Below are 57671 nucleotides of genomic sequence, written 5' to 3' on the forward strand. Positions count from 1 at the left end.
GTTCGCCTGGAACGGTACCGGCATCGGGCTTGCCATCGTGCACAGCATCGTGCTCAGGCACGGCGGTCGTATCTGGGCAGAAGGGGAGGTTGGTACGGGCGCAACTTTTTATTTCACCCTTGCTGAGAATCCCGAATCGGGCAGCTACCTCAGACAGGGATGAGTACCAGCGAGGCGTCATGACAGGGAAAGCGGGCGCAATCCAGGCGGCAGGTAACGAAGAGGCCATGGCTCATCTTGCCGCCATTGTTGACTCCTCCGATGACGCGATATTGAGTAAGACCCGTGAAGGGATCATCACCAGTTGGAACCATGCCGCCGAAACGCTCTACGGCTACAGCGCCGAAGAGGCGGTCGGACGCAACATATCCTTCCTCGTCCCGGAAAGTAGGCGTGACGAGCTGCGCGAGATCACCGAGAAGATCTTGCGCGGCGAACGCATCCGCAACCTGCAGACGGTGCGCCTGGCCAAAGGTGGGCGCGAAGTCCCCGTGTCCCTCACCCTGTCCCCGATCCTCGATAGCGGCGGAAATCTAACCGGCATCTCCATCATCGCCCGCGAAGACGCCGAGCGCGTCCAGATGGAGCGCCTCTTGCGGGAAAGTGAGCGGTACTACCGCACCCTGGTGGAAATGGCCCCGGACCCGGTGCTCGTGCACCGCGGCGGCGACTTTCTCTACGCGAACTGCGCCGCGCTCGGTGTCTTCGGCGCGCGAGATCTACATACGCTGCGCCGTCACACGCTGTACGAACTGATTCATCCTGATGACAGGGAGGCGATGGAGCATAAGATCGTGGCGATGAAGGACGGGGAGGAAATTCCGCTGCTTGAGTTCCGCATCAGGCGCCTGGACGGCGAGGAGCGGTTCATGGAAGGCTCTTCCACTGTCATCGTGTACCGGGGAAGCCCGGCGGTCCAGACCATCGCACGTGACGTCTCCGAGCGTAAGGCGGCTCAGGCCGAGCATGAGGCCGTGCTTCGCGAGCTCGCTTTTCAGCAGAACCGCTTCGAGTTGGTAGTCGAGCAGCTTCCCGTCGGCGTGGTGGTAGCAGAGGCTTCCTCGGGTAAGGTCGTGTACCAAAACGACATCATTCGTGCCATCTTTCGCGTTCAACCGGAGGAGACGGCCACCGTGTCCGATTTCGACAGCTGGAAGCTGTACCGGTTGGACGGAAGTCATGTCTCGGCACCGGATATCCCCTTGAGCCGCGCCATAATCAAGGGGGAGACCGTGCTCGGTGAAGAGTATCAGGTACTCAGGGGAGACGGGTCCCGCGGTTTTGTGAGCATCAACGCGACCCCGCTGCGCGACATGTCCGGCAGTATCATCTCCGGGCTTGCCACTTTTACCGACGTGACGGAAAGCAGGGTGGCGGCTAAGGCGCTTGCGAAGAGCGAGGAACGCCTGAAGCTTGCCCTTGATGCCGCTGAGATGGGGGCCTGTGACATTGACGTAGCTACCGGAGAGGGTAACTGGTCCCGCAGGCACTTCCTCCTCATGGGATATCCGGCGCCGGGCAGGGATCCCGCCCCCGCCTCACTTTCCATGTGGCAGGATCTGATTCACGTCGAGGACAGGGAACGGGTTCGATCGGCTCTTGATGAGGCCTGTCGACAGAACCAACTGTTCAGCTCGGAGCACCGGATTATCCGTGCAGATAGCGGTGATGCCGTGTGGGTCAACGTGATAGGCCGCTTCGTCTGCGAGCGGGCGGGAAGCTCATGCCGTTTCATCGGTGTCATCTTTGACGTGACCCGCCGCAAGGCGACTGAGGAGGAACTCCTGCGTTCCACGAGGAGGCTGCGAAACCTTGCCGACTCCATGCCTCAGATCGTCTGGACTGCGGATGCCGACGGCACCATCGATTACCTGAACGCACACTTTCACAGCTACACCGGCATCGGCTCGGCTTTCCTGCATGAATGCGGCGGGTCACCTTCGGAACTGATCGCCTGCTGCATCCACCCGGACGACCGGCAGCGCACGGCCGAGCTCTGGGGGGAGGCAATCGCCACCGGGACGACATATCAGAACGAACAGCGCATCCTTTGTGCCGACGGTAGTTATCGTTGGCACCTAAGCCGCGCCACCGCAGAACGTGACGAGCATGGCAGAGTTGCCAAGTGGTACGGGACTGCCACCGATATTCACGAACTGAGGGGGGTGCAGGAGCGGCTGCGCACCAGCGAAACGAGGTTTCGCTGGCTTTACGAGTCCAACCTGATTGCAATATTCTTCTGGAACCGCGATGGCAGGATCACCGACGCAAACGATGCATACTGTGACCTGATCGGCCACACCGGGGCAGAGTGCAGAAGCGGTGACCTGAATCTCGTTGATGTCACCGCCCCGGAGGATCACGCAAAGGACAGGAGCGCGATGGACGAGATCATCTCCCGGGGCATCAGCAAAACCTACGAGAAGGTGTTCATCCGTTCCAGAAACGGCCAGCGTGTTGCCGCGTTGACCGCCCTCGCTCGCATGGCCGACACCGACGAGGAAGGGATCGGTTTCGCCGTTGATCTCACGGAACTGAAACGCACCGAGCAGGCGCTCAAGGACAGCGAGGCCACCCTGAAGCTCGCGGTGGAGACGACCGGGCTCGGCATTTTTTCTATGGATTTGGCCACCGGATCGGGGGAGTGGTCGGCAATCGCGCGGCAGCATTACGGTCTTCCAAAAGATGTCGTGACCGATCTATCGACTGTCCTGCGGTGTGTTCACCCGGAAGACAGGGGAAGGCTGGAGCAGATCGTTAAAGACGCACGCACCCCCGCCGGCGCCGGGCTTTACAGCGCAGAGTACCGAACCGTCGGATCTGTTGACGGGAAGGTGCGCTGGATCAGCATGCGAGCGCGGGTCTCTTATGCCGAAGACGGTAAACCGCTCAGGCTTGTGGGCGCCTGTATGAACATATCGGACATCGTCATGTCCCAGGAGGCGCTCAGGGAGGAGATGACCGAGCGTCTGAGGGCGGTGGAAGAGTTGCGCCGCCAGGAACAGCTTCTCATCAGGCAGGGGCGGCTTGCCGCCATGGGGGAGATGATCGCCAACATCGCGCACCAGTGGCGTCAGCCCCTTAACACCCTGGGGCTCATCGTGCAGGAACTACCCACTTACTACAACCAGGGGCTCTTCAACGAGGATTACCTAGACACGAGCGTGGCCCGTGCCATGAAGGTGATCAACTACATGTCCCAGACCATCGACGGTTTCAGAAACTTCTTTGGCCCGGACAAGGAAAAGCAGAGGTTCAGGGCCCTGGACGTTCTCGAGCAGACCTTGACCATACTCCAGGGGGCCTTCGCTGCGGCAAAGGTCGAGATCGACCTGCAGGCCGACCCCGACGCCTGGGTGGTCGGCATCCCGAACGAGTTTGCACAGGTGCTCCTCAATATCCTCATGAACGCGAAGGACGCCTTGGTGGAGCGAAAAGTCGAGCGACCGCGGGTGGCAGTGAGGCTGAACGTGACGGAAGGTAAGACGGTGATCACCATCGAGGACAACGCGGGAGGGATACCCCAGGAGATCATCGAAAAGGTCTTCGATCCGTACTTCACCACCAAAGGACCCGACAAGGGGACCGGCATAGGGCTTTTTATGTCGAAGACCATCGTGGAAAAGAACATGAACGGGGCGCTCACCGTGACCAACACCGGGGAAGGTGCCCGTTTCCGTATCGAGGTTTAGCCGATGGACCGGGCCGGAAAGCTCTTCAGCGGAGCGGCGCTTTTGCTCGTGGAAGACGAGGTCGAAGCGCGCGAGATGCTCGGCAGGATGCTCTCTCTCAACTATCCCGAGGCGAAGATCTACCAGGCCGATGACGGCGCCACCGGTCTTGAGATGTATCGCCAATTCAGGCCGGAGGTGGTGATCACCGACCTCAACATGCCCCACATGAACGGCATCGCAATGGCCCGCGAGATCAAGGAGATCGACCGGGATGCCACCATCGTCGCAGTCACCGCGCACAGCGAAACATCCTACCTCTTGAACGCCATCGAGATCGGCATCGACCACTATCTCCTCAAACCGGTGAACTACCCGGAACTATTCCGCATCATGGAAAGGGTAGGGGAGAAGATCAAACTAAGGCGTATGGAACAGCTCATGATGCACCAGGCACAGCACGATACGCTCACCGACCTGCCGAACCGGAAGCTGTTCATGGACTTTCTCACCCTGGAGCTTGCCCAGGCGCGCCGCAACAGAAAGAGCCTCGCCGTGCTCTTTCTTGACCTGGACCACTTCAAGCAGATCAACGACACCCTCGGTCATGCAGCCGGAGATGAGCTCCTGCAGGCGGTCGCCCGCAGGCTGAAAGGTTGTGTGCGCGAGTCCGACACGGTCGCGCGCATCGGCGGGGACGAGTTCAACGTCCTTATGCCGGACCTGTCCCAGACCGACGACGTGGGGGTAGTGGTGCACAAGATCATGGGGGTGTTCGAAGCTCCTTTCCGGCTGGAGGGGGTCGAGGTGAAGGCGACCACCAGCGTCGGCGTCAGTATGTATCCCGAAGACGGAGACAGCACAGAGGAGCTGCTGAAAAAAGCGGATGCGGCGATGTATGCGGCGAAGCAGCACGACGGGAGCAGCTACCTGTTTTACAACGACGAGATCAACGCACGGACTGCAAACCGTCAAAGCCTTCTGCGGAGCCTGCGCGTGGCGGCCCATAACGGGGAACTCGAGCTTTTGTATCAGCCGCTTTACAGCCTTGGGAGCCGATGCATTTGCGGCGCCGAGGCGCTTTTGCGCTGGCGCCACCCCCAACAAGGCGTTCTCTTACCCGCGCAGTTTTTAACCGTCGCCGAGGAGACCGGAGCCATCATACCAATCGGTGCCTGGGTGATAAGTCGTGCCTGCGCACAGGCCAGGAGATGGCAGGAGCTTGGGCTCGACCTGAAGCTTACTGTGAACCTCACCAGCCGCGAGCTGCAGCAGCCCGACCTGCCGGAGACCGTGTTGCGGGAACTTTCGGACAACGGGTTGAGCCCCTGGTCCCTCGAGCTCGACGTTCCGGAGCGCGCCATCATGGACGGCGGGTCGCTCGGCCAAAAGAACATGCATCGGCTCACCGAGCGTGGCGTCGCGTTTGCCGTCGACGACTTCGGCACCGGGGCATCGTCGCTGCAGAGAATCAGACGGCTTCCTGTCGCGAAATTGAAGATCGACCGGAGTTTCATCAGCAACACCACCATCGAGCCGGAGGCGCTTGATGTGGTGACGGCGGTGGTCTGCATGTCGCACAGCATGAGGCTACGGGTGAGTGCGGTCGGCGTCGAGAGCCCCGAGCAACTAACGCTCATGGAGAACCGGGGCTGCGATGAGGTGCAGGGTGATTTGATCGGCAAGCCGCTAGCGGCCACCGAATTCGAGCGGCTGGTCGTATCGGCATAGCCTTGACGGGCCGGCCAAAGGCTACCGGCCGAAAGCGCGCAGAAACTGGGGCAGCAGCAGCGGATTGTTGCAAACGATCGCACCGGACAGAAAATCCATGATCCCAGGCCGGTACCCTTCGTACCAGATCTTGCGGAAAATCTCGGCACTGGTTGCACAGTCGCAGTCCACAACTGCCGTGTCGCCTCTTTCCACCTGATAGCCATCTCCATCCACGGTTATCACGATGGTGGTATCTTCAAGCCGGAACCTGAAGGTCGTTTTCTTGCTGAAGACATCTTTGCAGAATGCGGACTCCATCTCGGAAATCATGGTTTCAATCATAGTTAACTCCTTGCGCTTTGCAGCTTTTTTGAAAGTGTCGAAGGCCTTACCGCACGCTGACTGACTGTATCTGCGGCGCAGATCCCTTCTCAAGAAAACCGAAGTCAGGGGCAATACGTGTTCCGGGATAGTATTGATCAACCGCCGACTTGTCAAATCCTTCATCTCAAAATGCTGCGACTGTCATGTAAGTCACTTAACGCAACAGATACTGTCTTTTTTGCGACTGTCTCTCTTTCTGCTTGTAATGCGCATTGCATCCATTATCTTTTAACTATGGGAGAGAGGTTTTCCCTGCTCCGAGGAGTCTGCCGTGGAAAAGGTGCCGTTTCGATCCATACCCGACCTGCTTCGGCATCAGGCGACCAAACAGGACGCCCGACTTGCCGTGAAGTTTAGAAAGCAGGGGAACTGGGTCACACTTAGCTACGCCCAGTTCTACAACCGCGCCCTCATGGTGGCGCGCGGACTGCGCAAACTCGGCATAAAACCGGGCGACAAGGTCGCCATACTCTCGGAAAATCGCGCCGGGTGGATCATCGCGGACATGGGGATCCTGTGCGCCGGTGCCGTCACCGTTCCCGTTTATCCGAGCAACACGCCGGACCAGATCGCATACACCCTGAATCACGGCGATGCGCGCATCGTCTTCATCTCCGGGAAATGGCAGTACCGGAAGCTTTTAAAGGTGAAAGACGCCATCCCCATGGTGCAGCTCGTGGTTTCCTTCGAGCGCTTCCTCGGGGAGCCTGGACTGCCGCTCACAACGCTCTACCAGCTCTCCGAGATCGACGACCCGATCGCCGAGCAGGAGCGGGCCGAGTTGGAGGCGGTCGTGGATTCCATCGAGCCGGAAAGCCTTGCGTCCATCATCTACACCTCGGGAACGACCGGGATCCCGAGGGGCGCCATGCTGTCGCACCGAAACATCCTCTTCGACGTCTTTGCCACCATGGAGAAGGTCGCCGTTCTTGGGGATGGCGAGGTGTTCTTGAGCTTTCTCCCCTTGAGTCACGTACTCGAGAGGACCACCGGCTACTATCTTCCCATCGCGAAGGGGGCGATGATCGCCTTTGCCGACAGCATCGAGAAGATCGCGGAGAACATGCTCGAGATACAGCCAAGCATCATGGTCTGCGTGCCGAGGCTTTTCGAGAAGATCCATTCGCGCATCTACGAGCATGTGCACCAACTCTCGCTCTACAAGAGAAAGCTCTTCAGGACCGTCCTTGCCATCGGTCGCGCCTGGGTCCAGGCGCGCTACGTCGACAAAAAGGTGCCGCTCCTGCTCGCCCTTAAGCACGCCATCGCGGACCGGGTCGTCTTCAGGAAGCTGCGCCTGCGTTTCGGCGAGAACCTGAAGTTCTGCTCCAGCGGCGGGGCCCCCCTCGATCCAGCGATAAACGAATTTTTCTGGAGCATCGGTGTGCCGATCCTAGAGGGGTACGGGCTCACCGAGACGAGCCCCGTCGTCTGCGCCAACACCTTTTCCGAACTGCGCTTTGGCAGTGTAGGCACTCCGCTCGAGGGAACCGAGATCGCGGTAGCTGAGGACGGCGAAATACTAGTCCGCGGTCCGCAGGTGATGATGGGCTACTACAAGGAAGAGGCGGAGACTAAGGAGGCGCTGCGTGATGGGTGGCTCCGAACCGGCGACATCGGCCGCATCGAGGGGCGCTTCGTGTTCGTTACGGACCGGAAAAAGGAGCTCATCGTCACGGCAGGGGGTAAGAATATCGCCCCCCAGCCGATCGAAAATCTACTGAAACGCGACAAATACATCTCCCAGGCATATGTCTACGGCGACCGTAGGCCCTACCTGACCGCACTTCTCGTCCCGACGCTGGAGAAGCTCCTCGAGTTCGCGCGCGAGCAGAAGATCACCTATAACGACCTGGAAGAACTCGTGGTGCACGAGCCGGTACAGGAGCTGTACCGGCAGCGAGTAGAGGCCGTGAACGCAGACCTCGCCCACCACGAGACGATCAAAAACTTCGTGCTGCTGCCGCGCGATTTCACCCTGGAGGCGGGCGAGCTCACCCCGACCCTCAAGCTGAAGCGGCGTGTGATTTCCGAGCGTTACAAGGACGCCATTGACAGGATGTACGCCGCCGACAACTAGCCGGCGTTTAGCGGGAGGATTTATGAGACAGATCAACAAGGTTGCCGTGCTGGGTGCAGGTGTCATGGGCGCCGCCATCGCAGCGCATCTCGCCAATGCGGGGCTCGAGGTGCTCTTGCTCGACCTGGTCCCGGATCAGGCCGGAACTAACCGCAGCGTTGTCGCGCAGCGCGCGCTCGCCGCCCTTTCAGCGTCCAAGCCTGCGGCGCTCTACCTCCCCGAGTACGCCCGCTACATCGAGACCGGCAATTTCGAGGACGACGCGCAGCGGCTCAAGGAGTGCGATTGGGTCATTGAGGTGGTCGTTGAGAACCTTGAAGTGAAGAAACGGCTTTTGCAGGATGTGGTGGTGCCCAATCTCTCTGAAAGCGCCGTGCTCTCTACCAACACGAGTGGGCTGTCGGTAAACGCACTGGCACAGGTACTCCCGGCCTCGCTGCGTCCCCGTTTCATGGTGACCCACTTTTTCAATCCGCCGCGCTACATGCGCCTCATGGAGATGGTCCCCTGCGCCGAGACCGACCCCGAGACGTTCAAGGAGATGGCCGGTTTCCTGCGCAGGCGCCTCGGCAAGGGGGTGGTCTTTGCCAAGGATACCCCGAACTTCATCGCAAACCGGATCGGCACCTATGCCGGCGCCGCCACCTGGCGCCACATGGAGGAGATGGGGCTCACCGTCGAGGAGGTGGACGCCGTGACCGGCCAGGCGATGGCGCGCCCGAAAACGGCGACCTTCGCCCTTTGGGATCTGGTCGGCATCGATACCGTGGTCCGCGTGATGGACAACAGCTATCAGCTTCTTTGCGGTGACGACGAACGCGAGCTGTTCCGGGTGCCGGAGAGCGTGCGCCGCATGGTGGCTGACGGGCTCACCGGCCGCAAAGGGAAGGGGGGCTTCTTCAAACGCGAGACCGTCGACGGCGTCAGTACCAAGTTCTTCTACGACCCGGCGACCGGCGCCTATCGCCAGGCCGCATCCCCCAAGTTCCCCTCGGTGGGCGCAGCAAAACAGGTCGATGACCCGGCTGCGCGGGTGAGGACCCTGATCCAGGGGGACGACAAGGGCGCCCGACTCGCATGGCTCACGCTCAGGGACACGCTGATCTACGCGGTGAAGCGCATCCCGGAGATCGCCGACGACGTGGTGAACGTCGATAACGCCATGCGGTGGGGGTACAACTGGGAGCTCGGCCCCTTCGAGCTTCTCGACGCCATCGGGGTCGCCGCCTTCGTGGCGCGTGCCGGGAAAGACGGCGTCGCCGTGCCGCAGCTTCTCAACGAGGTGGAAAATTTCTACCGCACCGAGGATGGCAAGCGGCTTTTCTACAGCGTAACGGAGAGGGAGTGGCGCGAGGTGCCGAGAAGCGAAGGGGAGATCTCCCTCTCCCTGCTGAAGAGCGCAGGGAACGTCGTGGAGAAGAACAGCGCCGCCTCCCTGATCGATCTGGGTGACGGGGTCTTCTGCCTCGAGTTCCATTCCAAGATGAACACCATCGGCAACGACACCCTCTCCATGATCCAGAAAGGGGTGCGCCGGACCGAACAGGACGGCATCGGCATGGTCATCGCCAATGAGGGAAGCCTCTTCTCCGCCGGGGCGAACCTCATGCTGATCGCCATGGCCGTGGCGGAAGGGGCCTGGGACGATCTAAACCTCACGGTACACGCCTTCCAGCGAGCCATGATGGCCATCAAGTACGCCAAGGTCCCGGTGGTGGCGGCTCCGCACGCCCTGGTGATGGGGGGCGGGTGCGAGACCTGCCTGCACGCGGACGCAATCAACGCCCATGCCGAGACCTACATGGGACTCGTGGAGATCGGGGTGGGGCTCATCCCGGCGGGCGGCGGCACGAAGGAAATGGCTTTACGCGCCATCAGGCTTGCCGAAGAGCAGGACGCCGACGTGATGCCGTTCCTCCTCAAGAACTACCGCAACATAGCCATGGCCAAGGTGAGCACCTCCGCCGCCGACCTGATGCAGATGGGGCTCATGCGTCCGGGCGACGGCATCTCCCTTGCGCTCGACCGGCGCATTTATGACGCGAAGCTGAAGGCGATCGCGCTCTCGGCGAACTACCGCCCCGGCCGACCGGCGACCGATCTCAAGGCCCCCGGCCGCTCCATCGCGGCAAGCATCAAGACGCAGCTCTGGAACCTGGAAGAGGGAGGCTTCATCTCGGCCTATGACCGCTACCTGGCCTCGGGAATCGCCGATGTCATCACTGGCGGTGATGTCCCGGCCGGGACCATGATCACCGAGGAGCATCTTCTGGACCTGGAGCGCGAGATGTTTCTTAAGTTCTGCGGCCAGAAAAAGACCCTCGAGCGCATCCAGCACATGCTGAAAAAAGGAAAGCCGCTTAGGAACTGAAGAACGACTCCCCCCCTCCCTTGACGGGAGGGGGACGGGGGGGTGGGTGAAGCTGCATGCGGCATGAAAGATGGCGCGCTCCCCCACCCCCATACCCCCTCCCGCAAGGGGAGGGGGGGCAACTGCAGATTGGGCGGAAACAAATAAAGGAGCGAGCCATGCGCGCAGCATACATAGTCGAAGCAGTACGCACCCCTGCCACCAGGGCCTACAAAGGAAAACTGAAGGACGTCCGCCCGGACGACCTGGCGGCAGCCGCAATCCGGGGGCTTGTGGAGCGCACCGGGGTCGACCCCATGCAGGTCGAAGACGTCATCATGGGGTGCGCCTTTCCGGAAGGGGAGCAGGGGATGAATGTGGCGCGCATCGCCGCGCTGAGGGCGGGGATCCCCTACCAGGTCCCCTGCCAGACCGTGAACCGGTTCTGCTCCTCCGGGCTGCAGACCATCGCCGCGGCGGCGGACCGGATCATCGCGGGGTTTGCCGACTGCATCATCGCTGGTGGGACCGAGAGCATGTCCATGATCCCGATGGGTGGCAACAAGTACAGCGCCAACCCTTGGCTTGTCGCAACCTGGCCCGAGAGCTACGCCTCGATGGGGATCACGGCGGAGCTCCTCGTTGCGAAATACGGCATCTCCCGCGAGGATCAGGACGCCTTCGCCCTGGGAAGCCACCAGAAAGCGGCCCGTGCCATCGCCGAAGGGAGGTTTGCCGAGGAGATCGTCCCGGTGACCGCTTCTCGTTGCGCCCTCGAAAAGGGGAAGATGAAGTGCCATGACGAGGTGGTCGACGCGGACGACGGGGTGAGAAGCGACACCACCCTGGAGGCGTTGGCAAAGCTGAAACCCGCCTTCAAGGTGAACGGTTCGGTCACCGCCGGGAACTCTTCCCAGATGACGGACGGCGCGGCGGCCACCCTCGTAGTCTCCGAGGAGTTCCTCAAAAGAAGCGGGATGAAACCGCTGGCCCGCTTCATCTGCTTCGCCGTCAGGGGGGTCCCCCCCGAGATTATGGGGATCGGTCCCGTCGAGGCGGTGCCGGCGGCGCTCAAAATGGCGGGGCTTACCGCCGCTCAGATCGATCTTTTCGAGTTCAACGAGGCCTTCGCGGTGCAGACGCTTGCCTGCATCGGTGAACTGGGGTTCGACCCCACGAGGGTGAACGTGAACGGTGGCGCCATCGCCCTGGGCCACCCGCTTGGGTGCACCGGGGCCAAGCTGACCGCCACCTTGCTGCACGAGATGCGGCGCCGGCAGGCGCGCCACGGCATGGTCACCATGTGCATCGGCGGCGGCATGGGGGCAGCGGGTATCTTCGAACTGCTCTGAGCCTTGGAGCAGCAACCACCATTTTGTGAGGTGTGTCATGGCAGCGAGAATATTTAAGGGAGCGGAATTCCTGATCACCGAGGCGGGCAAGGACGACGTCTTCGTCCCGGAGGATTTCAGCGACGAGCAGCGCCAGATCGGCGCCACCACCGAGCAGTTCGTCACCAACGAGGTGATCCCGGTCCGTGACGACATAGAGCACCAGGACTTCGAGAAGGTCGTACACCTGCTGCGCCGCTGCGGCGAACTGGGCCTCCTCATGATCGACGTCCCCGAGGAGTACGGAGGCCTCGAGCTCGACAAGGCGACCAGCATGCTGGCGGCCGAGAAAATCTCCGGCTCGGGCTCCTTCTCGGTCGTCTATGCGGCCCACAGCGGCATCGGGACGCTACCTCTCGTCTATTACGGCACCGAGGAGCAGAAAGCGCGTTACCTGGAGAAACTGACCACCGGGGAGTGGGTTGCGGCTTACTGCCTCACCGAGCCCGAGTCCGGCAGCGACGCTCTCGGAGCCCGGGCGAGCGCCACCCTTTCCGCCGACGGCACCCACTACGTCCTGAACGGCACCAAGCAGTTCACCACCAACGGCGCCATCGCCGACCTTTACACCGTGTTCGCGAAAATCGACAAGGAGCACTTTACTGCCTTCCTCGTCGAGCGGAGCATGAAAGGGGTGAGTGTAGGCCCGGAAGAGAAGAAGATGGGGATCAAGGGATCATCGACCACCCAGGTGATCCTCGACAACGTGAAGGTGCCGGTGGAGAACCTCTTGGGTGAGATCGGCAAGGGGCACAAGATAGCCTTCAACGTGCTGAACATAGGACGATTCAAGCTCGGCGCGGCAGTCACCGGCTCGGCCAAGGGCGCCCTTACTGACGGTGCTAAATACGCGGTGCTGAGAAAGCAGTTCGGTCGTCCCATCGCCTCGTTCGGGGCCATCAGGGAGAAACTTGCCGACATGGCTGCCGGGATCTTCGCCTCCGAATCGCTCGTCTACCGCCTTGCCGGACTGATCGACGACCGGCTTGCCACCATCCCGAAGGAAACGCCGAACTACTACGACGTCTACCAGCGTGGCATCGAGGAGTACGCCATGGAGTGCGCCATCGCCAAGGTGTTCTGCTCCGAGGTGCTCGCCTTCGTGGCCGACGAGGTGGTGCAGATCCACGGAGGTTACGGTTTCATCCAGGAGTATCCTGCGGAGCGCTACTACAGGGATGAGCGCATCAACCGGATCTTCGAGGGGACCAACGAGATCAACCGCCTGCTCATCCCCGGCACCCTTTTGACCAGGGCGATGAAAGGGGAGCTCCCGCTGGAGCGCGAGGCGATGAAGGCGCTCGACGCCCTCACCACCCCGTCCTTCGAAGAGCTCGACGAGACGGTACCCTTCGCACGGGAAAAGGCGCTCCTCGCCGGTCTCAAGCAGCTCTTCCTTGTCCTTGCGGGTTCTGCGGCGCGGAAATACCAGGCCAGGATCAAGGAGGAGCAGGAGCTTCTCCTCGCTCTTGCCGACGTTGTGATCGGGATCTTTGCGCTTGAGAGCGTAGTGCTGCGCGCGGAGAAGATCCTGCCCGCTCTCAGCGAAGCACGTCGAAAAACCGTTTCCGCAGCGGTGTTTACCTTTACCTTCAGCGCCAACGAGCAGGCGGCCTCCGCGGCACGCAAGGCGGCTTTCTACGTGGAAGAGGGGGATGCCCTGGCCGTCTTGCTGGGAGCGGTTAGGCGCTTCACCAAGTATGACGCGACCGGTCTTCTGGATGCGAAGCGGCTTTTAGCCGATGCAGTCATAGAGTCCGAAAGATATCCCTTCTAGCACAGCAGGTAGTGAATAAAGAGCCGGCGTACACAGCCGTGTCGCCGGCTCGTGTCGTTTCCGAAAGGCCCTTATGCCGGTCGTAAGCACTCTCTGATGAACACCCTTTCTGACATAGTCTTTTTTAGAACAAAAAATAATGCATTCGGGAATAGTCCGGACGCAATTCTTGTGGCACAATGTTCCTTTAAGAGAGTTTTAAGATTCTCTGTGCCAGTAGCGTAGGGAGGGGAAGATGGCGGGGCCGAAGAGCGTCGTTGATGAGCACGGAAAGCATGGGTCCACGGCTGCGGCCGCGGCTGAGCCCGTAGCAAAGCGCGACACGGAGCACGAGACGCAGGGAAGCTCTGAGGAGTTGGAACTCCGTCTGGGGCAAGTGGAGGCGAAGCTCAAGCAGGAGCAGGCCGCACGTGCCGAAGCCGAGCGGGAGCTCGGCCGCCTGCACGACGAGACGGTGCGCCTGAAGGCTTCCCTGGACAACGTGAGCCGCGAGCTTGAATCCCTCAGTTACTCCATCTCCCACGACCTGCGCGCCCCTGTCAGGCATATGATCGGCTTCAGCAACGCTTTGCAGGAAGATTTCGGCGACAAACTGGAACCCACAGCGCATAGCTACCTTGATTGCATCGTCAGGGCGGGCCGGAAAATGGAGAACCTGGTCGAAGCTCTCCTTGGGCTTTCCAGGATCGGGCGGCAGGAGATGACCCTGCTCAACCTCGATTTGACCCAGATGGCAACGAGCCATGCTGCGACTCTGAAGGAGGCAGATCCGGCAAGGAAGGCCGAGTTCAAGATTCAGGAGCATCTGCATGCGCACGGTGACGCGGTTCTTATGAGAGCCGTCCTCGAACAATTGCTTGGTAACGCCTGGAAGTTCACCGTGAGGAGTGACCCCGCCATTATCGAGGTGGGGAGCAAAGAGGAGGGGGGAGAGCGCGTCTTCTTCGTGCGCGACAACGGTGTCGGGTTCGATATGCGTTTTGCCGACCGGCTTTTCAGCCCGTTTCAGCGAATGCACCGCGAGGAGGATTTCCCGGGGCTCGGAGTCGGACTCGCGACGGTGCAGCGCATCGTTCACCGCCATGGCGGCAGGGTCTGGGTAGAGGCGCAGCCCGACGCCGGCGCTTCTTTTTATTTCACCATCGCAACGTGAGACCGGCCACGGTTCAGGCGGGGGCCGGTAGTTCTCCCTGCAGCGGGCCGAAACAGTTCTTGAAATCGTTCAGCCTGAAGAGCATCGCGGTGCGGGTAATGTTCTCGGCCAGCAGCGCGTTACCGGCACTTGCCGCGGCGAGCATCTCGCGGTAGTAGTTGCGCAATTGCAGCCGGTGTTTCTCCTTGGTGAAAAGCGAAGACCTGAGTTTGGAATAGACGCCGGAAAAGCTGTTCAGTACGAGCGGGTAGACGCGGTTTCCTGACATGACGGCCATCGCAAGGTGCAACTCCCAGTCGAACTTCACCAGTGCCGAGGCGCAATTACGTAACTTCTCGGCCTTGCTGAGGATCGCAGCGACCCCGGCGGCGTTGTTTTCGATCGCCCTGCGCGCATAGTCCGGGGCGAACTGGAGTCTCAACTCCAGTAGGTGGGCGGCCAGTTCGGGTGGGAACTCCTCGCTGTTTCTCGTTATCGAGGAAAGGATTTCCAGGTCTCCATGAGACCAAAAATCGTTGACGACGGTGGTGTGGCGCTCCTGCACCGAAATCCACCCGGCGCTCTGCAGCTTCTGAAGCGCATCCCGTACCGTCGCTCTGCTAACCCCGAACCGTGCCGCAAGTTCCCGTTCACTCGACAGCGGACACCCCGGTTTGAACTCCCCTTTAAGCAGTCCTTCCACCAAGGCCCTCTCCACCATCTGGCAGCTTTTTTTCATAAAGCCCTCGCACGTGAGACTGCAGGCAACTCTTGTCGTGCCTTTTGCGGTGTCGCTATTCATGGTATCAGGAACTTGATTAAGTGTAAAACATAGTTTTGCTAAAATGACAACACTTTTTCTCTCGGGAATAACGAAAAGCTGGCGTATGGAGGCGAAATGACGGGGGACGTGAGGGCGGAAGGGCTGAGGTGGATGCAGCGGTAGAAAATGCGGTGAGGGCGTCGGTGCCGAGAAAGTGGGTTTGTTGGACGCTGTTTTATTGAGCGGTGGGGTGCTGCGACCCGAGAGAGGAGGGACCCCCTCTCAGGCTTTGCGCGGGTGAGAGAGGGTGAAGTAGAAGGTAGCCCCTTCGCCTTCCTTTCCTTCGGCCCAAATGCTCCCCCCGTGACGCTCGATGATGCGCCGCACCGTCGCGAGCCCGATGCCGGTCCCCTCGAATTCTGATCCGTGCAGACGCTGGAAGGGCTGGAACAGCTTTTCCACGTAGGCCATGTCGAAGCCGACGCCGTTGTCCCTGACGAAGAAGACGGAAGCGCCGTTGACCGTGGTCTGGCCGAACTCGATGCGAGGGTTTGGATTCCTTGACGAGTATTTCACTGAGTTGCCGAGCAGGTTCTGCAGCACGAGCCGCACCAGTGCGGCGTCGCCGTAGGCGTTGATCGCGGGGTGCACGACGAACTCGGCCGCGTTGGACACATCGTCGTCCTGGATCATGTCCACGACTTCCGCCGCTAGCTGGCTGATGTTGAAGTTGGTGCGTTTCATAATGGCGCGACCTACCCGGGTGAGGGCGAGCAGGTCATCGATCTGCTTCCCCATTCTGTTGCTTGCCGTGCAGATCCGCTCCAGGTAGTAGCGTGCCTCATCCGGCAGGGCGGCGCCGTGCTCCTCCACCAGAATCGAGCTGTAACTGTTGATGTGCCTAAGCGGCGCGCGCAGGTCGTGAGAAACCGAATAGCTGAACGATTCGATCTCTTTTTTCGCCGCTACGAGCTGCGAAGTGCGCTCGATGACCCTGCGGTCTAATTCGTTATTGAGGTTGCGGATCGCCTCTTCGGCCGCCTTACGTTCTGTGATGTCCTTTATCGTGCCGATCATGCGCCGCTTCTTACCCGCGGTGTCCAGTGTCGCCTCGCAACACTCGGTAACCCAGCGCTCTTCGCCGTCGCTGTGCCGCTTGATCTTGTACTCCATCTCGAAGGGGCGGGAGTGGGCGATTGCCGAGCGGTAGCTTTCTACAAACCGGGCACGGAACTCCTCGTGAACGAGGTCGAAATGCCCCTGCAGGTTCATCGGGAAGCGCTCGTCGATGCCGAGGATCTCACGCAGCTTACTGGAACACCCCCAATGCTGCTGTTCCAGGTCCAGGACGTAGCTCCCGAGTTGTGCTATCCTCTGGGTTTCCTGCAACAGGTGGTCATTGTCCGAGATGACCTGTTCGCGCCGTTTCTGTTCGGTTACATCCTCGAGGGTCACCACGGTGCCGCTCACCTTGCTCGCCTTGTCAAGAAAAGGTGCGGTGCTTATGGAGAGAAAGACGCTGGAGCCGTCCGGACGCGTGAAGAGAAAACAGGCGTTTTGCAGGCATACCCCCTGGCGCAGCACATCTTCCAGCGATTCCTCCACGTCGCCGTCTCTTTCCGGTGACCGAATCGTCCTTAAAAGGGACCAGTCCCCGCGTGTAAGCATCTCTTTCTTGGCAAGCCCCAGGATTTTTTCCGCCCTTGGATTGGCGAAAGCGGTGTTGCCGTCGGGCTCGATGAACATGATACCCACGGGGCTTGTTGCCGTGATCAGGTTCAGCAGGTCGTGCTCCATGCGCAGCAGGTGTTCCATCAGTTTGGCCTGGTTGACATCCAAAAGGGTGCCCGCCAGCCGGAAACCACGACCCGAAGCATCCCGTGTCGCCGCCTTACCGGTGCAGCGGAACCAGCGCCACTTCCCCTCGTTGGTCTTCAAACGGAACTCGAGCTCGAACTTGTCGATGCGGCCTTCAATGCACTCCTCCAGGGACCTGCGCGCGTTTTCCAGGTACTCCGGATGGATGATGTTGATCCAGTCGGCCAAACTCCCTTGCATCTGGCCTGGGGCGTAACCGAGCATTTCGTAACAGTAAGGACTGAAGAAACAGTTGCCCGTTAAGACGTCCAGATCCCAAATCCCGAGTTCGGCGGCCTCAATCGCCAGCCGCTGGCGTTCCTCATTCACCGCCACTTCGTGTTTTTCATGAACCTCATGCGTCACGTCGGTGGTGAAACCCTGATAGCCGATCTGGGAACCGTTTTCATCCCTAAGCTTTGCGATGACGGTCTGCAGCCAACGGATGTGGCCATCGGCGGAGCGACGGCAAAACCGCTGCGACCATTGGGCCTCATTTTCCATGGCGCAGCAAAAGGTTTCGGTGAGCGCCTTGCGCTCCCCCACAGTCAACCGGAGCCGGTTTTCCCCAGTTGTTGCGCCAGACGGGGAGCGCACCTCTCCGTTGAGGTCGGTCCGGTACAGCCCCAACGGCGTGTGCTCCAAAATGTTGCACAAAACCTGTTCCCAAGAAAGGGTAGGGGGCGTGGGGCTCCCGGCCCGGCTGGCGGAGGCGGTCCGGGCCGGGTTCTTTACGTGGTTTTGCAGTTGCGCCACTCGATTCATGTTTTTACCCCTTTGGGCAATCATGATAATACTCATAACGTCGAGCCGCTTTCCCGGAAGGTAGCCGGAAGCATGCACAGCCGTCATCTTTTTACTGTTAGCGCCGGCAGTGTCTGGCATTGTGAAGGCGGCAGGCCGGCTGTTAAGATTAGTATTAACAATGCTTTCTAATATAACCATATTTTCTCTCTGTGGCAACTGCAAATTGTGAAAAATTATTCGAGATAGTCTGCAAGAGGACATGGCACCGCAGACCTTGTGCCAGAAAACACGGAACCTATTGACTGCAAATGCCCCTTTGCAGTACTTTCTGAGAGCCGCAATCGGCCATTTTGAGGCGAGGAGACGTTATGGAAACTAAAATCTGCCAATGTGGAGCTGAACACAAAGGACATATTTGCATGCTTAAGAGCATGGGGCGCTTTGAAGAGATCGACCACATAACGACAAGCCCCACCGTGGTCTGCTTTACCTGCGGGGTTGAGGCGAACTCCCCGGAGAACGTCTGTAACCCGATGCCGCTCGAGAAGTAAAAAGGAACCTCGATGCCTGAATTGCCGGAAGTCGAAGTCACCCGCCTCGGTATCACCCGTGCGCTTACCGGTGCCCGCATCAGTGCGGTTTCCGTGCACAGCTCAAAGCTGCGCGCCATGGTCCCGGCTGGACTGCCACAACTGCTGTGCGGCCGTACCATAGCGTCGGTGCAGCGTCGTGGGAAATACCTCATCCTCGAGTGTCCCAACGGGTCTTTGCTGCTCCACCTCGGGATGACCGGGCACCTGAGGCTTGTGTCTGCCGCGACGGCGCCCGGGCCACATGACCACTTCGATCTTGTACTCGACTCAGGACTCGTCTTGCGGCTGAACGACTACCGTCGCTTCGGCTCGATCCACTGGACCAGCGAGAACCCCATGCAGCATCAGCTGCTGAGAAAGATCGGGCCGGAGCCGCTGACGGCTGCCTTCAACACCGAGTATCTGTACCGTTTGAGCCGTAACAGGAAGGTTGCCATCCAGCGCTTTATCATGGACAGCGCCGTTGTCGCCGGGATCGGGAACATCTACGCGGCGGAAAGCCTTTTCCGCTGCCGCATGCTCCCCGACACCCTCGCAGGGAGCCTCACTGAGGCCCAATGCAAGGCCCTCGTCGACGCCGTAAAGGAGACGCTAACCGTATCCATCGCCATCGGTAGCTCCAGCATGGACTTCACCCGCGCCGAAGAGAAGCTCGCCTACTTTCCGCAAGAGCTTTACGTTTATGGCCGTGAGGGGAAACTGTGCCGGAAATGCAGGGCGCCCATTCAACGAGGCAGGCTCGGCAACCGCTCCACCTTTTTCTGCACTCACTGCCAGAGTTGAACACAGAGCCTATAAGGCATGCCGTGCACTTTAGAGCATGCTCCCTTCCTCTCTCATTGAAATTGATGCGCTGCCTGGTAAACTGCCGCAGATGTCAAACACACCCGGAGGTCATCTCAACATGAGCCGTCTCTTCACCCCGCTTACCCTGCGCGAACTGGTAATCAAAAATCGCATCTTCGTCTCTCCTATGTGCATGTACTCGAGCAGGGACGGGCTCCCTACCGACTGGCACATGGTGCATCTTGGAAGCCGTGCCGTTGGGGGAGCCGGACTGGTCATGGTCGAGGCTACCGCGGTGACGCCCCAGGGAAGGATCTCGCCCGACGACAGCGGTATCTGGAGCGCCGAGCACGCCGCTGCCTTCGCGCCGATAACCCGATTCATCAAGGAGCATGGCTCCGTGCCCGGTATCCAGTTGGCCCATGCCGGGCGCAAAGCCTCCACCGACCTCCCGTGGAAAGGGGGACGGCCCGTCGACGCCCGAAACCGAGGCTGGCAGACCATCGCCCCGAGTGCGGTCCCCTTCTCAAAAGAGGAACCGGTACTTCCCAGGGAAACCACCGTTCAGGACCTGGAGACTCTCCTTGGCCAGTTTGCCGCAGCTGCCCGCCGCAGCATCGACGCCGGTTTCGAGGTGGTGGAGATCCACATGGCGCACGGTTATCTGCTGCATGAGTTTCTCTCGCCTCTATCGAATCGGCGCAGCGACGAATTCGGAGGGTCGCTCGAGAACCGTTGCCGTTTCCCTCTCAGGGTGGCGAAGGCTGTGCGCGACATCTGGCCCGAGCATCTCCCCGTGTTTGTCCGGGTGTCCGCTTCGGATTGGATGGAGGGGGGCTGGGACCTGGAGCAGACGCTCCACCTCGTCCGTGCGCTCAAGGACATGGGGATCGATTTTATCGACTGTTCTTCGGGAGGTCTCGTCCCGGAGGCCATGCCGCCGTTTGGACCAGGCTTCCAGGTGCCGTTTGCCGCCGAGATAAAGAAGGAGGTGGGGATCGCCACCGGGGCCGTGGGGGTCGTCACCGACCCGGCGCAAGCCGAACAGATCGTTGCCACCGGGCTGGCCGACGCCGTGCTGCTTGCGCGCGCCATGCTGAGGGACCCGTACTGGCCGCTGCATGCCGCCAAGGCGCTCGGGGTGGATCTGCCGTGGCCCTTGCAGTATGAACGGGCTAAATAGGATTTAGAGGTGGTAAAGGGTAGGGTGCTTAGGGTAGGGGCGGCAGGAAGTCTTTCCTGCCGCCATTTTTTGTCGCTAGTCTGCAGCCACCACATGGATGGCCACGATCGCCGCGACGGCACCGACCCAGTACACCCAGCGGTACTCGCCGAAGTGGACGTCGCAGAATTCCTTAAAGGTAAGACCGGTGTGTGTCTTTTTCGGGTGCTCCTCCCGGGTCCCCTGCATGTCGTTCGCAGCCAGGATCACGCCGGTACGGTTTTCCTGGGGCATGAGGTTCACGGTGGCCGGTGCCTCCTGCGCAGGCTGTGCCTGGGCAAGAATGGCCACATCCTGGGCGCCGGCTGCAGCCGGAACCATCGATATGAGACAGACAATGATGGCCAACTTTTTCAACATGGTACATCCTCCTTTATACATGCGGCAAAAGCCGTAATAGCGGCGTCTTCTTTCGACGCTCGCGGAAACGAAAGCCTGGATTGTATCACACACCCTTGAAAATTCTCGTGGTGATGTTTATTTTGATGCCCTGGTCTTAGCTGTAATGGTATAAATAACGACTGAGCTGAAACTACGAACATGACCTCCGGTTCTAAAAGAGCCGGACACACAAGGAGCATCAATGGAAAGATACCAGACGCAGTACAGAACCATAACCGTCGCAAACAGCACTGTGATGCGTGGCGTCTACGGCTGGATGGGGGGAGGGTTGTTCCTTACCGCCTTCGTCGCCATGATTACCGCATCTTCGCCGGTCCTTTTACAGGCCATTTTAGGCAACCGGCTGCTCTTCTACGCCCTCGTTTTCGGCGAACTGGGCCTCGTTATTGCTATTAGCGGTGCCATCAACAGGATCAGCAGCGCCACTGCGAGCGCCCTTTTCCTGCTTTATGCAGCCTTGAACGGCATCACCATGTCGACGATCTTCGTCGCCTATACCCAATCCTCTATCGCGTCGACTTTTCTTGTGACAGCCGGCATGTTCGGCGCCATGAGCCTCTACGGGTACCTCACCAAAAGCGACCTCTCTTCCTGGGGGAGCTTTCTGTTCATGGGGCTCGTCGGTGTAGTGATCGCGTCTATTGTGAACATCTTCCTGCAAAGCCCGATGGTCAGCTGGGTCATGAGTATCTGCGGCGTCATCGTCTTCACTGGTCTCACCGCCTATGACACCCAGAGGATCAAGCAGATGGGCGGCTCGGGACGGAAGGGAGCCATTCTCGGTGCACTCACCCTTTACCTCGATTTCATCAATATGTTCCTTCTCCTGCTTAGGTTCTTCGGTAACCGCAGGTAACATGGCGGGGTGAGCCACCCCGGCGAAAAAACGAAAAGAGCCCCGGTGTGTCGACCACCCGGGGCTCTTTTCGTCGCTGCAAATGGACTAGCGCAGCCTGATCCCGTCCTTCGTTATCTCGATGACCCCCTCTTTGTAGAGGTTTCCGATCAAGGTCTTGAAGCTCTTCTTGCTCATCTTGAACATCTCAGCGATTAGTTCCGGAGGGGACTTGTCGCCGACCGGCAAAAAACCGCCGCGCTCACTCAGAATCCGCAGCAGCGTTTCCCGGCCGCCCGACGTGTCCTGTTTTCCAGCCTTGCGCAGGGTCACGTCGATCTTGCCGTCGTTTCTGATCTTCCCTATATAGCCGGAAAGGGTGTCGCCCACCTGATAATTGCCGAACAGCTCACTTCTGAATAAGAGGCCGTCATAGCGCCCGTCAATAATCACCTTGGCGCCGAGGTCACCGAATTCGTACAAGGTGAGCTGCACCTCTTGCCCTTCTTTCAACCCGGCTGGGGACTTCTCGAGGAACTTGGCGATCCGCGCCGATGCCGCAATGCGGCCGGACGGGTCGAGGTAGACCCGCACCATGTACCTTTCCCCTTGCTGCATCGGGCGGGGCTGTTCCCTGAACGGTACCAAGAGGTCCTTTTCGAGCCCCCACTCTAGAAAGGCGCCCACGCGGCTTACGTCCTTCACCTCGAGGAGAGCGAACTCGCCGACCTGCGCCTTGGGCTCCAGGGTGGTTGCGATGAGGCGGTCCTCCGAGTCGAGATAGACGAACACCTTCAGGTGCTCGCCGTGGTGCAACCCGGGGGGCATGTACTTGGTCGGCAGCAGGATCTCCCCAAGCTCCGAGTCCAAATAGGCGCCGATGGCGCTCAGTTTCTTAACTTCAAGACGGTTATACTTGCCGATCTCCAGCATTTGTTTCGCTCCTTTTCCTAATGCATTGCCGGCGAGGCACCGATACTATAACAGATCGCTTCCTCGGCCTAACGATCTTTTTTCACTTCTTCAGGGCCTCTCGGCAAGGCTTGATAGGAGAGGGCGAGAAAACCGTAATCACACAGGCTTTTCCGCTCTTAACCATCCATGTTTTATATAGACATTGCTTCTTCTTTCATACTATGTTTGCAAGTCGCGCGTGCAGTCGCCGTGCGATAACGTCGCCACATAAGGAGGCAGCTTGCGGTCCTTGAGCATGAAGACCAAAATGACGGTTACCATCTCCCTGCTTTTCGCAGGGTTGCTTACCGTTCTTGCGCTCACTGCCCAGTTGTACTTTGTCGACCAGCTCAAGACGCTGCTGTTCACCCAGCAGTTCAACATGGTCTCCGCCATAGCCGATCAGATCGACGATAGGTTCCGCATCATGCAGACCGAACTTGTCGCAACGGCCAGCACGCTCAAAAAGGAAGATCTGCATAACCCCGCCGCCCTGAGCCGTTTTTTCCGGGAACGCCCCGACACCCTGGCGATGTTCGACAACGGGTTGTTCCTTTTCTCCCCCCAGGGGACGCTGATCTCAGGGAACCCTTACGAGCCCGGCATAATCGGGAAGAATTTCCTCTACCGTGACTATCTGAAAGAAACCCTGGCCACGCGCCAACCCCGTATTTCCCAACCCTTCATCTCGGCTCAACCGCACCACCATCCCATCGTCATGCTCACCGCACCCCTTTTGGATGAACATGGTGACGTGGCGGGTGTTCTCGCCGGCAGCCTTGACCTAACCCGGCCCAATGTGCTCACCAAGCTAGGCAGCATCGTCCTCGGGGAGAAAGGTTATATATACCTGTACAACAGGGACCGGGTCATGATCGCGCACCCTGATCGTAACCGTGTCCTGAAGCAGGACGTCCCTGCCGGGGTGAACCCGCTCTACGACAAGGCGATCGCCGGGTACGAAGGTACCGGGGAGACGATAAATTCGCGCGGCGTCCATGTGATCAGCTCCTTCAGGCGGCTCAAAACCACCGGCTGGATCCTCGCTAGCAATTTCCCACAGCAGGAGGCGTACGCCCCGATCCGCAAGGTCCGCAGCTACATCGCCGGCGCGCTCGTCGTGGTGCTGCTTGCCTCTACGCTCGTCGTTTGGCTGTGCATGAAATTCCTCGCTGCACCGCTCGTCTCGTTCACCGAGCAAATCAGGAAGCGCGCCCAGAGCAAGGGGGAGAACGCCGCTCCCATCGTCGTCGAAACGGGTGACGAAATCGGGGTCCTGGGTGATGCCTTCAACCAGCTCCTTCACGAGCTGGATCAACAAAAGACTGAGCTGCAGCGGCAGTTGGAGTTCTCACAGAAGCTCATCGAGGTGACCCCGATTCCGGTCTTCTACAAGGGTTCGGATGGCAGATACCTCGGTTGCAACCAGGCCTTCCTTGATTTCACCGGTATGACCAGGGAGGCCGTGCTTGGCAAGACCGTGCTGGATCTGACCACTTCCATGCTCGCCGACGCCCATCAGCGCGCTGACTTAGAACTTCTGTCCAAAGGTGGGGTGCAGGTCTACGAATGCCGGGCTTACGACGGCAACCATGCCCCTAGGGAGGTCGTGTTCTTCAAGACCAGCTTCGCCGCCTCCAACGGTTCCTGCGGCGGCCTTGTCGGAGTCATGCTCGACATCACCGAGCGAAAACACGCGGAGGCTGCGCTCCAGGCGCAAAAGGAATTCGCCGAGAATCTCGTTCTCAATTCGGCAATGCCGACCTTCGTGCTGGATAGCAAGCACCGCGTCATAATCTGGAATTACGCATTCGAAGCCCTTACCGGTGTGAAGGCGGCTGATGTTCTCGGACAGCGACATATATCAAGCCTCTTCTACGACGACGGCAGACCCTTACTTGCCGATCTCGTCCTTGACGGCGACATCGCAGGGATCGAGAGGTACTTCTGCAACAACATGAGCTCTGGACTGATCGCCGGAGCGATTCAGGCAGAGACTTCCTATCATGATCCGAAGGGTGAGCTGCATTACCTCACCATAACCGCCGCTCCGATTCGCGACAGAAACGGTACCGTGCTCGGTGCGATCCAGACCGTCGAAGACATAACTGCACGCAAGAAGGCCCAGGAGGCGCATGAAAAGACCAGGCGCCAATTTCAGCTCATCCTCGATGCGGCGGGTGAGGGGATCAACGGCGTCGACAGGGACTGCAAGATCACCTTTGCTAATCCCGCAGCAGCCCAGATGGTCGGTTGGTCTCAGGAAGAGCTCTTGGGCAAATCACAGCATGACCTCATGCATCACACCCGTGAGGACGGCTCGCACTACCCGGAAGAGGAATGCGCCATGGCCGCCGCCTGTTGCGAGGGGCGCTCCTACCAAGGCAGTGACGAGCTGTTCTGGCGAAAGGACGGCTCCGGCTTCTACGCGGAATACACCTGCAGTCCCATTCGTGAGGGGGGTGAACTGGTCGGTTCCGTGGTGATCTACAAGGATGTGACGGAGCGGAGGCAATCGGAGGAACAGTTGCTCAAGCTCTCACAGGCCGTCATGCAGAGCCCGGTCTCCATACTGATCACCGATGCGTCCGGTAACATCGAGTATGTGAACCCCAAATTCACCCAGGTCAGCGGCTATACGGCAGACGAGGTGACCGGTCAGAATCCGCGCATCTTTAAGAGTGGCACGACCGCTCCGGAACTGTACCAGGGGATGTGGGAGACGATCTTGGCTGGACGAGTCTGGACCGGCGAACTCTATAACCGTCGCAAGGACGGCAGCATGGTCTGGGAGCATGCCACCATCTCGCCCATCCGCAACGCTTCCGGTGCGATCAGCCACTACATGGCCTTTATGGAGAACATAGGCGAGCGCAAAAAGCTCGAAGAACAGTTGCGTCAGGCCCAGAAGATGGAGGCGGTCGGCCAGTTGGCAGGGGGCGTTGCGCACGACTTTAACAACATCCTTACGGTAATCATGGGGTTCGGCCAGTTACTCCAGCACTCGCTTCCTGAGGGGGATCCCATGCTCGAAAACATGGAGCAGATCCTCGATGCCGCAGACCGTGCCACGCACCTCACGAAGAGTCTGCTCGCTTTCAGCAGGAAACAGGTCATGGTGATGCAGCAGGTCGAGCTTAACGAGTTGGCGCGCCGGCATTCCAAATTCCTGATGCGCATCATCGGTGAAGATGTTGCTCTGAAGACCTGTTTCAGCGAAGTACCGCTGCCGGTGATGGCCGACAGCGGGCAGCTGGAACAGGTGCTGATGAACCTCGCTACCAACGCAAGGGACGCCATGCCCGGCGGCGGAGAGCTCAGCATCAAGACGGCTGCGGTCACCCTCGACAACGAATTCCACCGCCTGCACGGCTACGGCGTTCCAGGGCGCTACGCCCTTGTTACCGTTGCCGACACGGGGTCCGGGATGGACGCCGAGACACAGCGGAAGATCTTCGAACCCTTCTTCACAACCAAACTCCCGGGACGCGGCACTGGCCTCGGTCTCTCAATCGTCTACGGCATCATCAAGCAGCACGGAGGCTACATCACCATAAGCAGCCAGAAAGGCTTCGGTACCACGTTCAGCATCTACCTTCCGCTGGCAGAGAAGACCATCAAGTCGAAAGAAGCCACCCACGCGTTCATTCCCGAAGGGGGGAACGAAACCATCTTGGTGGTCGAAGACGACCCGGCTGTGGGGAGGCTCGTGGAATCGGTCTTGAAGCGTTACGGCTATCGGGTCATGCTGGCCGGCAGCGGCGAGGAGGCCTTGGAGCTGTTCGAGTCGAACGGAAATGACATCAGTCTGGCGCTGCTCGACGTGATCATGCCCAAGATGAACGGAAAACAGCTCTGCGAGGCACTCCGGGAGCGCTCCCCGCATCTTAAGGTTTTGTTCCTGAGCGGCTACACGGCGGACGTCATCGAAGACAAGGGAATTTTTATGGAAGGGATCGATATCATAAAAAAACCTGCGAAACCGCTAGAGCTTGCGAGAAAGGTTCGGGAGATGCTCGACGCATAGCCGGCTCCCCTCTTCATTTATCAAAGAGGGGAGGGCACTTAAGTGTAACAATAACAAGTATTTAGGTGAAAAATGATTATTGAAGATATGACCATGGAGGAATTCGCCGCGGGATTGCGCACCTGCAAGACCGTATACATACCGTTTGGTTCTGTTGAGGAACACGGGAGTCATTTGCCTTTGTCGACGGACACCATCGAGGCATACGAAGTCGGCAAACGTGCAGCCGAGCGCATACCGCTCTTTGTCGTGCCACCGATTCATTACGGTTCCTGCCGGTCCACGTCGCGTCATCCCGGCACAATTTCCATCAGCACCGGAACCTTGAAAGCGCTTCTCAAGGACATCGTACGCTCGCTGCATGCACAGGGACTGGCGAATTTCGTAGTTTTGACCGGGCATGCGGGAGGGTCGCATCGCATGGCGCTGCAGGACGCCGGTGAAGAGCTGATTCAGGAGTTGCCGGAGATAAACATGGCCGTAGTCACGGAGTACGACCTGGCTAAGGAAACAGGCGCGCACCTGATCGAGACGCGCGGTGACGCGCATGCAGGCGAGATCGAGACCTCGCGTATCATGCATTCGCATCCGCACCTGGTCAAGGGTACCGCCGCAGCCGAATACCCGAGTTTTCCGACCGGCATCCTGGTGCGCGACAAGCGCAGCTTCTGGCCCGGCGGTGTCTGGGGGGATCCCGGCAAGGCCACCGCGGAAAAAGGCAAGTTGCTGGAATCACTGGTGGCTGACAAGGTCGTGGAGCTGGTACGGGCACTCGAAAGCAGGCGCTGGTGAGGCGCCGGAAAACCGGCCTCCAAATTTGCCGTTTAAAGGGACTTTTTGATCCGGTGCAGGGGTAGGCCTGCACCGGATTTTGTGTTCAAGGGGCCGACAGGAGATTTCGCGGGCAAATCAGCAGTGTTGACAAGTCAGGCCTTGGTTTTGGTCGGAATGTGCGAGGCGTCACGATGCGATCCCGACGCGTTGAGCAAGACGAAGGGGACGGTCAGATCTGAAGCAGGGGCCGAGAAATGTATAGCAGTTGATGCTCCGTCTGATGTGGATTTCCGACAATCCCGTGGAAGGAGCTTCAGTAATAGATCATCAGCCATAGGCCTTTTATTGTGCTCGAAGTGGGTTGGAACCGCAGCACTTCCCTATGGGGGGGGTATCAACTTTACATAATATATCTTATGGGACGTAATGCAAAGGGGAGGCGGGGCGGCATTAAGTCATCATCAGCAGGCAGGAGACAGCCAACGCTGGACGTTGCTCTCTCCTTCTTTCCAACCGCGTTGATCCCGCAATGGCAGACTCTTCTCTTACTCAGAAACGGGAGGCGCCCATTTAAAGGTGGGACCTGTTTTTTTAGCGGCCGGCGGCTGCTCATTCCCTGATGGCTGCTGTCCGGGCTTTTCTCCTTTGAAGAGATCCCTGATTTTTTCCGGCAACGGTACAGTTGTCACTTCTTTTAGTCTGATGTCGTGAACTTCCTTGGCCTTACCTTCCAGATCGATGGTCTGCACCTTCCCCGAGCTGTAGGTGATCTCGACTGTATCTGCCCCGGCCCCCCTCGCAACACACTGAAGGCTCAACACCGCAAATATTACAAGAGTCGTTTTCTTCATAGCTCTCCCTTTCCAGAGTGTAATTTCAGTCATAGAGAGTGATCATATTAGACTTGTATTATAAATCAAGCCGCAATGACTGACATTTCTCAAAATCATGGTATTAATATCTTGGTCAAAGGTTTTTATGACCTAGGGAGCTGAGCTTATACGAGGAGGGAGATGATGTTTCACCTCAGGAATGGCTTTTATCGTCTTACGTTGTTACTACTTCTGCTGATTGCCCTCCCCTGCTCCTCTCCGGCGGCCGAAAAGGTCTACACCCTGGCCGTTGTACCTAACCTCCCCGCGGTCACATTACACAAGAACTGGAGACCGCTGGTGGAGCATCTATCAAAAGAAACCGGTGTCAGGATCGAGCTCAAACTTTATGACAAGATCAATACTTTCCTGGCCGACGCGCAGGCCGGGCAGACTGACTTTCTCTACGCACCTCCCAACATGTATTTCCTCGCTTACCAGAGGCAGAAATACATACCGCTTGTCCGCAGCTCCCACATGATCCGGGGACAGGTTTTCGTGCGCAAAGACTCGCCATATACCAAGGTGAATGAATTAAAGGGAAAGACCATCGCCTTTGTCGGACCGAAAAACGTCTGCAGCGTCATCACGCGCCATTCCATGCTGACCGGTCAGGGCGCGATCGACTACAACGTCTCGTTCAGCGGCTCGACCATCAATGTAGCCAAGAGCGTACTGGTTGGAAAGGCCGACGCGGGAGCTACGCTCGACACAAGCATGATGAACGACCTGCCCGAGATGCGAAAGGAGTTCCGTGTCATCCTGGAAACGGAAAGAATGGCACCCCACCCTTTCGCCGCTCATCCGCGCGTACCGAAGCAGGTACAGGAAGTAGTGACAGCGGCCCTGCTTCGACTGGACGAGTCTGACCAGGGAAGAAAGATTCTGGACACGGTGAAACTGTCTAAGCCGATCCGTGCCGACTATAATCGTGATTACTCCTTCTTCGCCAAAGTGGACTTCGAGCGATTGGACAAGCAGCAGCCGAAGTAACCGGGATTCACTAAATGTTCAAACGTCTCGACGTAAAAATTATCATCTCCCTCGCCATGATCCTCGCGGCGATGATTGCCGTCTACGGCTGGCGCATAGGCAGCAGGCAGCAGTCAGTCTACGTGCAGTCTCTGTCGAACAACCTTAGAGTGTTGTCTCATAGCTACGCAGATAACGCCGCGAATTTTCTCGTTGTTCAGGATTATGCCGGGCTCGAAAGCCAGATGATGAATGCGGCTCACATCCCCGAGGTGCTGAGTGTCCTGATCGTCGAGCCGGACGGCAACGTGCTGTGCAACGTTCAACGACCCTCGCGTGGAGAGGCGCCGCACCTGACCTACGATGTCAGGCATTTTCCGGTGCCGCGCGGACGCGAGCCGAGTCTTGGTCGCGAAGGGGACCAGTTGGTCAGTTGGGCGCCGATCTTGGCCGGAAACCAGCTCGGTTGGGTACGGATGGCACTCACGCTGGAAACCGCGCACGATTTGCAACGCGCCGCATGGCGCAGTTCTCTCCAGATAGGGGCGCTCTGGCTCCTGGTGGGCACCTTTTTGATGATCCTGGTGGTGCGTCCGCCGCTGCGGGCGATCCGCGAACTGAGCCGCTTCGCCGGGGAGTTGCAGGATCGCAAAGGGGCGCAGGTGCCGGTCCAACGCGGGGTCTTGGAGATCGACGCCCTTGCCGATGCGCTCAACCACTCGTCCGCGCGCTTGCACGAGGCGGAAAAACGTCTTGTGGCAGAGCAGGAACGTCTCGCAGTCACCTTGCAGTCCATCGGCGACGGTGTGATCGCTACCGATACCGAATGCAGGATCGTCTTTTTGAACCACGTTGCCGAGACGCTTACCGGATGGAAGCAGGATGAGGTTCAAGGGGAGCACCTGGACCGTGTGCTACGGATCGAGGGGGGCACCGATGACGCAGAGGCGCTACGTGTGCTGCTCTCCGTGCTTGAGGCACGCCGCACCTTGGAACTGCCGGGCACGCGTCGGTTGTGTTCGAAAAGCGGTACCGACCGTACGGTGACCATCAACGGCGCTCCGATCGTCGACGCGGCCGATCAGCTCGGTGGCATGGTTCTCGTGATCAGGGACGTTACAGAGAAGGCCGAGATGGAAGAAGAGCGCCGCGTGCTCGCACACCAGCTTGCGCAATCACAGAAGATGGAGGCCATCGGGCAACTAGCTGGGGGCGTAGCCCATGATTTCAACAACATGCTTGGGGTTATCATCGGCCATGCGGAACTTGCCCTGTTGGCAACCGACCTTTCCGGGCAGATGCAGGACAGACTTCGGGAGATTCTGGACGCGGCCAGCCGCTCCGCCGAGATAACCAGGCAACTGCTCGCCTTTTCCCGTCAGCAGCACGCCGAGCCCAAGGTGCTCGATCTGAACGAGACCATCGCCAGGATGCTCAAGATGCTGCACCGCCTCATCGGAGAGGATATAGATCTCTCCTGGTCCCCAGGCTTCGAGCTAAGTCATGTGCGACTCGATCCAAGCCAGCTGGACCAGGTTATGGCGAACCTGTGTGTCAACGCCCGCGATGCCATCGCCGGCATCGGCAAGATCCAGATTTTCACGGATAACGTCACGGTCGGCACTGCGGAACGGGCACGTGTCGGAGACCTTGCGCCCGGCAGATACGTAAGGTTGGTGGTGGCGGACAGCGGCTGCGGCATGAGCGCAGAGGTTATGGAGAGGATATTCGAGCCCTTTTACACAACCAAACAGCTCGGGCGCGGAACCGGACTGGGGCTTGCAACCGTCTTCGGCATAGTGAAGCAAAACGGAGGACACATAGAGGTCACCAGCTCGGTCGGCAAGGGATCCGTCTTCACCCTGTATTTTCCGGCCGTTTCCGCGAGTTCCCTAGAAGTGGCGCAGGAGAAGAAACGTCCGGCCGGAGGGACGGAATCGGTGCTGCTGGTCGAGGACGAGCCTGCCATCATGGAAATCGGCGCCACCATCTTGAAGCAGCTTGGATATCGAGTCTATCCGGCAGCCTCACCGGAGGAGGCGATCGACATAGCCGAGAACAGCAAAGCGAACATAGATCTGCTGTTGACCGACATCATCATGCCGGGCATGAACGGCAGAGACCTGTCGGAACGGCTGTTGGAAAGCCGCCCGGACATGAAGTGCCTGTTCATGTCGGGATACACCGCAGACGTCATCGCCGAGAGGGGAAAGATAGGAGCGGAGATGTGCTTTCTGCAGAAGCCTTTCAGTGTGGAGTCTCTCGCCTTGAAAGTTCGCGAGGCCCTATCGAGTTGAAAGACAGAGGCGCCCGGCGGGTGTGATCCGGGCGCCTGGTCCGGGGTTACATCCCCATGCCGCCGCCCGACATCATGCCCTGGCGGTAGTACGAAGACATGTTGTGGAAGGGCTGAGCGATGCTAATTGTATCAAGCGTCGAAGTCATCTGATTCATCAGCTGAGTCATGTCGGTATTGGTGTTGGCGGCGCGCACCGAGGACATGTTGCTGAACATTGCCCCCATCATGCCGCGGTAACGGTTCACGTTCACCGTAGTCGTCATGCCGGAAGTCGTGAACACCTGGTTCATCTGCCCACCCATGATGGTCGCCATGTTTTGCGCCGTGCTGTGCATGGTCTGGTTCTGCCCCTGGATGTAATCGCCCATCACGCTGGAACCTGAATCAAGGTGGAGCCTGTCCCTTAACTGGGTCATGGCCTGGTCCATGGTGTAGTTGCCGGTCTCCAGCATCTCGCGTACCTGGGTGGTGAGCGGGCTGATGAAGTTACTGCTCACCGTGCCGGAGACGCTTTCCTTCGGCATGCTCATCAGGTAGCTCTTTGCCACGGTTGAGCCGGTATCCTTGTCGATGGTTACGCCCTGCACCGCCATGGCGACGATGGGGTATTTCCCGACGTCGGCAGGATCGACGGTGAGCGTGTAGGCGCCGTTTTCGTCGGTCTGGGCGGAAGGCTCGCCTGCATCGAGGAGGTAGTTGCCGTTTTTGTCCATGAACACGGTGGCGTACTGCAGATAGCCGTCAGCCACCTTCCCTGCGACCTTAGCCGTATCCGTCGTGGATGAACCACCGCCGCCACAACCCGCCAACATCCCTGCCGCGACGACTGCCGCGACCCCAATGAACCGCTTTTTCATATCATTCCTCCTGTAACTGTTCTTATAACTGCGAAATTTTAAAAATCGTAAGTGATGGAGACCCCGCTTGTGAAATCGGGGCTGCTGCGGGTCCACCCTTTGCCGGCGTAGGCTTCGATGCCGGTGTTCTTAGTGGCCAGGTACTTAAGCTTTAGTCGTGTCTCCAGCAGGTCACTCCCCCCCGAGATGGGCGCTGAAGACGTTTTAACGATGAGCATCGGGAGCAGTTTTTCGGTTACGGCATAACCGGTTCCGGCGTTGAAGCTCGCGTAATCCTTGAGAGGCAGGACCGACGAATGCCCCTGGAAGGTGTAGCCAAGTTCGGCGAAGGAGTACCAGTTGCCTAGCTGCTTGAAAAACTCGACGGCGGCCCCTTCATCGAAGGAGCCGGTACCCAGGGCGCTGCCTTTGTCTCCGGTAGGGAACTTTACCGAAAGGTAAGGCCTGATCCGCGGCATGAGCTCTCCTTCCTCCACCAGCACGTACCCCGCCTTCGCAGTCACATCCCCTACTCCGCTGGCGGAACGTCCATAGTTATCAGGGGTGGCCGATGACATCGAACCGCCTCCGCTACCGCTTGAGGAACCGCCCATTGATCCACTCATGGCTGCAGTCTCTTTCCGCATCCCGCCCACCTGGCCACTCGAGCCAAGGAGCACGCCGGTGTTGACCGACGAGTTGCTCTGGTAGACGTATGGGACTTCCAGTGAAAAACCGAGTCGTTCGGTGGGCGCGACGGTCAGGGTAAAGGGGACATATAGCGACCGCGTCGTGGTCCCTGTTCCGTAGTCGCCTGAGGCAAACTCAAAGCCAAGCGAGGCTGAAACGGCAGGACCCGCCCCCATGGCCGGTACAGGGGGTGCGAAAGCAGCTGCCAGCAGCAAGCCGAACCAGACCTTGCAACGGTGCAATTTGTTTGTCATTATCACTCCATAGCGCCCGCGCTAGCGCCGCATCATACCGCCACCGCCCATCATGCCGCCGCCTCGCATAAACCCGCCACCGAAGCGTCCGTCCTGAGACCGGAATCCTGAAGATCCTGAATTTTTACCGGACCACACCGGCGCGCCATTTTCGCTGCGCAGTTCCGCAGTGGTGCCCGTGGTACGATTCACCAGCTTCTGGGTAAGCAGATATTGCTTCCCATCCTGCCCCTGTGCTTTCGCGCCTTTGGCGCTGATTTCGTCATTGATCCGGAGGGCGATCCCGGATTTTTGCCAGTAAGAGCCTGGCCCGACGGTCACGTTAACGGGGCCGGCGCCGGTTTGGATCTCAAAGGCGTACTGCTCGTTTTCAACCGCGTGCGGCAGCGACATGACATGTCCATTTACGATCCCCACGGTGTTGAGGTCGTAGCCCCGGTTGAAGTCCAACCCGGTTTTCCCTTTCTCCTCGGAACCGAAACCGAGAAATCCAGCGGAAGCGTTTCCCGCGAGACCGCTGAGAAAGATCGACAAGATCAGCGTTAAGGTAAACCTCCTGTACGACATAACATTTCACCACCTTGTTATTGGTCACCACATCGGATGCAACATGCAGCATCCGTTCAGCAGAACTGCGGCCAACATAACTACCAATGCAACTGCTAAAACTCTCATTGTTCTCCCCTCTCAGTCCGTTGCGTTGGAGCGCGAACTGCAGATCCGCGAACTCCTCTCTTGTGGTGCGCCACAATCAGGAGAAGAGCACGGTCTGTGCCATCGGAAGACGATTGGGTAAGAGCCTGAAATAGTGCACTTTCAATGAAAGAGTATTTTCGATGGAGGTGCCATTCGGTGCAAAAAACTGCACATCTCGGCGGGGCGTTTGCACCACCTAACTCTCGTCAAGCAGGCCGTGTTCCTTCAACTTGTACTGCAGCGAACGACGCGACATGCCGAGTTCCTCGGCAGCTAAGCGCCTGTTGCCACCATGCTTGGTAAGCGCCTGGGTGATCATCTCTCGTTCTGTCCCTTTCAGCCGGTCCCGGCTGCAGAGGCAACGCCCCTCCGACTGGCATACGATTTCTTCCGGAAGCGCCTCCTGTCTCACCAGGTCCCGGGACAGGATCACCGCACGCTCCATGACGTTTTGCAGTTCCCGGATGTTCCCGGGCCAGTGATAGCGGCGCAGCGTCGCTATCGCGTCGTAATCGATCCCCTTGAGGGATTTCCCCATCTGCTGACAAAAGCGCTGCATGAAATATTCGACCAGGATGGGGATGGCGTCCTCCCTGTCGCGCAGGGGGGGGAGCGGCAACGGAAAGACGTTGAGCCGGTAGTAAAGGTCCTCGCGGAAGCGCTTCTCAGCCACCTCTTCGCGCAGGTTACGGTTGGTGGCGGCGATGATCCTGACGTCCGCCTTGACTTCCCGCGTCCCCCCTACCCTTTCAAAAGCGCGCTCCTGGATCACGCGCAGTAATTTGGCCTGCAGGGGAAGCGGCATCTCGCCGATCTCGTCCAGGAAGATGGTCCCTCCTTTGGCAAGCTCGAACTTCCCTTGTCTGGCCTGCACTGCACCCGTGAAGGCACCTTTTTCGTGGCCGAAGAGTTCGCTCTCCAAAAGGTTCTCGGGGATTGCGGCGCAGTTGATGGCGACAAAGGCGGCGTTTTTGCGCGGGCTCAAGAGATGCACGGTGCGTGCGATGAGTTCCTTGCCGGTGCCGCTTTCCCCCATGATGAGGACGTTCGCCATGGTGCCGGAGACGTCGTACACAAGCTGTCGCACCACGCGCATCGCGTCCCCGGCGAAAAGAAGCTCTTCGGGCGGGAGTCCTGCAGCCACAGCCTCCTTAAGGGAAAGGTACTCGCGCGCCCTTCCTTCAGCCTCTACAGTGCGCTGAACGAGGGCCAGGAGCGCCTGCGGGTCGTGCAGCGGCTTGGTTAGAAAATCCACAGCTCCTTCCTTGATGGCAGACACCGCCTCCTCGACGGCACCAAAGGCGGTTAAAAAGATGAATGGCGGGGCGGCCACGTCTGCGCGGGTCTCGCGGAAGATCTCGAGGCCGCTCTTTCCCGGCAGCTTCAGGTCGGAAACCACGACGTCGAAGCTGCGCCGGCGCAATTCGCGCAAGGCTTTCACGCCGTCCGCCGCGCATTTGACCTCGTACCCTGCGTCCTGCAGGATGGTCTGCAGGAAACTGCGAAAGGTGTCGTCGTCCTCGATTACCAACACGGTGCCATTCATCTTTGCTCCTTATTTATGCGTAGCTGCGGGAAGGCTGAGGATCACCCTGGTCCCCTCCCCTTCCCTGCTATGCAGCGTGATGCTGCCGCCGTTTCCTTCTACGATCTTCTTGCACAGCGCGAGACCCAAGCCGGTGCCGCGCGACTTGGTGGTGAAAAATGGCTCGAAGACGTGCGGGCGGTGCTCATCGGCGATGCCGTGACCGTTATCCTCAACGGTGATGACCGTCTCCCTTCCTTGCCCCTCTGCGGTGAACCGCAACATCCCGCCGTCCGGCATGGCCTGGAGCGCGTTCCGCCCGAGGTTCAAAAGCGCCTGTTCCACGCGGTCCCTGTTCGCACGGGCCGACACGCCGCCGCTACATTCCCTTGTTATCCCGACCCCTTGGGCGCGGGCCTCGGGCTCCAGCAGGGAAAGAACATGATCGAGCAGGTTGCAGAGCTGGAAATCCCCACTTGCTGACGGCTCGTTCGACGCATAGGTAAGCAGATCGTTGACCAGGGCCTCGAGGCGGACAGCTTCGGTAACGATGCTCTGGGCAAAAGGACCGTTGCGCGCCTCCTGCGGCTTCGCTGCGATAATCTGGGCGAATCCCTTGATGCCGGCCAGCGGGTTGCGGATCTCGTGGGCAAGCAGCGCGCCCATTTCACCAAGTTTTGCCAGAGCCTCTCGGCGAGCCAGTTCCTGCTTGTGGCTTTCCTCCCGCCGCGCATAACGTATCAGAACCGCGCAGAGCAGCCATCCGGCCAGGACAAGACCAAAGACGATAGTCGCATTGAGGCGGGCTCTGCGGATCACCGCGTCGGCCCGGTAAGTGTGCAGCGTGAGCACCAAGGCAAGAGGCTCCCCCTGCACGGTGACCGGCGAGGTGAACTGGTAGGCGCGTTCACCGGTGCCAAGGAGCACCCTAGTTTCGGACCGGGATAGCAGCTGAGTTCTCCCTGCTGATTTAGGATCGGATGCGATGCCGATAAGATCTTTGTTGGAATGAAAACGGTAGACACCACTACGGTCGATGAGCGCGAAGTAGGCGACATCGACCGGGTGGAAAGCGTGCAGGGCCTTGAAAGAAGGATCGTTCGCAGCCAAATTTTCTACGGCCGTGGTGAGGGAAAGGGCAAGACCGCGCAGGTTCTCCTGTGCGATGGGGCCGGCCTGCCGGTAATCGTAAATCGAGAACCAGAGCATGGGGAAGGTGACGAGGATGACCAGCAGAACCGCTGCCTTCTTAAACATGAGCTTTAACCGTCATCTTTCGGATCGGTGACTGCGCCACCGCCTCCCCTCAACGTTCGCAACTGTGCCGACTAAGGTCAGTGCTCTTTTACTTCCAATGCGACATCGGTGTCGCCGGATGAGGCACGTCCGATCTTGTCGACCACCTTCCAGTGCACCTTTATGGTGGTTCCCGGCTGGTAAGGCTGCGGCTTCTTCGCCTTCAGGACACCTGCCATGTCGAAGACCGACTGGTAGATCTCCCCTTCGATCCTTTTGCCATCCGCGCCGGAGAGCGTGAGCTCCTTGATGTCGACCGGACGATCAAAAAAGGCGTCGATCTCCTCTACGTCGGTCCGCCCCTTTTCCTTCATTCCGGTCACGCTCAAAAGCCTGGGCGGAGCGAGAGGGAGGACGCTCTTTTCATCGGCGGATGCCGCGAGTTTGTTGAGCGGGGTATCAGCGCCATCCACCTTGATGGCCACGCGGGACACGCCTGCGAACTGCCGCAGGGTGAGGACGACAGCGTTGACCAGGGACTGCTGCGCCTTCGCGTCAAGCTTCGCCCCGGCAAGTTCCTTGCTGAAGTTGACGGACGCGGTGTCGCCGGACTGTGAGATATCGAGAACACGGGTCCCGGCGGGAAACGGCTGGGCCAACTCTCCATGGTATGAGGGAAGATCCCCCATGCCGGCCACCAGTTTGCCGATAGCCACCTTCTTGAGGCTCCCCTCGTCGAAACTGAAGAACGGGAAAGGTAGCACCTTCCCCGGCTCCTTGGCCGAAGGGAAGTAAATGACGAAGCCGTAGCAGGTCCCTTTGTCGATGGGCGGGACCGGACCGAACTGAGAAACGAAGGCGTCAGTGGCATTCACTCTTCCTTTTGCCTCGGCGGGTGGCTCCTTGCGCGCGTTGCATCCGGCAAAGACGACCATCAGGAAAAGGAGTGCAGCCAAACTGGAGAGCCTGAAGAGGTTAGAATTTTCCATAGAAGATCCTCTAAGCCATTTTAGATAAAAACGCCAGACGATTAATCTAATACTTCAATAAGATACACTTTAAAGCAGCTATAGCAGGGACGGAAGAAGATGAGTGAAAGAAGCAGTGTGGGAGGTAGATCAAGGGCGGCCTCTTTGTTCAGAAGCCGCCCCCGGTTGTACTACTTTACGGTGTACCAGAACTTGGAGCTGCGCACCTGCCCGTCTTTCACCTTGAACTTGCACATGACGCCGTACTTCCCTTTTTTAGAGAAGTCGAAGTCCGCACCGAAATGGCCCTGCATACCCATAAGGTCCTTGGTCTGATCCGCTTTATCCGGACCCTGGACTTTAACCTTCACGTCACCCTCGGTGATCGGTTTCCCGGTTTTGGCGTCTTTGAACTCGACGGCGAGGTGATGGGTTTCCTTCATCCCCTTCGGGAGTTCCATCTTCATAGCTGCCATATGCTCTTTCATGCTCATGACCTTGAACGTGGCCTTCACGCCGTTGACAACCTCTTCGTGTGCGACGCCGCCCATGTCGTGGCCGCCGTGCTCCATGTTCATGGAACCGTGATCCATGGCGAAGGAAGCAATCGGTGCGGTCAGTGCGAGTGCTGCTGCTACGAGGACGATGAGTTTCTTCATGTTCATTCTCCTTTGATGTGAAAAAGTAATCATGCTTGGTTTAGCACACGTTGTGCCAACAGTTAAGTCGTTGTATTTGCTAATTTAGTCATTTCTGCCACAGGGACGTCTGAAGAATATTCCACTGGCATCGTGGCATATTCTCCTGTCAGTGTTTCATCCCGGAGTACTTAAGTTTCCCCTTCTTGAGATCGTGCTTCTTCATCAGGACGAAGATCACTGGCGTCATGATGAGGACGTGGACCGCCGAGGAGATCATGCCGCCGATCATCGGTGCCGCGATCGGTTTCATTACGTCGGCGCCGGTTCCAGACGACCACATGATCGGCACGAGGCCGAGGAGTGCGACGGCAACAGTCATCAGCTTCGGTCTGAGGCGCAGTACGGCACCCTCGAAAGTCGCATCATAGATATCCTGCTCGGTGACCGGCCCCTTGAGGAGTCTTCGGTCGAGCGCCTCGTGCAGGTAGATGACCATGACCACCCCGGTCTCGACCGCGATGCCGTAAAGGGCGATGAATCCCACCCATACCGCGACGGACATGTTGTAACCGAGGAGCTTCACCAGGTAAACTCCGCCCACCAGCGCGAATGGTACGGAGAGCATGACCATGCTCGCCTCGAGCGCCGAATGGAAGGTGAAGTATAGCAGAATGAAGATGATCAGAATCCCTGCAGGTACCAGCATCTGCAGCCTCGCCTTCGCGCGGACCTGGTTCTCCCACTGCCCCGACCACGCGACGTAATATCCCGGGGGAAGCTTCAGCTGTTTTTCGAGAACCGTCTTCGCCTCGTTCACGAAGCCGCCCATGTCACGTCCGCGCACGTTCAGGAAGACGATGGAGCGCAAAAGCCCCCCCTCGCTGTTGATCTCGGGCGCACCGGTGGAGACCTTCAGCTTCGTGACCAGCGAGAGCGGGACCTGCGATCCCTCCATGCCGGAGACCAGGATGCGCTGGATGGACGGGATGTCACTGCGCAACTCGCGCATGTAACGCAGGCGGATCGGGAAGCGGTTGCGACCCTCGACCGAGGTGGAAAGCATCTCGCCACCAAGCGCCGTGGAAATCACCTCCTGGATGTCCCCAACCTGCACGCCGTAGCGAGCCGCTGCCTCGCGGTCGATATCGATGTCGATGTAGTTCCCGCCGGTAACACGTTCGGCGACGACATCGGCGGCACCCGGCACCGTCTTCAGAATCCCCTCGGCCTGCACCGCCAGATCCTTCAGTACGTTCAGGTCTGAGCCGAAGATCTTGACGCCGAGGTCGGTGCGCACGCCGGTTGAAAGCATGTTGATGCGGTTGATGATCGGCTGGGTCCAGCCGTTTCTAACACCTATCTGCTGCAGTTTGCCGTCCAGCTCGGAGACGATGTCCGCCTTGGTTACACCGGGACGCCACTGTTCCTTGGGCTTCAGGATGATGATGCTTTCGAACATGGAGACCGGCGCCGGGTCGGTCGAGGTCTCGGCGCGTCCCACCTTGCCGAGCACGTGCTGTACCTCCGGGACGCTCTTGATCACGGTATCCTGCACCTGGATCAGTCGTTTCGCCTCGTTGATCGAGATGTTGGGAAGCGTTACCGGCATGTACAGTAGCGATCCCTCGTCCAGAGGCGGCATGAACTCGCTGCCGATGCTCATGAACATCGGAATGGCGATGGCGAGCGCCACGACGTTCAGTGCGATGGTTGTCTTCTTCCACTTGAGCACACACCTGATGACCGGCGAGTACAACTTTATGAAGAAGCTGGAGACCGGGTTGGAGCTTTCAGGCGGCATCTTCCCCTTCATGAAGAAGTACATGAGCACCGGGACCAGGGTGATGGCGATGAACGCCGACCCCATCATGGAGAAGGTCTTGGTGAAAGCGAGCGGGTGGAACATCTTCCCTTCCTGTCCCTCAAGCAGGAAGACCGGTACGAAAGAGAGGATGATGATGGCAAGCGAGAAGAAGATGGCGCGCCCGACCTGCTTGGCCGAGGTGATGATCACCTCAAGGCGCTTCTCTTTGCGCTCCTCGGGCGGCATCTCGGAGAGGTGCCGGTAGCAGTTTTCCACCATGATGACGCCAGCATCGACCAGGACGCCGATGGCTATGGCGATCCCCCCTAGCGACATGATGTTCGACGTCACGCCCATGAGCTTCATGGTGATGAAGGAGATGAGCACAGCGATCGGGAGGGTAAGCACGATGACAAGGGCGCTCTGGAAGTGGAGCAGGAAGACGAGGATCACTAGAGAGACGACGATCGACTCTTCGATGAGCGAGTGTTTCAGCGTGTCTATGGCGCGGGCGATCAGGTCGCTTCGGTCGTAGGAAACCATGATTTTAACGCCGGGAGGAAGCCCCTTCTCGAGCGAAACGATCTTCTCCTTGACCCGGTCGATGACGTCCTTGGCGTTCTCGCCGTAGCGCATCACCACGATGCCGCCTACGGCCTCACCCTGCCCGTTCATGTCGAGCATGCCGCGGCGGATGGCGCCACCCAGTTGTACCGTGCCGAGGTTCTTCACGTAGATCGGGGTGCCGCGCATGTCTGCGCCCACGACGATGTTTTCGAGGTCGGCGGTGGACTTCACGTAGCCGCGGCCGCGGATCAGGTATTCGGCGTCGGCCTGCTCGAGTAGCCTGCCGCCCACGTCGTTGTTCGACTTCTTAATTGCATCGGCCACCTGCCCAACCTTGATGTTGTAGGCGAAGAGGCGGTTCGGATCGAGGTCAACCTGGTACTCACGCACGAAGCCGCCGATGGAGGCGACCTCGGCGACGCCGGGAACCGTGTTCAACTGGTAGCGTACGAACCAGTCCTGCAGCGTGCGCAGCTGTTCGAGGTCGTACCCCTTCCCTTCCAGGGTGTACCAGAAGACATGCCCGACACCGGTGCCGTCCGGGCCAAGCGTCGGCACCACGCCTGCCGGAAGCAGCGATGCGGCGTAGTTCAGGCGCTCCAGGACGCGGGTCCTAGCCCAGTAGATGTCGGCCTTGTCCTCGAAGATCACGTAGATCATCGAGAAACCGAAGGCGGAGGAGGCACGCACCGCGCGTACCTGCGGGAGCCCCTGCAGGTTCACGGCGAGCGGATAGGTCACCTGGTCCTCGACCACCTGCGGAGAACGGCCGGGGTAATCGGTGAAAACGATTACCTGGTTGTCGGAAAGGTCCGGGATGGCATCCACCGGCGTCTTATAGACGGCCCACACGCCCCAGGCGATCACCAGAGCGAACATCATCAGGATGACGACTCGGTTGCGGGCGGAATATTCGATGATCTTTTCAATCATGTAAAACCTCAGTGCTCAATGGAATGCCGGCAACTACATCTTCATGTCGTCCATGTTCATACCGCCTTTCTTTGGAGCGGCCGGTGCGGCCGGTGCGCCATGCCCCTCGTGGCCGCCACCCGCGCCGGGAGCGGCAGGAGTCCCTTTAGCGGGAGCCGCGGCACCGCCGTGTCCCTCGTGGCCGCCTGCGCCAGAGCCGCCGGAAAGCTGCGACTCGGAGTCGATCAGGTAGCCGCCGGAAGCCGCGACCTTCTCGCCCTGTTTCACGCCGGAGAGGATCTGCACCTTGTCCCCCACGCGGGCACCAACCTGCACATCACGCGGCTCGAACATCCCGGGCTGCGACTCGACCCAGACCACCTGACGCTTCCCGGTGTCCATGAGTGCGGTAACCGGAACCACCAGCGCGTTGCCGAGCGGCGCCTTGATGCTCGCGTTGACGAACATGTCGGGCTTAAGCTTCAGTCCGGGATTGGAAAGATCCACCCTCACCTTCACGGTCCGGGTCTTGGGATCGAGGAAGGGGTAGATGAAGGAGACGCGCCCGGCGAAGGTCTTGCCTGGGTAGGACTGCGAGACTATCTCGACGCGCTGCCCCATCTTCACAAAGGAGAATTCGTTTTCGTACACCTCGACCTCGACCCAGACGCTGGAGAGGTCGGCGATGCTGAAGAGGGGATCGCCCATGTTGACGTATTGCCCCTCCTGGACGATTTTCTCGATGACGATCCCGGAGAGCGGCGTGTAGATGGGAAGCTTGATGTTCGGGTGCCCAGCCTTCTCGAGTCCGGCGATCTGCGCATCCTTGACGCCCAGGAGCTTGAGCCTTTGGCGCGCCGAAGCGACCAGCCCCTCACCTCCCTGCGAGATGGCCTCTATGGTTGATTTCTTGAACTGGTCGCGGCTTCTCAGGGCGAGAAGGTATTCCTGCTGGGCGGCAACAAGGTCGGGCGAGTAAACCTCGGCGACCGGCCTCCCCTTGGAAACGTAGGCGCCGACCGTGTTCACGTTCAGCTTATCGATGCGTCCCGCCACCCATGCGGTGACCTTCGCCTGCCTCGCCTGATCGTACTGCACGATGCCGACCGCGTTGATCTCCTTGGAAAGAGGCGCGTAATCAGCGGCTACCGTGGCCACGTTGGCCATGACCGACTGGGTCGGCGAGAGGGAGACATGGCCGAGCATCTTCTGCTCTTCCGGGGTCGCCGTTGCCCCCTCGACCTTCTTGATCAGCTGCATCCCGCAGATGGGGCAGGTTCCAGGCTTGTCCTTGATGATGAAGGGGTGCATCGCGCAGGTATAGAGCACCGGTCCCTGGGCGGTTTTATCCTTCCCCGCGGGAGCCTGATGTTTCTGCTGCCAGAAGTAGTATCCTCCGCCAGCTGCCGCAACCAGGACCAGGATGATGGGAATCGCAACCTTCAAGCTTTTGTTCATAGGTAAGTACCTCGTGGGTAGAAATTAAATAACATCACTGATGCCCTGCGGCATGCTCGCTGTCGCTGCTGGAATCATGCACCGGCGCCGCGGAAGAGAGGTCCCTGCCGACCAACGCTTCAAGCTGGGCCAGCTTCATCTGGTAGTCCGCCATGGAGTCGTAGTACTCGCGCTCGTAGTTGAAGAGCGTCACCCGGTTGTCGAGCAAGGTCAGGAAATCGACCTTGTTGACCCGGTAGCCGATGACGGCTGATTCCAGCGACTGCTCGGCCTGAGGAATAATCCCTGTGGTGTAGAGATCGACCAGCTTCCTACGCCGCTCCATCTGGGCCAGAAGATCATTGATGCCGGAAGAGATGGTGTTTCTAGCCGCTGCGAGCTCGGCGTCGCCCATGCTCACCTCGGATGTGGACTCAGCCACCATCGCCTGGCGGCGCGCCTTCTGGATGGGAAGGTTAAAGGTGACGCCAAGCGAGTACATGTCGGAACCGTCGCTCCCCATGGCCTTGTCGCGCTGCATGTACTCAAAGGAGACGTTGAAGTCCGGGTAGGATTCCTTTTGCGCCAGCAGACGCCCTGCCTTCCCCTTCTCGATCTGGGCACGGACCGTTTTCAACTGCGGACGACTGTCCTCGGCCATGTCGAGCAGCTGCTCGGGGGGGTAACCAAACGGGGCAAGCTTGAAGTCGCTAATCTCGCCCACTTTAGTGGTCTGTGGGCGGTTCAGCAGCAAGTTGAGATTGACCTCGAGGCTTCTACGCTGCTGTTCAAGGGAGATCTTCATGTCGAGCATCTTGGAGCGCTCCAGGAGCGCCTTGTAGATGTCCTGTTGCGCCCCCTGCCCCACCGAGTACTTTGTCTGGGCCAGGGTGATGAAGTCATCGAGGATCTTGATGTTCTTGTCGAGGATGGCTAGGGATCTGTCGGTGGAATAGATCTGGTAGTAGGTTTCCTTCACCATCCGGGTGAGTTCCAGCTTCCTTTCCTCGACGCTCCAGCGGTACCCTTCCGCCTCTGCAGCGGCGACGTCCTCTTTGAGCTGACGCTTCCCGGCGAATGGAAACAGCTGGCTTATTCCGATGACCTTCTGGGTCATGCCGTCGCGCTTGAAATTGACCGGGTCGGTGACGACGCCGTTCTGGATCTTCAGCATCAGCATGGGATCTTCGAGGGCGCCCGCCTGTTTGATGCGGTTTCTGTACATCTGCCACCGCGCGGAGGAAGACTTCAGCTCAGGGTTGTTCTCCAGGGCGGATTGTACCAACTGGTCGAGGTTTTCCGTGGCGAGCTTTGTTGCGTCGGCGTGGGCCACCGGAGCGGCCAACAAAAGTGACAGTAACAGGTACAGCGGAAATAGCCGGTATTTCATGGTGACTCCGGAAACTTGGCGATATCTTTATGTTTGACCTTACACGATCCGTGCCGGGATCATAACATGCTGACTTAGCGCAATTCACCACTGAATGCGGTGCCGTGCGAGAAGGATATTCACCAGTCGACGTGGAATATTATACAATCAACGGTTAAATATTTAACGTAATCCCCTGTTATTTCTCGGCATAAAAGGAAAAATCTGAAGAACACAGAGACAAAAAAGCGTGTTCTTCAGATTCTTCAGACGCCCTCCCCACTCCCACGAGTAACGAATGAGGGGGGCGGCGAAACTACTCGCTGATCAAGCCGTCCTTTAAATGTATGGTCCGATCCGAATAAGCACCGTTCTCCGGGTTATGTGTGACCATTACCACGGTCTGCCCTGCCGAGTTCAGTTGCCTGAAAAGTGTCATGACTTCTTCGCTCGTCTTCGAGTCGAGGTTCCCCGTCGGCTCGTCGGCAAGAAGGATGTGTGGGTTGTTCACGATGGCGCGGGCGATGGCAACGCGCTCCTGCTCACCGCCGGAAAGCTGGTTTGGAAGCCGGTCCGTTTTCGCGCCGAGACCGACCCGCTCGAGCGCCTTACGCGCCGCATCCCTCTTCTCTGCTGTGCTCATCTTCACGATGGCAAGCGGGAGCATGACGTTTTCCAGCGCGGTAAGGTATTGGATCAAGTGAAAGGATTGGAACACGAACCCGAGGTTCTGAGCCCTGAAGTCGGCCAACTGCTCGCTTCCCAACTGGTACAGCTTGACGCCTGCCATCTCGACATCCCCGCTCGTGGGATGGTTCATGCCGCCGAGAACGGACAGCAGGGTACTCTTCCCAGAACCGGACTGCCCCATGATGGTGATGAACTCTCCAGCCTCGATGGTTATGTCGACTCCGCGCAGCGCCTCAACCAGGTCCGCTCCGGTCTGATACTGCTTCTTCACGTTCTTGATTTCTATGATAGCCATGTCGTCCTCTTATAGAGCCCTGAGGGCTTCGGTCGGATCCATCTTGCTTGCGTGCAGCGCGGGGTAGAGGCTCGCCAGGATGCCCAGGATAAGCGCGAGCCCGACGGAACCGAACGCGATAGTGGTGTCCCATACCAGGTGGGCGTTCTTGCTTTCAGCCATGAAAGGAAGGGCCAGTTTCGCACCTCCCATACCCACGGCGTACCCCAAAAGACCGGCGAGGATGCTTACCAGTGCGGCCTCGAGCAGTATGATGCGCATGATGTGGCTCTTTCTGAAGCCGATGGCGCGGAAGACGCCGATCTCAGTGGTGCGCTCGTTCACGCTACCCATCATGGTTACGAAGACGATCAGGGAGCCGATGAAGACGACCACGCCCGCCATGGCGTAGGAGAAACGCTTGAACTGGTCCAGCGCTTTAAGACGCCCGGCGACTACCTGCTGAATCGCGGAAACCTTGCTGTCGGGAAGCAGTTCGGCGATCTGGTTCACCATATCGTTGATCGGGCAGCCGGAGCAAAGTGCGGCCACCTCGGCCATGGTGATCTTCCCTTCCTTGCCGAGGATTTTCTGCACCTTCGGGAGCGAGGCGAAGACCAGCGAATCGTCTTGTGAGCCGGTCTGGTTCAGCACCCCCGCCACCTTGAACTTCTCCCCTTTTATCTCGATGGTATCGCCGGAGCTCGCGTTCAGGGTATTGGAAGCGTCGCTGCCGAGGAGGATGTCGTTTTCACCCTTTGGTTCCTCCCCGAAAATCTGCCACCACTGCTTCATCTTCAGTTCGGCGGGGAATTCGACCCCGACCAGCAGCACGTCGTGGCCATTTATCTTCACGCCGCCTAGGACCTTGGGCGAGATAGCAGAGATGTTCTTGTTGTTCTTGATCTTGCGGACCTTGTCCAGGTCTTCCTGCTTGATCTCGCGCTGATCGAAGGTGACGCCGCCCAGGCTGATGCCGCCGTAGTTCATGGACAGGCCGTTACTCTGCGGCGTAATCAGGATGTTGGCACCGAACTCGTCCATCTTGCGTTCTATGTCGTTGGACATGGAGCGGGTCAGGGTGACGAGGGTTACGATGGTAGCTATGCCGACCATGAGGCCGACGGTGAGGAAAGCCATCTTCGCCTTGCGCCGTTTCAGGTTGTTGATCGAGATGGTGTGCAGTTTCATCTTGTCTCCGTGATGCGGTATCGATCGATTGAGTTGCTGCTGAATGCTTCAAGACGTCCAGTATTCGCTTCTGGTCCCCCTCCCCTTGCGGGAGGGGTTAGGGGTGGGGGAATTAGCCACCAGCTTTGCAGATTGCAGCTTCACCCACCCCCCCAGCCCCCTCCCGTATAGGGAGGGGGGGAGTGATCCGCCGAAGCGCGTACGCGAAGGCGGGTGAGGAAGATACCGTGGAACCGAGGAGGCGGTATTCCACGGCATCTTTTCAACGACTACCGGTCTTCTCATTATCAAGGTGCGTGCCAAGCGTGAGGGCCTGCTTCAAGTAGGCGAAACTTCGTCGCATCCTGACACGACAAGGAAAAACGCGGCACGGCTGCGGAAGAATATTCAACGTACCCCGAGGAATATTCCACACACGGCCGTCTTGCTACTTCCCGACTTCGTCGGCCTGCACGAGCTTCATCCCGCAGATCGAGCAGTCTGCGGTGGGGTCGCTGCTGGTGATCCAGGGGTGCATGGGGCAGGCATAGAGGGCGCTCTTAGATGTAGAAGGTTGATTGGTGCTCTTCTTGCCGAAAAAGAACCAGAGGGTGAAGGCTATCAGGGCGATGCCGCCCAAGGTGACGATGATCTGTGCGGTGTCCATGATCTATCCTCTTTCCACGGTGAACCCGCGCAGGCGCAGGGCGTTGGTGACGACACTTACCGACGACATCGCCATGGTCAGCGAGGCGATGATCGGGCTCAACAGCCAGCCCGTGAACGGGTACAGGATGCCCGCCGCGATCGGGATGCCGAGGATGTTGTAGATGAAGGCGAAGAACAGGTTCTGCTTGATGTTGGCGATGGTTGCCCGCGACAGGGCGATGCTCGAGATGACGCCGTTTAGATCCCCTTTTACGAGGGTGATGTCGGCCGCCTCGATGGCAACGTCGGTGCCGCTTCCCATCGCGATACCGACGTCCGCCTGGGCGAGTGCCGGAGCGTCGTTGATGCCGTCGCCCACCATGGCAACCACCTTGCCCTGCGCCTGCAGTTTCCGGATTTCCTCACCCTTCCCGTCCGGGAGGACCTCGGCGACGACACGGTCGAGCCCGACCTGGCGTGCGATGGAGTCGGCGGTGCGCCTGTTGTCGCCGGTCAGCATGATCACTTCCAGCCCGAGCTCATGCAGCCTTTTTACGGCTCCGGCAGAACCATCCTTGATCGGGTCGGCGATGGCGATGACGCCGGCATAGGCACCATCCACGGCCATGAAGATGGGCGTTTTTCCTGCATCGGCCAAGTCGTGTGCGGATGCGGCGTCGACGGCTATGCCGTGATTCTTAAGCAGCAGCGGTGTTCCGATCAGCACCTTCTTACCGCCGACCTCGGCTTCGATGCCGTGTCCCGGGATGGCGTTGAAGCCGGAGACCGAAAGCTTCTCGATTCCCTCCTCCTCTGCGCTACGCAGGATTGCTTCACCAAGAGGATGCTCGCTTCCCGCTTCCGCCGATGCAGCGAACTGGAGGAGAGTTCTACGATCCATCCCCTTCGCTTGGACATCGGTCACCGACGGGACGCCGCGGGTGATGGTCCCGGTCTTGTCGAGAACGATGGTGGTAAGTTTGTGCGCCGTCTCGAGCGCCTCGCCCCCTTTGATCAGGATGCCGCTTTGCGCGCCCCGCCCGGTGCCGACCATGATTGCGGTCGGTGTGGCGAGCCCCAGGGCGCAGGGGCAGGCGATGATCAGCACGGAGACGAAGGTGAGTACGGCCATGTTGAGCCGGGTCTCCGGCGGCGACACGTCGAACCAGACCACGAAGGTGGCGATGGCGAGGCTGATCACCACCGGAACGAAGTAGCTTGCGATCAGGTCGGCCAGCCGCTGGATGGGCGCCTTGCTCCCCTGCGCCTGCTGCACCAGTCGGACGATCTGCTGCAGCACGGTGTCCTTGCCGATCCTGGTGGCGCGCATGCGGAAGGAGCCGGTCTTGTTCATGGTGGCGCCGATCACGGTGTCCCCGGTCTGCTTTTGCACCGGCAAAGGCTCACCGGTCAGCATGCTCTCGTCGACGGACGAGTTCCCCTCGATCACCTCGCCGTCCACCGGGACCTTCTCGCCGGGACGCACCACGATCACATCACCCAGTTGCACCTCGGCAATCGGGATGTCCTGTTCCTTGCCGTCGCGTACGACGCGTGCGAGCTTTGGCTGCAGGCCGATCAGGGCGTGGATGGCGCCGCTTGTCTTGCTGCGGGCGCGCGCTTCGAGGAGGCGTCCCATGAGGATCAGGGTGACGATGATGGCGGCTACCTCGTAATAAACGCCTACCGGGGCCGCCATGCCGTGGGCGTGGCCGGCGGCCGCGTCATCCGCCGCGGTGGCACCGGCCATGAGCCATTCGGGCGCTATGGTCGCGACGAGGCTGAAGATGTAGGCGGACAGGGTTCCCAGTGAGACAAGGGTGTTCATGTCGGCAACGCGATGCCTGGCGGCAGCCCAGGCACCGGTGAAAAACTCGCGTCCCGCCCAGAAAAGAACCGGCGTGGTGAGCGCGAGTTCCACCCAGGCGCGGCCGGGGAAGTTAAGGGCGTCAGCCAAGGCCGGAACCACGTGCCCTGCCATCGCCAGGAAGGCAACCGGAATGGTGAGGGCGAGCGCTACGAAAAACCTGGTCCTGTTCTTCCGATACTGCGCCTCGTGCACCTGCGTCTGGGCCTCCAGCATCTCGGCCTCGTCGGTCGCCTCGCCGCCTACACCTGCCTCCAGCACGTCGTAGCCCATGTCGCGCACGACCTGCTTAAGGGCATCAGGGTCGGTGGACTGCGGGTCGTATTTGACTGTCGCGCGCGTGGTAGCGAAGTTCACCGCGGCGGTCACGACACCAGGAGTCGAGTTCAGCGTCTTCTCGATGCGTCCGGCGCACCCTGCGCAGTTCATCCCCAGCAGGGGGAACTCGCACTGATCTGCCGTTCCCGGTGCGGGTGCGGGTGCGGCCTTGGGCGCGTCAGCGGGCGCCTCCTTTAGAAACGTCTCCGGCGAGGCGACGAACTTCTCCTTGCAGCTTGCCGAGCAGAACTTGTAGGTGATCCCGTCATGTACGGCCTCAAACTGCGCCGTTTCCTCCACGTCCATGCCGCAGACGGGGTCGCGTAAAACCAGCTGTTCCGACATATCCATTTCCTCCTCTTTGCTACTTCAGAAAACGTGACAGTGCAGTCTTTACCTCGTCCAGCAGTTGTTGCTGGCTCATCGGTTTCGCGCTGTCGTGCTGCTTGTCACTCCCCTGCCCCAGTACGCAATTCTCCAGGTGACGAGTCAAAAGTTCCACGCCGAGCGAATCCAGCGCAGAACGGACCGCGGCAATCTGGTTCAGGATGTCGACGCAGTAGCGTTTCTCATCCAACATCCGCTCGATCCCGGCTACCTGCCCGGCGATTTTCTTGACGCGTGTGGTCAGCTTGTCTTTAGGCGAGTCAGTCATGGCTCCCTCCGGCTTTCTTTAATACCCCCAGGGGGTATCGATACAAAGCCAGCATACCCCCCAGGGGTATTGTCGTCAAGAGGGAAATTGTTGTAGATGAAACGAGATGGGAACTATCGGATACAGACGCGAGGACGGCATGGTCAAAGGGCAGATCACATACTCCCTCTCCCCTTGGGAGAGGGCTAGGGTGAGGGCGTCGGCAACCGCAATTTCTCACTTCGCGGCAGCGCCCTCACCCGCCCTCCGGGCACCCTCTCCCAAAGGGAGAGGGAACCAGCGGCAGATTTGGCTAAATGGCTGAGGTTATGCCTTGAGGAACTGCCTAAGCACGTACGGCAGGATGCCGCCGTGGTGATAATAATCCAGCTCGTTGGAGGTGTCGATGCGGGCGAGCACCTTGAAGGATCCGCTGCTCCCGTCGACCCTGGAGAAGGATACTTCAACCTCCTGGCCGGGCACCAGCGCGTTGAGGCCGTTGATCTCGAAGGTCTCGGTCCCGTCCAGGGCGACGCTCTTGTAATTCTCGCCCGGCAGGAATTGCAGCGGCAGGATTCCCATCCCTACCAGGTTGGAGCGGTGGATCCTCTCGAAGCTCTCGGCGATGACCGTGCGGATGCCGAGGAGCTTGGTCCCCTTAGCCGCCCAGTCGCGCGAAGATCCGGTGCCGTACTCCTTGCCTGCGATGACCACCAGCGGGACACCTTCCGCCTGGTACTTCTCGGACGCCTCGAAGATCGACGTCTGCGTCCCGGTGGCGTCGCCTGCTGCGAAATGCTTGGTGACGCCACCTTCCACACCGGCCACCAGCGCGTTCCTGATCCGCGTGTTCGCGAAGGTGCCGCGCACCATCACCTCGTGGTTGCCGCGGCGCGCCCCGTAGGAGTTGAAGTCTTTCGGCTCGATGCCGAGCGACATCAGGTAACGTCCGGCAGGAGTGGCTTTGCCGATCGAACCCGCTGGCGAGATGTGGTCTGTGGTGATGGAATCGCCAAGCAGTGCCAGGCAACGTGCGCCCTTGACGTCTGCGATCGACTCGGGTTGCGCCGGCAGGTCGAGGAAGAACGGCGGCTCCTTGATGTAGGTGGAGTCCTGCTGCCACTGGTACAGCTCACCACTCGGGACGGAGAGCCCGCGCCACTGGTCGTCGCCATGGAAGACGTCCGCGTAGTTTGTGGCGAATGACTCGGCATGCACGCAGCTTTGTACAAGCTGGGCGACTTCCTTGTCGTCCGGCCAGATGTCCTTCAGGTAGACCGGCATGCCGTTCGGATCGGTGCCGAGGGGATCGCGGGTCAGGTCGATGTTAATGTTGCCCGCCAGCGCGTAGGCGACAACCAGCGGCGGCGAGGCGAGGTAGTTGGCCCTCACATGCGCGTTGATGCGCCCCTCGAAATTGCGGTTGCCGGAAAGGACCGCGGCAACGGCGAGGTCCCCCTCCACCACGGCGCGCGAGATGTGGTCCGCGAGCGGCCCACTGTTGCCGATGCAGGTAGTGCAGCCGTAGCCGACCAGATGGAAGCGCAGGGCATCCAGGTAAGGGGTGAGTCCCGCCGCGGCCAGGTAGTCGGTAACCACCTTGGAGCCGGGTGCGAGGCTCGTCTTCACCCAGGGACGCACCTGGAGCCCGCGGCGCACCGCGTTCCTGGCAAGGACTCCGGCGCCGATCATGACAGACGGGTTCGAGGTATTGGTGCAGCTCGTGAGGGCCGCGATGACGATGGAACCGTGGCAGAGGTTGTAGCTCGTTCCGTCCGGCTGGCGTACCGGCACGCATTGCCCTAGGTTCCCAAGCGCCTTGTCGGGGTGTTCGGCCATGAGCTCGGGTGCCACGGTGACCGGTGAGCCCCCTTCACCCAACCAGCGGTTCATGGTCTCTTTGTCGACGTGCGCGGCATCCTGTTGTTTGAGCGTCACGAGTTGCCTTCGGAATGAGCCGCGCACCTCCTTGAGGCGGACACGGTCCATCGGGCGACTCGGCCCGGCAAGGGACGCTTCCACGTCGGCGAGGTCGAGTTCGAGTGTGTCGCTGAAGACAGGCTCCGGGCGATCCGAAGAACGCCACAACTCCTGCTCGCGGAAATACGCCTCGACCAGCGGAACAAACTTACCCCTGCCGGAAAGCTGCAGATACGCCGTGGTCTGCTCATCCACCGGGAAAACGCCGATGGTGGCGCCGTATTCGGGCGCCATGTTGCCGATGGTGGCGCGGTCGGCGATGTTGAGCGAAGCGGCGCCCGGGCCGTAGAATTCGACGAACTTGCCGACCACACCCTTCTTCCTGAGCATCTGGGTGATGGTAAGCACCAGGTCGGTCGCCGTTGCGCCGGGATTGAGGGAGCCGGCCAGGCGGAAGCCGACCACCTGTGGGATCAGCATGGAACAAGGCTGTCCCAGCATGGCCGCCTCGGCCTCGATCCCCCCCACGCCCCAGCCGACAACGCCGAGACCGTTGATCATGGTGGTGTGGGAATCCGTCCCCACCAGGGTGTCCGGAAGCACCCAATCCTCACCGTCCACCGTGTTCACCAGCGCTACCTGCGCCAGGTACTCAAGGTTGACCTGGTGGCAGATGCCGGTTGCCGGGGGCACCACGTTGAAGTTTCTGAAGGCGGACTGTCCCCAGCGCAGGAACTGATAACGCTCGTGGTTTCTCTCGAATTCGAGGACCGAGTTGGCCTGGAGGGCAAGCTGGCTGCCGTACTGGTCCACCTGCACCGAGTGGTCGATGACGAGATCGGCGCGCTGCATCGGGTTGATGTCAGCGGGGCGACCGCCGAGCCGGTCGAGCGCCGAGCGCATCGCGGCAAGATCGGCGACGGCAGGGACACCGGTGAAATCCTGCAACAGGATGCGCGCCGGCATAAACTGCAGCTCCTTGTCCGGCTCCGCCTTCGCGTCCCAGCGCGCGACCGCCTCAATGTCCTCCTTCTTCACCACCACGCCGTCTTCGCGGCGCAGCAGGTTCTCCAAGAGGATCTTCATGGAGTAAGGAAGTTTCGAGATGTCGATGCCGGAATTTGCGGAGAAAGCCGTCAGCGAGTGATACCGGTAGGTCTTGCCGTCGACGTTGAGCGTGGAGAGGGTGTTGTAGCTGTTGTTGGCCATGCTGGTCTCCTCAGACTTTTTTTACGGCGACGTTTGCCGCCACGAGAACCGGGTCCCAAACCGGTGCGTACGGAGGGGAGTAACTAAGGTCGAGCTCGGCGACTTCGAAAACAGTCATGCCCTTGTAGATCGCCGTAGCGAGAACGTCCAGCCGCTTGGCCACCACGTCCTCGCCCACCATCTGGCAACCGAGCACGAGGCCGCTTCCCTTCTCGCAGAAAAGGACGATACGCATGGTGCCGCCGCCGGGGAACTCGCCGCGCGTGGGGGCATCAACCGTCACCTTGACCACGTTCTTTCCAAGCGTCTGCATCTGCAGTTCCGAAAGGCCGGTGGTGCCGACGGTGTAGTCGAAGAACTTGAAGACGGCGGTCTGGTCGACGCCCCAGAACTCGGTCATCTTTTCAGGGTTGCAGATGTTTTGGCCGATCACGCGCCCCTGCTTGTTGGCAGCGGGACCAAGCGGGAAGTACGAGTTCCGCCCGAGTTGCCGCACGTAGTGTTCCGCGCAGTCGCCTCCGGAGAAAACGCCGTCCAGGTTGGTGCGCAGGAAACGGTCGACCTTCACGGCACCCGCCACACCGAGCTCTCCTCCTGCCGCCGCGAAGAGAGCGGTGTTCGGGCGTGCACCTGCGGCGACTACGACCATGTCCGCCTCAAAAGTCCCGGCCGAGGTGCGGACTACTCGTCCAGACTTCTCCTCGATATCCACCCCGGTCAGAAGCTCGATCCCCTTCTCGGCAGCCTTTTCCATCACCTTGGCGCGCACTTCCTCGCAAAAGGCGGGAAGGATCATGGCCGCCTTTTCGACGATCACCGGCTTCAGTTTCATGTTGGTGAGTACATCGGCCACTTCGAGGTTGGTGTAACCCGCGCCTATCAGCAGCACTTTCGCGGGCGCATTCTCATAGAGAAAAGACTTTGCCCGGCGGGTATCTTCCAGGGTTCTGAAGTAAAAGACATCTTCGCTGTCAAAGCCCGGGTAATCGAGACGAATAGCCTTGTTGCCCGTCGCATAAACAAGGAAGTCGTAACTTTCACGGTAGCTGTTACCGCTCTTCAAGTCGGTCACGTCGACACTTTTCCCAGGCGCATGGATCCTGGTGACCTCATGCTGCAGCCGGTAGTCCACCCCCCTCTCCTTTCGGATCGTGTCGAGTGGCATCGCGTACAGCTTTTCCACCGGCTTTTCCTTAAAGTAGAGGTTGTAGGGCATGCCGCAGGCGGCGTAGGAGACGTCGCCGCTTTTCTCTAGCACGACAACCTCGGCTTCCGGCTCCTGCCTCTTGATCTGGCTCGCCGCTGACAATCCAGCGGCAATGCCGCCTATGATGACAGTCTTCATGGAAACTCCGAAGTTAGGCGGGCTCGAACATGCTCTTATCTACGCCGCAGACAGGACAGACCCAGTCTTCGGGAATGTCTTCAAAGGCAGTCCCCGGAGCTACACCACTGTCGATGTCGCCTACTTCCGGGTCATAGATGTACCCACACACTGTGCAACGATATTTCTGCATGACATCCTCCTTTTTCACCGCGAGATATTGTTCCGGTCTTAAGTCATTCACCCAGCTGGGGGCCGAAAAAACATTCATAAAAAGTAGCCGCCGGCAAAGTAATGTCAAGTCGTCCAGATCATTAGAGAGAGCAGTATATACAGCGGGAATTATTGGTGCTAAAGATAGCCGACTGTGCGGCTTGTTAATTGTGCGCAGTAGCGAAAAATCACGACAACGGAGTGCAGATGAAAGCTGTACCAGGCAAACTCGACACCTCACTGCTGACTTCGGAGCAGCGCCCGATGCTGCGTTTTCTGGTGGTGCTTACTGCCGCCTCCACCATCGGGCTCCAGGGATACACCATCCTTTTCAATAACTTCGCCGCCGAGATGGTGCACCTGAACGGCAGCCAGGTCGGCATCACCCAATCGGTCCGGGAGATCCCCGGCCTTTTGACGCTGCTTGTAGTGTTCGTGCTTTTGCTGGTCCGTGAACACAAACTCGCCGCGCTCTCCGTGGCGCTTTTGGGGCTCGGCACCGGGATCACCGCGCTCATCCCGTCCTACGGCTGGGTCATCTTCACCACCGTGGTGATGAGCTTCGGGTTCCACTATTACGAGACCACGAACCAGTCCCTCACGCTGCAGTACTTCTCGACCGCCGTCTCTCCGCTCATTTTCGGCCGATTGCGAGCTCTCGCCGCGGTTTCAAGCGTCGTTGCCGGCATCATCGTTTTCTGTCTCAGTGGGGTTGTTCAGTACCGTGGGATGTACCTGGCCATCGGCGCTATCGTGTTTGCCGCCGGTATCTGGGGACTTTTCCAGAACCCGACCCACGCGGGGATCGTGCCGCAGCGCAAGAAGATGATCTTCAGGCGCCGTTACTCGCTTTTCTACATCCTGACCCTGCTATCCGGCGCCCGCCGTCAGATCTTCGTGGTGTTCTCCATCCTGCTCCTCGTCCAGGTCTTTCACTTCACGGTACGGGAGATGACCATCCTCTTCATCGTCAACAACGTGGTCGCCTATATCCTCAACTCCCAGATCGGCAAGGCGATCAACCATTTCGGCGAGCGCTCCATCTCCTCCATCGAATACAGCGGCGTCATCGTGATCTTCCTCGTCTATGCCTTCACCTCGTCGAAAAATCTCGTCATGTTCATGTACATACTGGACAACATCCTCTACAATTTCGACGTCGCCATCAGGACCTACTTCCAGAAGGTTGCCGATCCGCCCGATATCGCGTCATCCATGTCAGTCGGATTCACCATTAATCACATAGCAGCCGTTTTCCTGCCTGCTCTGGGCGGATACTTCTGGATGATGGACTACCGCATCCCTTTCATAGCCGGCAGCGTACTAGGTGTCATTTCGCTCATCGCGGCACAATGGATGCGGGTTCCTGACAAAGCGCCGATTCTGCAGTCATAGAGAACCCAAGCCGATTATCTGTACAGATAAAGCGGTAAGTACATACATTGTTAAAGAGGTGACCATGTTTAAACGGATCGACCACATAGAGATAATCCCCACCGACTTCGAACGGTCAATCGCCTTTTACATAGAAATTCTAGGGTTTTCTGTTAAACAAAAGATGACCGTGACAGCAGCGCCGCTCGAGGAAATCGCATACCTGGCGCTGGGCGATACGGTGCTGGAGTTGATGCGGGTTAAGGACCCGACGATAACCGCGGCAGAGCCGTGGGGAACCGGTTACCGGATGATGGCGCTGGAGGTGGAAGACATGGACGCCGCCCTCGCCTATCTTGCCGGCAAAGGCATTACCCCAAGTTGGGGGCCCGTGACACTTGGGCCGTCCAAACGCGCTGAAATCCATGACTGCGACGGCTTTCCCATCGAACTGAGACAGTGGTAGCCACCAAAGGAGGAACTATGATGATTCCCGACAAGATGAAAGAAGTGATGGCGCATGAAGGCGTGGTGGCGATTGTGACACAGGGGATCGAAGGGCCCCACATGGTCAACACCTGGAACAGCTACCTGAGGATAAGCGATGACGGCAAGCTTCTCGTGCCGGTGGGCTACATGCATCTCACGGAAAACAACCTGGCGCAGAACCCGAGGGTCCTGATGACGCTGGGAACCCGCGAAGTCGAGGGAACGCACGGACCGGGCACCGGTTTTCTCGTTGAAGGACAAGGAACCGTAGTCGACAACGGCGCGTCCTTCGACTCGACCAAAGCCCAGTTTCCCTGGGCTCGCGCCGTTCTCGAGATAAAAGTTACCTCGGCAAAGCAGACCCTTTAAACCGTCGCAAGGCTTCTTTCCGGCATCCCGGAAACCTACGCCGCTGGTTCCAACGAAGCGCTGCACGACCCCTCGCGTCCCCCCCCCTTTGCGAAGGGGGGACAGGGGGGATTTGCCTTATCTGCATGCACCCCACTAACAACAAAGGGCGTCCGGTTAAACCTCCGGGCGCCCTTGCCGCATCCCCCCTACCAACCCATCTTTCTTCGCTGCGGCCTCGTTGCCGCCAGCGGCTCCCTGGCCGCCGTCCTACCCGTCTCCAGCAGTGCGAATCGAAGGCAAACAGCCCCCAGCGTGGTGAGCGCCCCGCTGATCTTCCTTTTCGTCGGCGAGCGGCCAGGAACCAGTTCCACCAGGATCCCCGCAACCAGGGCCACCTTAGCCGCTTGCCACAACACGCCCCCCTTCCCTTTTTTCATGGCGACAGCCGCCTCCGGCGTCGATTGATGCACGTGCTCCATGGCGAGCATGCAAGCGGCCTCTCCCGCCTTCCCAGCCACGCCGAAACGCTGCACCACCCCCTCCTCCTTGCGGTCGAGCGGCATCATCTCCAGAACACCGGCGGTACTCGCAACGGCGGAAGAGATGAACAGAAGCGGCAACAGGCGCCTTCGATCCTGCCACAAAGGATTGGCG

Annotated in this window: 44 protein-coding genes (2 of these 44 cut by a window edge); 19 read left to right on the top strand and 25 right to left on the bottom strand. The window is 59.3% G+C overall.

Going from position 1 to position 57671, the window contains the following annotated elements:
* The 3 genes in view from E8K79_RS02185 to E8K79_RS02195 are tightly spaced (at most 16 nt apart) and all read left to right on the top strand, a layout consistent with a single transcriptional unit that may run on beyond the window.
* Positions 1-163, top strand: the final stretch of a protein-coding gene (locus E8K79_RS02185; RefSeq protein ID WP_136513282.1) for a sensor histidine kinase. 1421 nt of this gene lie to the left of the window's left edge; 163 of the gene's 1584 nt are visible here — the last part of the coding sequence; the start codon falls outside the window, past its left edge; the stop codon is at positions 161-163.
* A 16-nt stretch (positions 164-179) separates the two neighbouring features.
* On the top strand, positions 180-3692 hold the full coding sequence (locus E8K79_RS02190; protein ID WP_198419760.1) for a PAS domain S-box protein: 3513 nt from the start codon (positions 180-182) through the stop codon (positions 3690-3692).
* Between the two features lie 3 nt (positions 3693-3695).
* The gene (locus E8K79_RS02195) at positions 3696-5402 is read left to right on the top strand and encodes a putative bifunctional diguanylate cyclase/phosphodiesterase (RefSeq protein ID WP_136513283.1); all 1707 of its coding nucleotides are present in this window, start codon (positions 3696-3698) and stop codon (positions 5400-5402) included.
* Positions 5403-5423: 21 nt separating this feature from the next.
* On the opposite strand, the gene E8K79_RS02200 is transcribed toward E8K79_RS02195, so the two are convergent.
* The gene (locus E8K79_RS02200) at positions 5424-5726 is read right to left on the bottom strand and encodes a hypothetical protein (RefSeq protein ID WP_136513284.1); all 303 of its coding nucleotides are present in this window, start codon (positions 5724-5726) and stop codon (positions 5424-5426) included.
* Positions 5727-6039: 313 nt separating this feature from the next.
* Here E8K79_RS02200 and E8K79_RS02205 point away from each other — a divergent pair, with 313 nt between their 5' ends.
* From E8K79_RS02205 to E8K79_RS02225, 5 genes are all read left to right on the top strand, one after another.
* Positions 6040-7848, top strand: coding sequence for an AMP-dependent synthetase/ligase (locus tag E8K79_RS02205; protein ID WP_136513285.1), 1809 nt, complete (start codon positions 6040-6042; stop codon positions 7846-7848).
* A 22-nt stretch (positions 7849-7870) separates the two neighbouring features.
* The gene (locus E8K79_RS02210) at positions 7871-10219 is read left to right on the top strand and encodes a 3-hydroxyacyl-CoA dehydrogenase/enoyl-CoA hydratase family protein (RefSeq protein ID WP_136513286.1); all 2349 of its coding nucleotides are present in this window, start codon (positions 7871-7873) and stop codon (positions 10217-10219) included.
* A 158-nt stretch (positions 10220-10377) separates the two neighbouring features.
* Positions 10378-11550 (top strand): thiolase family protein, encoded by a 1173-nt coding sequence (locus tag E8K79_RS02215; RefSeq protein ID WP_136513287.1) that lies wholly within the window; start codon positions 10378-10380, stop codon positions 11548-11550.
* Positions 11551-11587: 37 nt separating this feature from the next.
* Positions 11588-13366, top strand: a complete 1779-nt coding sequence (locus E8K79_RS02220) for an acyl-CoA dehydrogenase family protein (protein ID WP_136513288.1) — start codon at positions 11588-11590, stop codon at positions 13364-13366.
* Between the two features lie 235 nt (positions 13367-13601).
* Complete coding sequence (locus tag E8K79_RS02225) at positions 13602-14519, top strand: sensor histidine kinase (RefSeq protein WP_136513290.1); 918 nt, start codon at positions 13602-13604, stop codon at positions 14517-14519.
* Positions 14520-14532: 13 nt separating this feature from the next.
* Here E8K79_RS02225 and E8K79_RS02230 read toward each other — a convergent pair whose 3' ends face one another.
* A complete protein-coding gene (locus E8K79_RS02230) occupies positions 14533-15237 on the bottom strand; it encodes a GntR family transcriptional regulator (protein WP_135869973.1) in 705 nt (234 codons plus the stop codon).
* A 306-nt stretch (positions 15238-15543) separates the two neighbouring features.
* Entirely contained in the window at positions 15544-17883 is a 2340-nt protein-coding gene (locus E8K79_RS02235; RefSeq protein WP_136513291.1) for a PAS domain-containing protein, read from the bottom strand.
* Between the two features lie 401 nt (positions 17884-18284).
* Here E8K79_RS02235 and E8K79_RS02240 point away from each other — a divergent pair, with 401 nt between their 5' ends.
* The 3 genes from E8K79_RS02240 (at position 18285) to E8K79_RS02250 (ending at position 20427) form a co-directional block, all read left to right on the top strand.
* Entirely contained in the window at positions 18285-18416 is a 132-nt protein-coding gene (locus E8K79_RS02240; RefSeq protein ID WP_342782459.1) for a hypothetical protein, read from the top strand.
* 12 nt (positions 18417-18428) lie between these two features.
* Positions 18429-19241, top strand: a complete 813-nt coding sequence (gene mutM, locus E8K79_RS02245; protein ID WP_136513293.1) for a bifunctional DNA-formamidopyrimidine glycosylase/DNA-(apurinic or apyrimidinic site) lyase — start codon at positions 18429-18431, stop codon at positions 19239-19241.
* Between the two features lie 121 nt (positions 19242-19362).
* Positions 19363-20427 carry an NADH:flavin oxidoreductase/NADH oxidase gene (locus tag E8K79_RS02250; RefSeq protein WP_136513294.1) on the top strand — a complete coding sequence of 355 codons (1065 nt, stop codon included), beginning with the start codon at positions 19363-19365 and terminating at the stop codon, positions 20425-20427.
* A gap of 75 nt (positions 20428-20502) precedes the next feature.
* Here the strand turns inward: E8K79_RS02250 and E8K79_RS02255 are convergent, their stop codons facing one another.
* On the bottom strand, positions 20503-20826 hold the full coding sequence (locus E8K79_RS02255; protein WP_136513296.1) for a hypothetical protein: 324 nt from the start codon (positions 20824-20826) through the stop codon (positions 20503-20505).
* A 223-nt stretch (positions 20827-21049) separates the two neighbouring features.
* Here E8K79_RS02255 and E8K79_RS02260 point away from each other — a divergent pair, with 223 nt between their 5' ends.
* Positions 21050-21724 (top strand): Bax inhibitor-1/YccA family protein, encoded by a 675-nt coding sequence (locus tag E8K79_RS02260; RefSeq protein WP_136513297.1) that lies wholly within the window; start codon positions 21050-21052, stop codon positions 21722-21724.
* A gap of 87 nt (positions 21725-21811) precedes the next feature.
* Here the strand turns inward: E8K79_RS02260 and E8K79_RS02265 are convergent, their stop codons facing one another.
* Positions 21812-22636, bottom strand: a complete 825-nt coding sequence (locus E8K79_RS02265) for a CvfB family protein (protein WP_136513298.1) — start codon at positions 22634-22636, stop codon at positions 21812-21814.
* Between the two features lie 277 nt (positions 22637-22913).
* On the opposite strand from E8K79_RS02265, the gene E8K79_RS02270 reads away from it, so the two are divergent.
* Together E8K79_RS02270 and E8K79_RS02275 are read left to right on the top strand one after the other, a co-directional pair.
* Complete coding sequence (locus tag E8K79_RS02270) at positions 22914-26684, top strand: PAS domain S-box protein (RefSeq protein ID WP_246043743.1); 3771 nt, start codon at positions 22914-22916, stop codon at positions 26682-26684.
* 72 nt (positions 26685-26756) lie between these two features.
* Positions 26757-27476: a creatininase family protein gene (locus E8K79_RS02275; RefSeq protein WP_136513301.1), complete on the top strand. Its 720-nt coding sequence runs from the start codon at positions 26757-26759 to the stop codon at positions 27474-27476.
* A gap of 527 nt (positions 27477-28003) precedes the next feature.
* Here the strand turns inward: E8K79_RS02275 and E8K79_RS02280 are convergent.
* Positions 28004-28309 carry a hypothetical protein gene (locus E8K79_RS02280; RefSeq protein WP_136513303.1) on the bottom strand — a complete coding sequence of 102 codons (306 nt, stop codon included), beginning with the start codon at positions 28307-28309 and terminating at the stop codon, positions 28004-28006.
* 165 nt (positions 28310-28474) lie between these two features.
* Here E8K79_RS02280 and E8K79_RS02285 point away from each other — a divergent pair, with 165 nt between their 5' ends.
* Positions 28475-29323, top strand: coding sequence for a phosphate/phosphite/phosphonate ABC transporter substrate-binding protein (locus E8K79_RS02285; protein ID WP_136513305.1), 849 nt, complete (start codon positions 28475-28477; stop codon positions 29321-29323).
* A 14-nt stretch (positions 29324-29337) separates the two neighbouring features.
* Positions 29338-31599 (top strand): ATP-binding protein, encoded by a 2262-nt coding sequence (locus E8K79_RS02290; protein WP_136513306.1) that lies wholly within the window; start codon positions 29338-29340, stop codon positions 31597-31599.
* 46 nt (positions 31600-31645) lie between these two features.
* Here E8K79_RS02290 and E8K79_RS02295 read toward each other — a convergent pair whose 3' ends face one another.
* The 18 genes from E8K79_RS02295 to rd all read right to left on the bottom strand — a co-directional run bounded on the left by E8K79_RS02295 (position 31646) and on the right by rd (position 54783).
* Positions 31646-32458: a hypothetical protein gene (locus E8K79_RS02295; protein ID WP_136513307.1), complete on the bottom strand. Its 813-nt coding sequence runs from the start codon at positions 32456-32458 to the stop codon at positions 31646-31648.
* 38 nt (positions 32459-32496) lie between these two features.
* Positions 32497-33381: a transporter gene (locus E8K79_RS02300; RefSeq protein ID WP_136513308.1), complete on the bottom strand. Its 885-nt coding sequence runs from the start codon at positions 33379-33381 to the stop codon at positions 32497-32499.
* A 21-nt stretch (positions 33382-33402) separates the two neighbouring features.
* Complete coding sequence (locus E8K79_RS02305) at positions 33403-33948, bottom strand: DNA-binding protein (RefSeq protein WP_135869958.1); 546 nt, start codon at positions 33946-33948, stop codon at positions 33403-33405.
* A 325-nt stretch (positions 33949-34273) separates the two neighbouring features.
* Positions 34274-35623, bottom strand: coding sequence for a sigma-54-dependent transcriptional regulator (locus tag E8K79_RS02310; protein ID WP_136513309.1), 1350 nt, complete (start codon positions 35621-35623; stop codon positions 34274-34276).
* 9 nt (positions 35624-35632) lie between these two features.
* Positions 35633-36859: a two-component system sensor histidine kinase NtrB gene (locus E8K79_RS02315; protein ID WP_136513310.1), complete on the bottom strand. Its 1227-nt coding sequence runs from the start codon at positions 36857-36859 to the stop codon at positions 35633-35635.
* A gap of 77 nt (positions 36860-36936) precedes the next feature.
* The gene (locus E8K79_RS02320) at positions 36937-37827 is read right to left on the bottom strand and encodes a GerMN domain-containing protein (RefSeq protein ID WP_136513311.1); all 891 of its coding nucleotides are present in this window, start codon (positions 37825-37827) and stop codon (positions 36937-36939) included.
* 170 nt (positions 37828-37997) lie between these two features.
* Positions 37998-38465: a hypothetical protein gene (locus tag E8K79_RS02325; protein ID WP_129125467.1), complete on the bottom strand. Its 468-nt coding sequence runs from the start codon at positions 38463-38465 to the stop codon at positions 37998-38000.
* A 148-nt stretch (positions 38466-38613) separates the two neighbouring features.
* Entirely contained in the window at positions 38614-41751 is a 3138-nt protein-coding gene (locus tag E8K79_RS02330; RefSeq protein ID WP_136513312.1) for an efflux RND transporter permease subunit, read from the bottom strand.
* Positions 41752-41784: 33 nt separating this feature from the next.
* The gene (locus E8K79_RS02335; RefSeq protein WP_136513313.1) at positions 41785-43188 is read right to left on the bottom strand and encodes an efflux RND transporter periplasmic adaptor subunit; all 1404 of its coding nucleotides are present in this window, start codon (positions 43186-43188) and stop codon (positions 41785-41787) included.
* A 34-nt stretch (positions 43189-43222) separates the two neighbouring features.
* A complete protein-coding gene (locus E8K79_RS02340) occupies positions 43223-44557 on the bottom strand; it encodes a TolC family protein (RefSeq protein ID WP_136513314.1) in 1335 nt (444 codons plus the stop codon).
* A 295-nt stretch (positions 44558-44852) separates the two neighbouring features.
* The gene (locus E8K79_RS02345; RefSeq protein WP_136513315.1) at positions 44853-45521 is read right to left on the bottom strand and encodes an ABC transporter ATP-binding protein; all 669 of its coding nucleotides are present in this window, start codon (positions 45519-45521) and stop codon (positions 44853-44855) included.
* A 9-nt stretch (positions 45522-45530) separates the two neighbouring features.
* Complete coding sequence (locus E8K79_RS02350; RefSeq protein WP_136513316.1) at positions 45531-46691, bottom strand: ABC transporter permease; 1161 nt, start codon at positions 46689-46691, stop codon at positions 45531-45533.
* A 427-nt stretch (positions 46692-47118) separates the two neighbouring features.
* Positions 47119-47337 (bottom strand): heavy metal-binding domain-containing protein, encoded by a 219-nt coding sequence (locus E8K79_RS02355; protein WP_136513317.1) that lies wholly within the window; start codon positions 47335-47337, stop codon positions 47119-47121.
* A 3-nt stretch (positions 47338-47340) separates the two neighbouring features.
* Positions 47341-49848 carry a heavy metal translocating P-type ATPase gene (locus E8K79_RS02360; RefSeq protein ID WP_136513318.1) on the bottom strand — a complete coding sequence of 836 codons (2508 nt, stop codon included), beginning with the start codon at positions 49846-49848 and terminating at the stop codon, positions 47341-47343.
* Positions 49849-49867: 19 nt separating this feature from the next.
* The gene (locus E8K79_RS02365) at positions 49868-50158 is read right to left on the bottom strand and encodes a metal-sensitive transcriptional regulator (protein ID WP_135869946.1); all 291 of its coding nucleotides are present in this window, start codon (positions 50156-50158) and stop codon (positions 49868-49870) included.
* A 306-nt stretch (positions 50159-50464) separates the two neighbouring features.
* Positions 50465-53266: an aconitate hydratase AcnA gene (gene acnA / locus E8K79_RS02370; RefSeq protein WP_136513319.1), complete on the bottom strand. Its 2802-nt coding sequence runs from the start codon at positions 53264-53266 to the stop codon at positions 50465-50467.
* 10 nt (positions 53267-53276) lie between these two features.
* Positions 53277-54611 carry an FAD-dependent oxidoreductase gene (locus E8K79_RS02375; protein ID WP_136513320.1) on the bottom strand — a complete coding sequence of 445 codons (1335 nt, stop codon included), beginning with the start codon at positions 54609-54611 and terminating at the stop codon, positions 53277-53279.
* A 13-nt stretch (positions 54612-54624) separates the two neighbouring features.
* A complete protein-coding gene (gene rd, locus E8K79_RS02380; RefSeq protein WP_135869943.1) occupies positions 54625-54783 on the bottom strand; it encodes a rubredoxin in 159 nt (52 codons plus the stop codon).
* A 227-nt stretch (positions 54784-55010) separates the two neighbouring features.
* On the opposite strand from rd, the gene E8K79_RS02385 reads away from it, so the two are divergent.
* The 3 genes from E8K79_RS02385 (at position 55011) to E8K79_RS02395 (ending at position 57035) form a co-directional block, all read left to right on the top strand.
* Positions 55011-56198 carry an MFS transporter gene (locus E8K79_RS02385; RefSeq protein ID WP_136513321.1) on the top strand — a complete coding sequence of 396 codons (1188 nt, stop codon included), beginning with the start codon at positions 55011-55013 and terminating at the stop codon, positions 56196-56198.
* Between the two features lie 64 nt (positions 56199-56262).
* Complete coding sequence (locus E8K79_RS02390) at positions 56263-56643, top strand: VOC family protein (RefSeq protein ID WP_136513322.1); 381 nt, start codon at positions 56263-56265, stop codon at positions 56641-56643.
* Between the two features lie 17 nt (positions 56644-56660).
* Positions 56661-57035 (top strand): pyridoxamine 5'-phosphate oxidase family protein, encoded by a 375-nt coding sequence (locus E8K79_RS02395; RefSeq protein ID WP_281276038.1) that lies wholly within the window; start codon positions 56661-56663, stop codon positions 57033-57035.
* Positions 57036-57223: 188 nt separating this feature from the next.
* On the opposite strand, the gene nrfD is transcribed toward E8K79_RS02395, so the two are convergent.
* Positions 57224-57671, bottom strand: partial view of an NrfD/PsrC family molybdoenzyme membrane anchor subunit gene (nrfD, locus tag E8K79_RS02400; RefSeq protein WP_162604585.1) — the end only. It continues 578 nt past the right edge of the window; only the last 448 of its 1026 coding nucleotides appear in the window; its start codon lies off the right edge, out of view; the stop codon is at positions 57224-57226.

This window comes from Geomonas edaphica, assembly GCF_004917075.1.
GTDB lineage: Bacteria > Desulfobacterota > Desulfuromonadia > Geobacterales > Geobacteraceae > Geomonas > Geomonas edaphica.

Bases quoted from the DNA above. Each gene is read 5' to 3' on its own strand.
- E8K79_RS02190 (WP_198419760.1), top strand. From the start codon at position 180: ATGACAGGGAAAGCGGGCGCAATCCAGGCGGCAGGTAACGAAGAGGCC.
- E8K79_RS02195 (WP_136513283.1), top strand. From the start codon at position 3,696: ATGGACCGGGCCGGAAAGCTCTTCAGCGGAGCGGCGCTTTTGCTCGTG.
- E8K79_RS02200 (WP_136513284.1), bottom strand. From the start codon at position 5,726: ATGATTGAAACCATGATTTCCGAGATGGAGTCCGCATTCTGCAAAGAT.
- E8K79_RS02210 (WP_136513286.1), top strand. From the start codon at position 7,871: ATGAGACAGATCAACAAGGTTGCCGTGCTGGGTGCAGGTGTCATGGGC.
- E8K79_RS02215 (WP_136513287.1), top strand. From the start codon at position 10,378: ATGCGCGCAGCATACATAGTCGAAGCAGTACGCACCCCTGCCACCAGG.
- E8K79_RS02220 (WP_136513288.1), top strand. From the start codon at position 11,588: ATGGCAGCGAGAATATTTAAGGGAGCGGAATTCCTGATCACCGAGGCG.
- E8K79_RS02225 (WP_136513290.1), top strand. From the start codon at position 13,602: ATGGCGGGGCCGAAGAGCGTCGTTGATGAGCACGGAAAGCATGGGTCC.
- E8K79_RS02230 (WP_135869973.1), bottom strand. From the start codon at position 15,237: ATGAAAAAAAGCTGCCAGATGGTGGAGAGGGCCTTGGTGGAAGGACTG.
- E8K79_RS02235 (WP_136513291.1), bottom strand. From the start codon at position 17,883: ATGAATCGAGTGGCGCAACTGCAAAACCACGTAAAGAACCCGGCCCGG.
- E8K79_RS02240 (WP_342782459.1), top strand. From the start codon at position 18,285: ATGCTTAAGAGCATGGGGCGCTTTGAAGAGATCGACCACATAACGACA.
- mutM (WP_136513293.1), top strand. From the start codon at position 18,429: ATGCCTGAATTGCCGGAAGTCGAAGTCACCCGCCTCGGTATCACCCGT.
- E8K79_RS02250 (WP_136513294.1), top strand. From the start codon at position 19,363: ATGAGCCGTCTCTTCACCCCGCTTACCCTGCGCGAACTGGTAATCAAA.
- E8K79_RS02255 (WP_136513296.1), bottom strand. From the start codon at position 20,826: ATGTTGAAAAAGTTGGCCATCATTGTCTGTCTCATATCGATGGTTCCG.
- E8K79_RS02260 (WP_136513297.1), top strand. From the start codon at position 21,050: ATGGAAAGATACCAGACGCAGTACAGAACCATAACCGTCGCAAACAGC.
- E8K79_RS02265 (WP_136513298.1), bottom strand. From the start codon at position 22,636: ATGCTGGAGATCGGCAAGTATAACCGTCTTGAAGTTAAGAAACTGAGC.
- E8K79_RS02270 (WP_246043743.1), top strand. From the start codon at position 22,914: ATGAAGACCAAAATGACGGTTACCATCTCCCTGCTTTTCGCAGGGTTG.
- E8K79_RS02275 (WP_136513301.1), top strand. From the start codon at position 26,757: ATGATTATTGAAGATATGACCATGGAGGAATTCGCCGCGGGATTGCGC.
- E8K79_RS02280 (WP_136513303.1), bottom strand. From the start codon at position 28,309: ATGAAGAAAACGACTCTTGTAATATTTGCGGTGTTGAGCCTTCAGTGT.
- E8K79_RS02285 (WP_136513305.1), top strand. From the start codon at position 28,475: ATGTTTCACCTCAGGAATGGCTTTTATCGTCTTACGTTGTTACTACTT.
- E8K79_RS02290 (WP_136513306.1), top strand. From the start codon at position 29,338: ATGTTCAAACGTCTCGACGTAAAAATTATCATCTCCCTCGCCATGATC.
- E8K79_RS02295 (WP_136513307.1), bottom strand. From the start codon at position 32,458: ATGAAAAAGCGGTTCATTGGGGTCGCGGCAGTCGTCGCGGCAGGGATG.
- E8K79_RS02300 (WP_136513308.1), bottom strand. From the start codon at position 33,381: ATGACAAACAAATTGCACCGTTGCAAGGTCTGGTTCGGCTTGCTGCTG.
- E8K79_RS02305 (WP_135869958.1), bottom strand. From the start codon at position 33,948: ATGTCGTACAGGAGGTTTACCTTAACGCTGATCTTGTCGATCTTTCTC.
- E8K79_RS02310 (WP_136513309.1), bottom strand. From the start codon at position 35,623: ATGAATGGCACCGTGTTGGTAATCGAGGACGACGACACCTTTCGCAGT.
- E8K79_RS02315 (WP_136513310.1), bottom strand. From the start codon at position 36,859: ATGTTTAAGAAGGCAGCGGTTCTGCTGGTCATCCTCGTCACCTTCCCC.
- E8K79_RS02320 (WP_136513311.1), bottom strand. From the start codon at position 37,827: ATGGAAAATTCTAACCTCTTCAGGCTCTCCAGTTTGGCTGCACTCCTT.
- E8K79_RS02325 (WP_129125467.1), bottom strand. From the start codon at position 38,465: ATGAAGAAACTCATCGTCCTCGTAGCAGCAGCACTCGCACTGACCGCA.
- E8K79_RS02330 (WP_136513312.1), bottom strand. From the start codon at position 41,751: ATGATTGAAAAGATCATCGAATATTCCGCCCGCAACCGAGTCGTCATC.
- E8K79_RS02335 (WP_136513313.1), bottom strand. From the start codon at position 43,188: ATGAACAAAAGCTTGAAGGTTGCGATTCCCATCATCCTGGTCCTGGTT.
- E8K79_RS02340 (WP_136513314.1), bottom strand. From the start codon at position 44,557: ATGAAATACCGGCTATTTCCGCTGTACCTGTTACTGTCACTTTTGTTG.
- E8K79_RS02345 (WP_136513315.1), bottom strand. From the start codon at position 45,521: ATGGCTATCATAGAAATCAAGAACGTGAAGAAGCAGTATCAGACCGGA.
- E8K79_RS02350 (WP_136513316.1), bottom strand. From the start codon at position 46,691: ATGAAACTGCACACCATCTCGATCAACAACCTGAAACGGCGCAAGGCG.
- E8K79_RS02355 (WP_136513317.1), bottom strand. From the start codon at position 47,337: ATGGACACCGCACAGATCATCGTCACCTTGGGCGGCATCGCCCTGATA.
- E8K79_RS02360 (WP_136513318.1), bottom strand. From the start codon at position 49,848: ATGTCGGAACAGCTGGTTTTACGCGACCCCGTCTGCGGCATGGACGTG.
- E8K79_RS02365 (WP_135869946.1), bottom strand. From the start codon at position 50,158: ATGACTGACTCGCCTAAAGACAAGCTGACCACACGCGTCAAGAAAATC.
- acnA (WP_136513319.1), bottom strand. From the start codon at position 53,266: ATGGCCAACAACAGCTACAACACCCTCTCCACGCTCAACGTCGACGGC.
- E8K79_RS02375 (WP_136513320.1), bottom strand. From the start codon at position 54,611: ATGAAGACTGTCATCATAGGCGGCATTGCCGCTGGATTGTCAGCGGCG.
- rd (WP_135869943.1), bottom strand. From the start codon at position 54,783: ATGCAGAAATATCGTTGCACAGTGTGTGGGTACATCTATGACCCGGAA.
- E8K79_RS02385 (WP_136513321.1), top strand. From the start codon at position 55,011: ATGAAAGCTGTACCAGGCAAACTCGACACCTCACTGCTGACTTCGGAG.
- E8K79_RS02390 (WP_136513322.1), top strand. From the start codon at position 56,263: ATGTTTAAACGGATCGACCACATAGAGATAATCCCCACCGACTTCGAA.
- E8K79_RS02395 (WP_281276038.1), top strand. From the start codon at position 56,661: ATGATGATTCCCGACAAGATGAAAGAAGTGATGGCGCATGAAGGCGTG.